Consider the following 55,734-nt stretch of genomic DNA (forward strand, 5'->3'; position numbering starts at 1 on the left):
TTCCTGTGGTAAATGAGGGATCCGGTGAGCATTCCCAGCTGTTCACCTGCCGAGGAGACTCTCTTCATGGAACTTGGCCAGTGATATCAGCCTGTAGACGGGATGGAGGAACTTGGAGTAAGGCGCAATGACAAAGACGGCGGCTATGATCGCATCGTGGACTAGGAAAGTTAGGCCGTGGTAGGGAGTACCCTGGAGCAGTGTAAACAACGTACCGGTGAGGCCTGCAAGCAGAAGGGCCACTGCGAACGGTAAATCGAAACCCTTCACCTCAGCGCTCCTCATGGCTACCGTGTCGATTGCGTCCATAGATATGAGGCCCGCAGAGCCCACCAGCATCATTATGGAGGCGGCCCCGTAGACTGCGACGGTCACGTGATCGAGGTCGGGATAGAGAGATATTGATGCCAGTGCGAGCAGGAAGCCGAAAAAGAATAGTGGGTGGAAAACTGCCCTCATGTACCTAGAGCGTTCACCCGGAACCCTGCACCCCCCCACCCCCCCTCCTCCCCCCCTGAAATACCTGTGTGTGAGTGCATCCCGGAGCGCGGTCAAATAGGACCTCGGGCTCGCCTTCCCAAGGCTTTCCGCAGACCTGGAGAACCTGTACCCCTGCACGGCCCACATGGCGATGGTGTACGAGTAGAGGGTGATCGATATAGCCCTGAACAGCACAGGTGGAACGTAGTAAGTCAGCGGGGGGGAGGCGCTGAACAGGTGGCGGCCTGTTAAGAGGGCATAAGCAACTGCTGCGACCACTGCAATGGCCAGGCTGGACAGTGCAAAGGCCCAGGGGGGGTGATCGATCAGCCTCACCATCGAGGGAGGCCAAACACTTTCCCTGTAGCTCCTGAGCCTGGACTGGCCCAGTACCCTGGGGGGGATGTTCAGCCTGTACTCATGCAAAGGCTCGTTGAACGGACAGGCGTAATAGCAGTCCCTACAGTCGTGGCAGAGGTTCGCAATATAGGGTATCTCCTCCAGCCGGAGTGTGTGCCTGAACTCTATGGCATCCCAGACGGCACAGAAGCCCTCACAGTAGCGGCAAGCATTGCAGATGGTCAGCTGCCTCAACGCCTCACCGTAGACCCCCCCGGGTACTTCACTCACCTTCCCACCCCCCCCAGCTATCCTGCCGAGCACAGAACCTATGGTAAGGCCAAAGCCTGCAAGGTAACCCGAACTGAGGACGTTTCCAGACGCTATCTCACCTGCCGCAAAGCCGTTCTCGATCTCGCCGTCCTGCGAGAGGATCATGGCTTCACTGTTGATCGCGACCCCCTGGTACGTGAAGGTCAGTCCAGGCCTCACCGGGAAGACCATGTACGGTGGGGGGGTGTTGATGGGTACCGCCCAGTGGGACTTTGGCGGTTCTACGCCAGTGGTGTGCCACATGAAGGGATCGTTTCCTTCCATCACGATGCCCCTGTTGAAGCGATCAAGCGTCCCGATCAGACCGTCCCTATCTATTCCGAAGGCATCCGAGACCTCGGAAAGCGAGTGTGAGGTGAATGGAGGGTAAGCGGTTGGCATATACCTCCCGACAGTCTTTTTGTCTGTGATGACATAGGCAGTGCACCCCTTCTGCTCTGCAACCAGCCTGCCCCATATGGCATACCTCTTGGGCCAAATGTCCTCACCCTCGTCGTAGAACCTCTCCCCCCCGCTGGAGTTGACCGCCACACCCCCCCAGGGGGGGATCGCATCTATCCTTGTCACAATACCTCCATCGTAGTCTGGGCCCCTGGCGTCCACCGCCACCATGTGTCCAGACCTCTCCAGCCCAGCGGGAATGGCTCCAGCATCGAGCAGTGCCTGAGCGGGAGGCCAGTGTTGTACCTGCTACCCCCCCTGACCTTTATGAGTTGCGATGCCTCGCCCCCCCAGAACTCAGAGAGCCATTCCCTGTTGGCCTCGAAGCCACCGGAGGCAAAGACAAACCTGTCTCCTTCAATATTTACACTGCCACCGGGGGACTGTTGCCCCCCCGACATGTGTGATCCTGTTCCCCCCCCTTATACCGACAGACACAACCTGTGTCTCGTAGAGCACCCTGACCTTCAGCTTGGAGAGATAACTATAATAGGTGTCGACAAGGAACTTACCGCCACCCATGAAAAAAGCGTTGGTCCTGTTGAGGTCAAGGGTACCCCCCCTGATCTCCCTCTTGAACCTCACCCCGTGCCTGTGCATCCACTCTGGTATTAACTCGGAGCGCTCAACCACCATTTCCGCCAACGATGAACTGAAAGAGCTGCCTGAAACCTTTCTCAGGTCTTCCAGCAGTTCCCTCCTCGGATATTCACCGCTGGTGAACCTGTCCTCACCGTGGGCATACCTGATATCCCTTGTGTACTTCGAGTTGCCTCCCCCCCTCAGCGCCTCTGGGGAGGCCTCGATGAGGATCACCTCAGAACCCCCCCTCTCAGCGGATTCGATAGCTGCACAGAGCCCGGCGTTACCCCCCCCACCTATTACAACAACCCTTTCCATCTTGCCCCCCCCTAAGTCACTTCAATTCATTTATTTCTGATCCTGTATCTGTGCACTCAGTACTGGCACTTGGCTGACCAGCCATGAGATCAAGATTCATGGCCACCTCTGAAGAGAATTGTTCTCCTGGACCACCCAATCGTGACACCTGAAAATGGCTGACAGTCTCATGCCCAGAGGTGCCTCGCTTACAGCCGCAGCAGAAATGTAGGCTGGGCTGGTTGGAGCGTTCGGGCTCTAGTAACTGGGCATGGAGGGGAAAATGGAGACCTGTTCCGACCTCGTCCCGGAATGCAAGCAAAGCTTTCGGTTGGGCTGAGGACAGTAGGTGCATACTTTGCAAAGCTACAGGTCCAAGGGCGAGAACTACCCTGTGGGGGCGAACCAGTTAGATGCTGATACTTCCTTCTGTGTTACTTATCCCATATGCCGTCTGGTGGTGAGCGGCCATTCATGCCTGTTGTGGAGGTTCACCCCCCCCATCCCTGATGGCACGTTGCCTGAGCTCGTCTATGCTCACCATGGTGCCTTCCCTCTCCACGAACCAGAAGTGCCAGCCGTTGTTCGCATCCTTGCCTAGGAGCTGGGCACTGACCCTGTGGATCGAGCCAGTTAATCCACCACAGGTCACTGTGGCGTCTGCCATCACAGTGGCCCGGTAAGTCCGGTCAGGTGAGTAAATGAACTCACCTGGTAAGATGTAGCCACGCTCTATAAGTTCGCCGAATGGCACCCTCCTTGGCCTCTCCTCCAGCCGGTTTGGCAGAATATCTTCCGGGTATGGCACTGTCCTGCGCAGCCTCTCCTCACAGACCCTGAGGTAGGCCTCGTTCTTCTCTATGCCTATGTACCTCCTGCCAAGCCTCTTGGCCACGGCCAGAGTCGTCCCAGTCCCTGCAAAGGGATCTAGAATGATATCACCTGGCTTTGTGCATGACGTTATGACCCTGTAGAGCAGTGCCTCGGGCTTCTGTGTCGGGTGCGCCTTCCTCCCACCTATCCTGACCCTTTCCTTCCCCCCCTGGCACACCGGGATGTGCCAGTCGCTCCTCATCTGCAGGTCGTCGTTGTAGGCCTTCATGGTCCTGTAATTGAATGTATACCTCGATTCCCTGTCCCTGGCAGCCCATATCAGCGTCTCGTGCGCGTTGTTGAACCGTGTGCCCCCCCTGAAGTTGGGCGTGGGGGTTCGCCTTGATCCAGACAACATCGTTGAGTATCCAGAAGCCCAGGTCCTGCATTATCTTGCCGACCCTGAATATGTTGTGGTAAGTGCCGATGGCCCATATGGTACCGTCTTCCTTCAGTAGCCTCCTGCACTCCCTGAGCCAGCTTTCGGTGAACGCATCGTACTCCCCAAATGACGCGAACCTGTCCCATTCCTCGGAGACGCCCTCGAACCTTTCCTGGTTGGGCCTGTAGAGGGGGGGGTCCTGGAGCATTAGGTTATAGGGTGGGTCTGCGAAGATCATGTCCACGCTTCCGCCGGGATGCGCCTCATCACCTCCAAAGCGTCGCCTAGGAAGACCCTGTTGACGAACTCGACCTGTGAAAACCGGGCATTGCTTCCTTCATTGGGAGAGCACCCTCTATTGCCATTCACCTGTATGTCCAGGCAGTATGTATACTACACCCCCCCACAGGTCACCCTGCCAAGCCAGATCGGATTGCGTACAGTCCCACCCGGATAAGCGCCCCCCTCTGTTCGCCTGAATTTCCGACGCTCAAGATCGGGGGTTCCACGCCCTATTTAAACTGGCAGGCACCGTGGGGGGCCTCGGATATAGCGAATGGTGCATGGGAGGTGTTGTTTCATGGGCTTCAGCAGGTGCGGTCTTTACGGGCACATGACTCCATACCGGCCTGAAGCACAGCATGCCGGAGTCCGGGCATTTTTTGTACCCCTGGAGCCACAGGGCCAACATGCGGTTTCACTATGGCATGCCATGGCCACCGGTTACCTGCAGTACTCTGGGAGGGGGGGCGGGTGTCCTCCCGGTCTAGAGGCACCCGGTCACGGCTCGGGTGCGTTCGGCCCAGGTTGGAGGTGGCAGCATGTGCCAGTTGGCCCTGGAGGCCACCCATATCAGGCCGCAAATGTATTCACATAACTACCGGTACAAGGGGGGGTCCAGTATCCGCATCCCGTGTTTTCCCTGTGATCGGGGGGGAGGCATGGTGATGGATAGACACCAATGCTTTGAATCAGGATAGCCGTGACATATTGTCTGGGAGGAGTGGAAGAGTCAAACAAAAGGCACCGGCTACCCCCCTGAAAAACCCAGCACCGGGCGGGTCTGAACCTTTAATACACGATTCATATTATCCTCTGGGCGAGGGTAACTAAGCCTGGCCAACAGTGCAGGACTTAAGATCCTGTCCCGAAGGGGGGGTTCGTGGGTTCAAATCCCACCCCTCGCATAGCCGCCTAGGATCGATGCGCAGTCGCACCTGGTATCGGCGGACATAAAATGAGTATTGCAGGAGCAAAAGGTATTGCTGCCGTACCACTCCCTACGTGTGCGATCCCAAAGGCGCTGCGTGAAAGACATAGTTTTATAACTCACAGGTAACTTACAAGACTATGGCATTTCCCGGTGGGTTCTGCGGGTGGAGAACTTGTGGAGTTCGAGACGGAGAAAGAGCCTGAGTGGATAACGGTCAAGCTGAAGGACGGCTCTGTGATACAGATTAAGATGGAGATCGTGGCCATAATGAGAAACGGGAACGACATGAACACAGGTCTGCCGATCTACATGGTGCAGGCCACAAACATAATAAGGATGGTTAAGGTCCCGCCGGAGCTGATACAGAGAAGGAGGCCACAGGACGACAGCAAGGGGGGGCCCACGATGTACAGGTAGGAAGTGCAACTGCAGGTATCGGAAAAAATACTCCAGATTTAAATATGCATTCGCATTTTCCGTGGAAATTCTTTTTAATTCTATGTACATCTATGCATGAAGTTCTTTGGACGACAAGGACTGGCAGATAATCAGGCTGCTTCGTGAGATTCCCGCCTCTCAAACTCAGAGATAGGCCGCATCCTGAACGTTTCCGAGGGTACAGTGAGGAAGAGGATATCAAGGATGCTGGCCACAGGGGCCATAAAGAAGTTCACAGTCGTTACAGGGAACGAGGGGGTCGACGCAATAATCCTCGTGAGGCTGGAGTCGAAGAAGACCAAGAACGTCATAGAGGAGATCAGGAAGAGGTTCGATGAGATATACGAGTACTCCGGCAGGGTGGACCTGGCAGTCAAGATAAACTGCTCCTCTCTCGATGAGCTCAACAGCATAGTGGACAGCATAAGGGCGATTGACGGGGTCAGGGGGACAGATACCCTGATAAGGCTGAAGTGAGTGGCCGCAGTGCGCTTTTTTTCCGCCCGTCCAGTCCAGAGAGCACTGGCTAAGGGTTATATACATTTTTAAGATAGGGCAAAGGAGGTACAACCATGGCAGAGGAGAACGTGATCTTCGTCGGAAAGAAGCCAACAATGAACTACGTGCTGGCCGTTGTCACACAGTTTAACAACAATGTGGACAAGATAATAATAAAGGCCAGGGGGGGCAAAGCCATCAGCAAGGCCGTGGACATAGCTGAGATCACAAGGCACAAGTTCATACAGGATGCAAAGTACGCGGAGATCAGGATCGACACCGAGACCCTCCACGGGGGAGAGGGGAGAGAGCAACGTCTCCTCCATAGAGATAACACTCACGAGGTGATCTGGGCACCTTCATCCGGGTGGCCCAATATATTTTATTGTATCAACGGGCAAAAACACAACCATTTTGTTACAAAGGGTTAAATTGGCATTGGTAATATTAAAAGTGTTAGCATGAATGGCCTGGGTGACTTCCTGGAGTGGCAGAAGAACCTTTCCACAAAGATCGAGAAGATAAACGCCAGGCTCCTGGAAACTGTTTATTGCGAGCAGGAGGAACTCTACAGCTGGGCCAGGTACACAATTGAGGCGGGCGGAAAACGTTTCAGGCCACTTCTCACGATACTCGCTTACGAGATAGGCTGTGACAGGCCATACGAATCCATACTTGACCTTGCAGCTGGCTACGAGCTGATACACACGGCCAGCCTCATACACGATGACATAATTGACAATGCTTCCTTCAGGCGTGGCCTGCCCACGCTGAACGTGAAGATAGGAGTGAACAACGCCATCGTTGTCGCTGACTACCTGTTCGCAAAGGCTTACGAGCTGGGCTCGAGGTACGGGCCGTTGTGTCGAAGGTCATGGCCGATGCATCTACGAAGCTAGCCGAGGGCCAGATACTCGAAGCAATAAACCTAGGAAACCTCTCGCTACCGGAGGAGACCTACCTGAAGATCATAGAGAACAAGACTGCCAGGTTCTTTGCGGCCTGTGCACTGGGCGCAACGATAGCTGCAGGTGCCCCCCCGGAGAACGTCAGGAAGAACCTCACTGACTTCGCCTACAACCTCGGGATGGCATTCCAGATAACCGACGATATACTCGATATAGTGGGCGACCAGAAGAAGATAGGCAAGCCAGTGCTCACCGACATAAGGCACAGCGCCATAACCCTTCCCATCATCGTGGCGCTGAGGAACGCCAGCTCTGCCAAGAGGAAGGTCCTGACGGATGCCCTGAGGGGGGGTGCCCAGGACATGATAGAGCCAGACCTGCTCAGGTCCGTGTTCATAGAGACGAATGCCATAGACTACTCCTTCGACATGGCTAGGAAGTACACGGAGAAGGCCATGGAGAGCCTCAGGGGGGTACAGGCAAATCGCCTGACCTCAACCTCCTGATGGAGCTGGCCATGATAGTCATAGAGAGGATAGAGGCAATGAGCTGATTGCCATGGCGAGGATAATACTCTATACGGGAAAGGGCGGCGTTGGCAAGACGTCCATAACAGCCTCAACGGCTGCGCTCATGGCGGAGATGGGGGGGAAGAGGACCCTGGTCATATCCACAGACCCTGCACACAGCCTGTCTGACGTCCTGGCGATGGATATCGGCCCGGAGATTAAGGAGGTGGACACCAACCTATACGCCCAGGAGATAAGCGTCAACGATGCCATAAACCACCACTGGCAGGAGCTGAAGGGCTACCTGACCGGCCTCTTCCAGTCCCAGGGGGGGCTTGACCCTGTTTCCGCTGAGGAGATAGCTACCCTCAGGGTTTGACGAGGCGGCCCAGCTGCTCTACGTGAAGGAGTACTTCGAATCGGAGAAGTACGATTACATCCTCATGGACAGTGCACCGACCGGTGAGTCGCTGAGGCTCCTCTCGTTCCCGGAGGCCATGACATGGTACATGGAGAAACTCTTCCCCATAGGCAGGACAACTGCCAAGGTCTTCAGGCCCATTGCAAGGCCCCTCGTGAACATACCCCTTCCCGAGGACTCGGTGTTCGAGAGCCTGGAGAGGCTGTACAGGAGCCTGCGTGAGGTCAGGAACCTCCTCACAGATCCTGAAACAACGAGCATAAGGCTGGTGTGCAACCCTGACAGGATGTCTCTAAACGAGACAAAGAGGGCCTACACGTACCTGATGCTCTACGGCTACCCGGTGGATGCCCTTGTCGTTAACAAGATATACGGGGGGGAAGACACGGGCGAGTTCTTCAAAGGATGGAGGGAGCTTCAGGCACAGATGCTGGCAGAGATAGATTCTTCCTTTGCGGACCTGAAGGTGTTCAGGGTGGAGCTCGAGAAGGAGGAGCCCATAGGCCTGAAGAGCCTGAGGCGTTCGCCAGGAAGATCTACGGGAGCGAGGACCCTTCAAGGCAGTTCGGGGTAAGGAAGAGCATAGAGTACGAGAAGGTCGGGGGACGAATACCTGGTCAAACTGAGCCTGCCATTCGCTAACAAGAACAGGCTGAACCTCTACAACAAGGGCGGGGGAGCTTGTCATTGAGGTGGACAACTGGAGGAGGGTGTTTTACCTCCCGCAGGCACTGGCCGAAAAGAGACCGGTGGCAGCAGAGTTTATTAACGGCAAACTTAATATAACGATGGGATAGGCATGGCCAAGGAAGATAGGGAAACCGGAAGGACAATAACAATCGAGATAAACCTGAGGATGCCACAGATGCCTTCCACCTGATGCGGGTTGCAAGGCACCTGATGAATGCCGCGGAGGAGATCATGAAGCCGGCCAGGAGGTCTCGCCCGTGAAGATAAGGAGCTCAGGTGAGGGAGAGGTCAGGAAGATAGAGATAAAGTGATGCACATCACAGGACCATAATCAACCTGATGAGGGCCTCCCTCACAAGCCTCCCCCCCTTTTCTGTCAGGCTGTACTGGATGTGCCCGCCCTCCGCCCGCCTCTCGATGAGGCCCTGCTTCTCGAGGTCCCTGAGGCGTGAGGCCAGGAGCACCCTTCCCGCCTCCGGTATGTCCCTCGAGATCTCGTTGAAGTTCCTTATGCCTATGTCCTTTCCTAACAGGATCAGGATCTGTGCGCTGTACTTCAGGCCGAGCACCCTTAGGCCCGGCAGGAAAGGGTCTATGCACACCTGGGTGCCCTCGAACTCGACATAGCATGACTTCTCCCTGCTTCCCCCCCTCACCTCTCACCCCTCCTTCTCAGGATCTGGAACATGTCGGACAGCGTGAGGACACAGAATATGAGGCCCACAAGCAGTGAGAGGAAAAGGAATATCATGAGGTATGTGAAGTACCTGGTCTGCTCAACGTTGCTCACCCCCCACGGTGAAGGTGGTGAGCATGAGCACTATGCCCACTATTATCGTGAAGGAGAAGAGCCTGTTCACCTGCGAGAAGATGGGCTGCCTCAGGCTCTCATGGTGGAAGTTCGGTATCATGGTCACGAAGACGGCGTACGCTGCCAGTAGAAGCCCTATTATGCTGCCATAGAAGCTTATGAGGGACGTCTGGGAGAAGAATGCCTGGAACCTCTCGACTATGATGAGGCCACCGAAGGCATCTATGTACCTATTCACTATCAGTACGGTGGCCGCTGCCGATATTATTATCACCGTCCTGGTCTTGTAGACGCTCTCGAGCCTGCCCTTTATCCTGATCTGTGCCACGGTGTATAGGCTCGTGCAAGTATAATTAACTTCTCAGGCACAGGCAGGTGTGCACAGAAGCAAGGATCCACTGCCCGGAGGGCCAGAGCCTGTTGTGGCAGAGCCCGCCACTGGAACTCCGCAGATGGTTTCCCTTGCAGTACCTGCACCGTGTCCCTGGCAACACGCACCCCCCCTCCTGAGAGAGGGCAAGCAATCGGATCTGCACCTAATGTGGAGAGACTAGCAAAGATAAATTACAGGAAAAGATAACAGTCCATTGAAGATCTTCAAGATCGGTGGCAGCGTAATAACGGACAAAGCCATATACAGGAAAGCGAAAATGGAGACGATAGAGAGGATCGCCGGTGTCCTCTCAGGCATGGGTGAGATGGTCATAGTACACGGGGGGTGGCTCCTTCGGGCACATAAAAGCGAGGGAGTTTGGCTTTCCAGGCCGGCTGGACGAGGGGAACAGGATGGGTGTGGCCATAGTTCACAGGGACATGGTGGACCTCAACTCGCTGGTTTCCAGTGCCCTGATTAAGAGGGGGGGCGTACCGGCAGTCCCATTTTCCATCATTGAGCACTACAGGGACGGCGCGGTAGATTACTCCATCCTGCCGTCCCTGCTAAGGGCCGGGCTCACGCCTGTCCTCTTCGGGGGGGACACATACGTCTCCGGGGGGGACTACTGCGGCATATACAGCGGGGGGGACAGGATAATGAGGGACCTTGCGGAGATGCTGAGGCCGGAGGAGGCCGTTTTCATGACGGATGTTGATGGCATATTCGAGAGCGACCCCAAGAGGGACAGCAGGGCCAGGCTGATACCGCGCTTCTCGGGCGAGGGGGGGCATTGCTGGGCGGGAGCGGGGGGGACGTCACCGGCGGTATGAGGGCCAAGGTTAAGGAGGCCCTGGAAATTAAGAGGTTCTCAGGCAGGGTGGTCATAATGAACGGTAATTTCCCCCCCGAGAGGCTGCTCCAGAACGGAGCTTTTCTGGGAACGGTGATAGAATGATATCGAACAGGAAGGAGGAGCACATAAGGATCGCGGAGAACGAGAAGGTGGAATCGGAACACAACTTCTGGGACGACATAAAGATCATACACAGGGCAATGCCTGAAGTAAACTTCGATGAGATCGACCTGAGCGTGGACTTCCTGGGTAAGAAGATAGGCGCACCAATGATAATATCATCGATGACAGGGGGGGGCGTAGAGGTAGCGAAGAAGATAAACAGGAACCTGGCAGCGGCTGCGGAGAAATTCAACATACCCATGGGGGGTCGGCAGCATGAGGGCTGCGGTTGAGAAGAAGGAGCTGGCGGATTCGTTCTCCGTTATCAACGATTTCAACATACCCGTGAGGTTCGCTAACATAGGCGCGCCGCAGCTCATAGACCAGGCCAAGCCGGCCTTCAGGGACGCCGACATAGACTACGTCATGGACCTGATTCACGCTGACTTCCTGATAATACACTTCAACTTCCTGCAGGAGATGATACAGCCAGAGGGTGACAGGAACGGGAAGGGAGTGAAGAAGAGGGTCAGCGAGATCGCATCAAGCTACCCGGTCATTGTCAAGGAGACCGGGAACGGCTTTTCGAGGGAGGACGCACTTGAGCTTAAGGATGCCGGCGTGAGGGCCATCGACGTGGGGGGGGCCTAGGCGGCACATCCTTCGCGGCAATCGAGTACTACAGGGCCTGAAGGCCAACGACGAGGAGAAGGCTAACTCTGGCCTCTCTTTCTGGAACTGGGGGGGGATCCCGTCCCCCCCTGCCGCCATAAAGTACTGCGACGTCGGAATTCCGGTGATAGGCTCCGGGGGGGCCTCAGGACGGGCCTTGACCTCGCAAAGGCCCTGATGCTAGGGGGGGCAGTTGCGGGCGGCTTCGCCAGGACGCTCCTCAGGAGCGCTGACGACTCCCAGGAGAGCATATTCAAGAGGGTGTCATTCATCCTAAGGGACCTTAAGATAGCGATGTTCCTCACCGGCCAGACAAGGCCGTACGGGCTGAGGAGGGTAAAGTATTTTGTCCTGGAGCCGCTGCGGTCATGGATGGAGGCCGTATGAACCTGACGATGAGCTGCCGGCTGATGAGGAGACCGAGATAGAGTGCCCGCAGTGCAGGACCCACCTTCACTTCATAAGGTACACGACCAGGATCGCTTTCGAGGGAGAGATAACCATACAGACCTACTACTGCCCTTCCTGCCAGTACAGGCACACCGATACGATCAGGAAAGTGGACAGCAGGCCCAAGAGGACGTGGATAAGCGTGAGGTCCTCGGATGACCTCCGCATCATAGTCTACAGGTCACCTGAGGGGGGGAAGATAACTATACCGGAGATGGGCGCGGAGATAGAGCCAGGGATAGCGTCCACGGGAGAAATAACGACAATAGAGGGTATCATGGCCAGGATAAGGGAGCACATGTGGATCGCCTTCAGGGACTACGGGGGGGAATCGCAGGCCGAGAGGGATCTGGACGACATACTTGCAGGCAGGGTGAAGCCATTCACACTCGTCATTGACGACTACGGGAAAGAGCACGATCAGGAGCAGCAGGGCTGTGGAGGTAATGCTCACAGATGGGCCATGATGGCCATCAGCGAGCCCTGTGGCGTGGTTTCCTGCCATACACTCGGAAAACTCTGCAGCCTCCCGGTATTATACGTATTATGACCGGAAGAGATATATATAAAACTTTTTAATATATACGGTTTGAGAGGCAAGTTAGAACACATAAACGTGTTAAAAACATCTTTAAATAATACTCAAGAATGATCGTTCGGTGGATTTTAATGGCCATTGACTATACTTCAGCGTTACTCGCTATTGCTGCCTCGATTTCAATAGCAGGTGGCTTAATAGGCACAGGTATGGCACAGCAGGGCATCGGAGCGGCAGGAATGGGGATCATAGCGGAGAAGCCGGAGAAGTTTGGTCAGGTCCTTATATTCTTCGTCATACCGGAGACGCTCTGGATCATAGGCTTTGTTCTTGGTCTGATACTGCTCCTGCACATCATATGATCGAAGATGACAGTTGAAGACATCATAAGGGAAATCGAGGAGAGGAAGAACAGGCAGATAGAGCAGATTAGGTCTGAGTACGAGGGCCTCCTCGAAAAGGCAAAGCAGGAGAACGAGGAGAGGAAAAGGAGGGCCGTGGAGGAGTACGAGAAGAGGAAGAGCCAGCAGGGCAGCATGAAGAGGGAGCAGATCCTGGACGAGGCCCTGGTCCAGGCCAGGAGGATGGTCTCGGAGAAGAAGGACGAACTGGTCAAACAGGCCCTGGCCAGGGCCCTCTTCTACGTGGACAACATCAGGGCATCCAGGGACTACCCCCAAGCTCCTGAGGAAGATGGTGGACATTTCCAGGTCCCTGATCGGCCCGGATGCGGAGGTCCTCTGTGCCAGGGAGGACTTCGCACTCCTCAAGGGCGTTGTGACAGGCAAGCTCACCGAGCACCCCGGTATAAGTGCAGGCATAATCGCGAGGAGCCCCGATGGGAGCCTTGAACTCAACCTGACTGCCAGCAGGATCAGGGAAGACCTGAAGCCTGAGATAGAGAAGCATCTCTTCATGAGGATAAGCGGTGAATAGATGGATTCCACATACTCTGGCACCTACGGAAAGCTCAAGGCCTATTACCCTGATTTCCTCTCCCGGCAGTTCATTGATGACCTCATCTCCTCACCGAACCTCGACGATATCCAGGGGAGGCTCGCAAGGACTGTGTATGGGGAGCACATCAACCACCTGGCCTCGCTCTACAGAAACCCTGAGCTGCTTGAGATAGCGGTGAACAGGGAGCTGGTGAGGAAGAACCGGATCGCTCTGTTCGCCGTGCCACCTGCCTCCAAGAACAGCGTCCTCGCATACCTTGCCAAGTGGGACATCGAGAACATAAAGTCGATACTCTCATCCAAATTCATGGACTACCCTCTGAGGGAGAGCGACGCTTTCCTCATAAGCTTCAGGGACGTGCCCATGGGTATATTCGCCGGCACGCTGAGGGACGAGGACTTCAAGGCCATGCTGTCCAGGGGGGGCTCCGTGGAGGACGTCATAAACTTTCTCTCGCCAACGCCTTACGGCACAGCAATGCTCTCGCAGATTGACCAGTACAGGAAAACTAAGGACCTCTCGGTACTCTTCTTTGCTCTTGATGTGTACTATTACACAAACCTCCTGAACACCATACTCTTCTACAATGGCGATGAAGGGCCGGTGCTCAGGCTCGTAAGGGAACTGATAGATGTGCACAACCTCGATGTCCTGATCAAGGGCAAGTCCATGGAGGTTGAGTTCAGCAGGATCATAAGGGGGGGCCTCATAGCCGGTGGGAACATAGGCGTGGAGAGGCTGAGCGACCTCTACAGGTCACAGGATGTCGAGCAAATAGCGAAGAACAACGGCCAGTTCGACCTTGGCCCGGCTGTGGAGAGCTTCAGGCAGGACGGGAACATGCTGCACTTCGACCTGGAGATGAGGAGGCAGGTCTACTCAAAGTACATGCCGGTCATATCCTCAATGTCGCTCTCCCTCGGTTCCATGTTCCACTTCATGATTATGTCGGAGGTAGAGAGGGAGAACCTCAGAACTATAATACTCGGAAAGCACTACGGTCTGAGTGAGGAGAGCCTGAGGAAACTGATCCTCCGGTGGTAGGCATGCCGTTAAAGGATTCTTTTTCAGGCAACATTGCGATCGTGGCTGAGAGGGAGATAGCACTGGGCTTCAGGCTGATAGGCATAGAGGACTCCTTCATAGGGACAGGGGGGGAGGAGGGAGTTAGGAAGTTCGAGGAGCTCTACAGGAGCGGCAAGTACTCACTCATAATGCTCTCCGAGAACCTGCAGAGGTTCATGGACAGACGAATGCTCAACATGGTCAACATGTCCACCAGGCCACTGGTGGTATTCATCCCCCCTGCCGGGGGGGGAAGGAGGAGGAATCCGTGGCGGAACTGGCCAAGAGAGTTCTTGGCGTGGAAATAGGAAGGTGATGGGGGGGTTTTGGGCAAGATCGTTAGGATTTCCGGTCCTGTTGTGATCGCTGAGGACGTAGAGGACGTGAAGATGTACGATGTGGTCAGGGTAGGTGAACTGGGCTTGGTGGGGGGGGAGGTGATAAGGCTCTCCTCCGGCAGGGCCACCATCCAGGTCTATGAAGATACCAGCGGAATAAGGCCAGGGGGGAGAGCGTTGTCACGACCGGGAGGCCGCTCTCGGTTGAACTTGGCCCAGGCCTCCTGACCTCAATATACGACGGCATACAGAGGCCCCCTGGACGTCATAAGGGCCAAGACTGGAGACTTCATAAGGAGAGGGTACACGGCACCCCCCCCACTGGACGAGAACAGGGAGTGGGAATTCGTTCCCCCCCTGGTCAAGAAGGGCCAGAAGGTCTCCCAGGGCCAGGTCATAGGCGAGGTCCAGGAGACTGGCATAATAAAGCACAGGATCATGGTGCCCCTGGGCGTCAGTGGTGAGGTCAAGGACATATCAGGTGGCAAGTTCAGGGTATCCGACACAGTGGCTTACCTGAACGCGTCCGGGAAGCAGGTGGAGGTGAAGCTGAAGCAGAGCTGGCCAGTGAGGGTGCCAAGGAGGGTGCTGAGGAAGCTGCCTCCCGAGATACCCCTTGTGACCGGCCAGCGCGTGGTCGATACGTTCTTCCCCCCCGTCGCAAAGGGAGGCACAGCGGCGGTACCGGGGCCCTTCGGCTCAGGAAAGACTGTGATACAGCACCAGCTCGCAAAGTGGGCCGATGCGGACATTGTTGTCTACATAGGGTGCGGTGAGAGGGGCAACGAGATGACGGAGATACTCACCACCTTCCCGGAACTCACTGACCCGAAGACAAGGAGGCCACTGATGGAGAGGACGATCCTCATAGCGAACACCTCCAACATGCCAGTGGCAGCCAGGGAGGCAAGCATCTACACGGGCATAACGATAGCAGAGTACTACAGGGACATGGGCTACGACATAGCGCTCATGGCGGACAGCACATCAAGGTGGGCAGAGGCCCTCAGGGAGATATCTGGAAGGCTTGAGGAGATGCCCGGAGAGGAAGGCTATCCCGCATACCTTGGCAGGAGGATCTCCGAGTTCTACGAGCGGGCGGGAAACGCACAGGTCATAGCGGACGAGGAGAGGTACGGGTCGATCACGATAGTGGGTGCGGTGTCTCCGCCCGGTGGCGATATATCTGAGCCGGTCTCGCAGAACACCCTGAGGGTAACGAGGGTGTTCTGGGCACTTGATGCTTCGCTTGCCTCCAGGAGGCACTTCCCTTCCATAAACTGGCTCAACAGCTACTCGCTCTACAGGAACGACCTGAGGAAGTGGTTCGACACCAACCTCGCCCCTGACTTCAACCTCATCTACTCAGAGGCCATGGGCACGCTGCAGAAGGAGGCAGAGCTTCAGGAGGTCGTCCAGCTGGTGGGCTATGACGCACTTCCGGAGAGGGAGAAGGCGGTGCTCGACACGGCCAGGATGATAAGGGAAGACTTCCTCCAGCAGAGCGCGTTCGACGAGGTCGACCAGTACTGCTCTCTGAGAAAGCAGTACCTGATGCTCAAGGCGATAATGAAGATGGGCAGGGCACAGACAGAGGCCATAGAGAAGGGAGCACAGATGAGGCAGCTGCAGTCACTGCCTGTGAGGGAGAAGATCTCGAGGATGAAGGAGGTAAGGGAGGAGGACTTCGAGAAATACTATTCGGAGTTGGAGAAGGAGATAGAGGAAGAGGTTAGACCCCCCCTGGCGGAGGCTGTGTGAGATGGTGAAGGTTACCTACAGGTCCATATCCCAGATCTCAGGGCCCCCTCCTCTTTGTGGAGAAGGTCGGGAACGCAGCATACAATGAGATGGTGGAGATCACGCTCCCGGATGGGGGGGAGACCAGGCAGGGCCAGGTCCTGGACACAAGCAAGGACATGGCCGTCGTGCAGGTCTTCGGGCCGACATCCGGAATGGACATCAAGAACACGAGTGTGCGCTTCCTGGGCTCCACTGCAAGGATAGGCGTCTCCGAGGACATGCTCGGCAGGATCTTCAACGGCCTGGGCCAGCCCATTGATGGTGGCCCCGAGATTGTGAGCAAGGACAGGGTGGAGATCGTTGGTGACGCAATAAACCCCCTACTCCAGGGAAGAGCCCTCGGAGTTCATCGAAACCGGCATCTCCACCATAGACGGCATGAACACCCTGGTCAGGGGGGGCCAGAAGCTACCTATATTCTCGGGTTCTGGCCTGCCGCACAACGTGCTGGCCTCACAGATAGCCAGGCAGGCGAAGGTCAAGGGCAGCGACGAGGCTTTGCCGTTGTCTTCGGGGCCATGGGCATAACCAGCGAGGAGGCCAACTACTTCATAAACGAATTCAGGAACACAGGCGCAATTTCCAGGGCCATAATGTTCCTGAACCTCTCGTCTGACCCCCCCTCGATGGAGAGGATCATACTCCCGAGGGTTGCCCTGACGACTGCAGAGTACCTTGCCTATGAGAAGGAGATGCACGTCCTCGTTATACTCACAGACATGACGAACTACTGCGAGGCCCTCAGGGAGATTTCATCTGCAAGGGAAGAGGTGCCGGGCAGGAGGGGGGGATTCCCCGGCTACATGTACACGGACCTGAGCACCATCTACGAGAGGGCCGGGAAGATAAGGGGGCAAGAACGGCTCCATAACGCAGATACCGATCCTCACCATGCCAGGAGACGACATAACCAACCCGATACCTGACCTGACGGGTTACATAACAGAGGGGGCAGATCGTCCTGTCCAGGGACCTGCAGAGGAAGGGCATATACCCGCCTGTGGACGTGCTGCCCTCCCTGTCTAGGCTGATGAACCAGGGCATAGGCAAGGGCAGGACAAGGGAGGACCACAGGGGGGGTGTGGCGGACCAGCTCTACTCCGCCTATGCCAACGGCAAGGACCTCCGCTCTCTCAGTGCCATAGTTGGCGTTGAGGCCCTCGGCGAGAACGACAGGAAGTACCTTGAGTTCGCTGACATGTTCGAAACCAGATACGTAAACCAGGGCCTCTACGAGGACAGGAGCATAGAAGAGACCCTGGACCTGGGCTGGGAGCTCCTTTCATCACTGCCGGAGAGCGAGATGAAGAGGGTGAAGAAGGAGTTCATACAGAAGTACGGAAGGTGGAAGAGGGAGTGAGCTGAATGCCGTCACTGGACGTCAGGCCCACCAGGATCGAGCTCATCAGGATGAACAGGAGGATCAAGCTGGCCCGCAGGGGGGGCCTTGACCTCCTGAAGATGAAGAGGTCGTCCCTGGTGATGGAGTTCTTCAACATAGCCCGGACAGTGCGCGGGATGAGGGAGAACCTCAGGGAAGAGGTCGGTAGGGCCCTGGAGACAATAAGGATGGCGGAGCTCCTCTCTGGGACGATGACCCTGGAGAGGATAGCGTACATGTCTGCAAACTCCACTGTAGGTGTTGGCCTGAAGAACGTGATGGGCGTTAAGGTGCCGGAACTCAACGTGAACTACAGCCAGACCCTGCTCACCAGAGAGTACAGGGCAGTATCCGTTCCAACCGCAGTGAACGATGCAATAGTGAGGTTCGAGAGGGTCTTCATCCTCATGACGGAGATAGCGGAGAAGGAGAACGCCATGAGGAGGCTCCTGTACGAGATAGAGAGGACGAAGAGGAGGTCAAACGCCATAGAGAATATACTGATCCCCCCCCAGCTCGTCTCGACGGCGAAGATGATCAGGATGCACCTGGACGAGATGGAGAGGGACACGTTCACCACGCTCAAGTTCATAAAGAGGAAAATGGGAGAGAAGGAGAGGGATGGCCCAGCAGTTTAAGCCGTGGGAGAAGTGGAAGAGGTACCAGGTGCGGATCCCCCCCAGTGATAAGGTTCAGGCAAACAGGGCCCTGCGCAGCTTCATGAAGATCAGGACAGCCGTTTTCCTGGTCAACCTGGTGGCCACAGCCACGGTGATCGGGTTCATACTTGCAAGGGTGATCTGAAATGCCGGATGACCTGGAGATACTCAAGATGCTCAGGGAGAGGGAGGAGGAGGCGGACAGGGATGTGGAGAACTTCAGGAAGGAGAAGGAGGCCGATTACGCCGCCCTCGTGAAGTCCCTGGAAGAGGAGTACGAGAAGCTCAAGAACAGGCTGGAGGCAGAACTCAAGGACTACCTTGACCAGGTGGAGAGGGAGGCCAGGGAGAAGGCATCCCAGATAATCGACGGTGCGAGCATAAGGGCATCTTCGCTGAAGCTGGACATCTCAGACCGCGAGCTTGAGGCCCTGGTAAAGGACCTCATAGAAAAGTACCTGGAGGCCTGATCACGTTGGTCCTGAGGCCCGTCAGGATGGCGAAGGTGCGCATCATCGGCTCCGTTTCAAAGAGGGATAGGATACTCAGCGCCCTCCACGACCTCGGCGTCATGGAGGTGGAGGAGGTCGGGAAGGAGGTCCTCTCCGTACTAAGGCCAGGGAGGAACCCGGAGATATACCAGAAGGTCATAAACACGCTCTCCAGGTTCAGGAGCTATGAGGCACAGCTCCCTGCCAGGGAAGTGAGGGGAAGGAAGAGGTTCGACAGTGTGGAGCAGGTGCTTGCAGAGGCGGATTCCCTGAACATTGACCAGGACCTTAAGATACTGAAGCAGCAGGAATCTGACATACTGGGGGAACATAAGGGACATTGAGAGCAGGATCGAGCCGGTCAGCGCCATAAGCGACCTGAACTACGACCTCGGCATTTTCAACGGTGCGCGCATATCTTCCTACATAGCGGTGCCGCAGGGGAAGGACTTTGATCCTTCACTTCTCAGGGAGACGCTGAAGGACTCGGTCATAAGGGAGATCAGCGGTGGCAGGATACTCATCTCCATACCCAGGGAGCAGGAGGCCTTCCTCGGGAGGGTTGCTTCCGAGTCCGGCATCAGGCTAATGCACATACCCGACATGATGGGTAAAACGCCTTCACAGTACCTGGAGGAGCTGAACAGGAAGCTCGGCGAGAACAGGGAAAGCCTTGAAACTGTCAGGAAGGCACTGATCCAGTTGTCGGAGAACTACTACGAGAGGGTAGTGCAGATCAGGGAGCAGCTTGAAATAGAGGCCAGGAAGATGGAGGCCATGGAGAAGCAGGCCGCGTCCGGTGACATCTTCGTGCTCGAGGGCTGGGTGCCGGAGAGGGACATGGCCAGGGTGGAGAGGGTCCTCGACCGGGTCTCGAACGGGTCGGTGATCGTGAGCAGGGTGGAGACTGACGAGGTGCCCCCCAACGCTCATGGACAACCCCCCCAGGAGGTTCAGGGCCTTCGAGTTCTTCGTCAGGTTCTATTCAATACCGAAGGAGTACGAGGTTGACCCGACCCTGATATTCGCCCTCATCTTCCCCCCCGTCTTCTTCGGCCTGATGGTGGGTGACTGGGGGGGGTATGGCCTCGTTATACTCTCGATTTCGCTGTGGCTTCTCCACAGGCTCGACCACCCACCGAAGAAGAGCCACATACCCAGATCCCTCTCCAGATTCGCCCTGACGGTCTTCGGGCCCAATGCGCTGAGGACGCTAGCGAGGGCGCTCATACCCGGCGCGGCGGTTGCGATAGTGGCGGGCCTGCTGTTCAACAACTTCTTCGGCTTCCCGCTGCTGCCTCACACGGTCTTCGCCGTGAGCACAGGCTTCGGTGGCGCGAAGATACTGGGCTTCCCGCCCACACCATCGGAATCGTTCTCCGCTACCGTCGTGATACCCAAGATACTGCTCCTGGCTGGCTACATCGGCCTTGCAATGGTCACCTTTGGCCTGCTGCTCGGCATAGCCAACTCGCTCTTCATAAGGGAGAGGAGGCACGCGGTGGGCAAGGCGGGCTGGATCCTGCTGGCATGGGGCATTGCTGTCATTGGCCTCGACCTCATACACCACAACCTCTCCTTCTCCCTGCCCACCGGCCTTGTCAACATAATCTGCCTGGGGGGGCTCATAGTGGTAGGCCTTGCACTGATAATAGTGTTCGAGGGCGCGCTCAGTGCAATTGAGCTCCCGTCCATCATAAGCCACATACTCTCCTACACCAGGCTCGTCGGGATACTCCTCGCTTCGGTCATACTGGCGCAGGTCATAGACATAATCTTCATCAAGGGCGTGGACAAGTCCGTGGGGGGGCTCGCTGTTGCAGGCGTGATTATACTTGTCCTAGGCCAGATATTCAACCTTGCCATCGCGATATTCGAACCAGGCATACAGGGGGGGGCAAGGCTCCTGTACGTGGAGTTCTTCTCGAAGTTCTTCCAGGGCAACGGCAGGGTGTTCAGGCCCTTCGGGATAAAGAGGAGGTACACGCTCAATCAGGTGGATGAGGCGGAGGCAAAGTAAAAAAAAGGTTCAGTTGTTCTTTTTCTCCATGGCCTCTATGCTCACGTTGAACTTCACGACATCGCCCACCAGGACACCGCCACCCTCGAGAGGCATGTTCCAGCGCAGGCCGAAGTCGTACCTGTTGATCTTTCCCTCGACGGAGAAGCCGAACCTCTGATTGCCCCCCCACGGATCCTTCTGGATGCCCTCAAAGGTGCCGTCCACCTCGATCTCCTTTGTCACATCCCTGATCGTCAGCTTGCCCCCCCTGATCTTGTACTCCGAACCGGAGACCTTCTTTATGGACGTGGTCTCGAAAGTTATGTACGGGTACTTTTCCGCGTTGAAGAAATCGTCGCTCCTCAGGTGCGCATCCCTCTGCTTGTCCCTGGTGCTTACTGAGTTCACGTCCACCCTTATGACTGCATGGGCGTTCTCTATGTCGTTCACGTCCCCCCTCGACCTCGCCCTCGACCCTGTCAAAGACACCCTTCACCGTGGCTATCATAAGGTGCCTCACAGAGAACTCCACAGTCGAATGGGAGGCATCCAGAACCCATGTCTTCTTCTGTGTCTCCACGTTTTCCATGTGGACTGCATTTTGTTCTACTATTAAAATATTTCTACACTAATTTGTATACATAATGGGCTCCCACGTGCGACCGAGCTGAACGCGTGGGGGGCAAACAAACGCCCCCCCTGGTGGGGGCGGTGGTTCACCCTATGCTCCGCCTGAAGTTTCGGCCTGGGCCAGTGTGCTCTCCGGTGCCTCCTCCTCCACCGGAACCCTGATGAAGTTAATGAGCCAGAAAGGCCTCCTCAGCGCAAAGGGCCTAGATGGCATGGGCCTGATCGTCACAAGGATGCTCCTCCCAAGCCCTGCCCTGAACCCCCCCCTGACCAGTGATGCCAGCTGCCCGGCAGCCTGCCACTTCCCGGAGGCCATGGTCACAGAGGCGGACATGTTGAATGTGCCGGCAAGCGATCGCCTGATTGTGAAGCAGTAGACTATGTCAAGGCCCCCTGAGTACCATCGGTATGTCGAGCGTGTTCTTCAGGAACGATGGCTCGAACCACTCCCTCACGGCCACAGGCGTTATGAACACCGCAGGGTCGACCCCCGGGGGGGGTCAGCCTCCACCGTGAAACATGGGTAGAGCCGGGTAAAGAAGAGCTCCATGGAGTTGAGGCCTTCCACACAGGATGACGATATAAAGAAGCGTCTGCTCCTGGCCTCTGATAGCACAATGAACGCATTCTCCGCGCCCTGCCGGGGGGGAGGAGCAGCGGTGCCCTGTGGCGGTACCTGACAGGGTCTGTCCTGCCGACATCCTCCTTGAAGACCAGTTCCCTGGCGAACACCGGTGAGGAGTAAGCGGAGAACGATATATATGGTGTGCGCATGGTGTTCCCATGGACGCGTCAAGAGCAGCAACGCTGGACGACATGTTCATGCTACTGAACCCAAGGGATGTGTCCCTCAGCCCATCTGGATCGAGGGCCCTCTTCAGCGCCTCGAAGACGTTCAGGGAGAAGGGAAAGCAGATAGAGAGCGGCATATTCGTCGTGGATGTGAAGGAAAGGAAGGTGGTTAGGAGGATATGGAGGGAGGGACACAGGCTCTTCTCGCCCTGCTTCAGGAGCGACTCGGCTGTTGTGTATGCCGACGCTTCTGACGAGGGCATGTTCCTTGTAATCGAAGATACGGAAAAGGGCCTCGCGGAGGAGGTCAGATTCCGTGGTGAGATCGAGAGTGTCCTGTGCAGCGGCGGAGAGGTCTTCCTGATCGGCAGGCCAGAGGACGTGGAGAAGAAGAGGAGGGAAAAGGAGGGAGACGATGCGTATTTCTTTGAAGAGGAGGAGGTGGGGGGGAGAAGGCTGTACAGGTACGTGGCAGGTACAGGGTTCGTTGAGGTCGGGAGGGGGGGCCTGAACATCTGGGAAGCATCTTTATCGGGAGGAGAGGTCTACGCAGTGGCCTCTGACTGCCCGCACGAGTGGTGCTGGTACTCATCGAAGCTGTACAGGCTGGATGGAGATGAGTGGAGGATGGCCTACAACCCGGGGGGGGTGGCGCCAGATAGCCATGCCGGCCGCATGGCCTGGAGGGGGGGTGGCATTCGTTGAATCGCTCTGGAGCGACAGGGGGGGCGTCACTGCCGGGGGGGACATCCTGGTGCTTGACAGGTCCAGCGGAAAGGTGAGGAATGTAACGGAAGGATCAGGCGGGAGCCACAGCTCTCCCGTATGGGGGGGCAAGCAGGGAGAGCTGTTCTGCGTCTCGCAGTACGAGGACGAGTTCGCACTGGAACAGGTCCTGCCCGAGAGGAGGGTAATATGGAAGAGCCACGGGACTGTCTTGCCAGCCTTTGCACCCTCCGTCTCCCTGGTATCAGGAAAGTTTGCCTTCGCTTTTGAGACACACTCGGAGCCGCCCGAGGTGTACGTGCTTGAAAGGGGGCGCCTGACCAGGGTGAGCGAGATCAACTCCGCCCTCAGGGGGCTGCAGGAGATAAGGTGCGAGAAGGTAGAGTGGGAAGGTGAGGACGGCCTCTCCATCTACGGCCTCCTGAGGTACAGGGAAAGGTCCGACCCCCTCATAGTACTTGTGCATGGCGGGCCGACCTCCTCATCCAAGGATACTTTCCTGGACATGTCCAGGCTCTACATATCCAGGGGGGGATTCTCTGTGTTCCTCCGAACTACAGGGGGGGAGCACGGGGGGGAAAGGGAGGGAGTATGCAGAAGCTAACCTCGGCGACATGGGAGGCATGGACTTCAGAGACATTGTGAGGGGGGGAGTTGAGAAGGTACTCTCCATGGGCTTTGCTGACAGGGAACATGTATACATCACGGGCGGGTCTTACGGGGGGGGCTTCATGACAGCGTGGGCAGTGACGCAGACAGATATGTTCAGGGCTGCCGTTGGCCTATTCGGTATTTCGGACTGGGTTAGCTTCCACGGGGGGGTCAGCAACCTCCCGCTGTGGGACAGGATACACTACAACCAGGACCCTTACGAGTTCGACAGGTTCGTGAAGTTCTCCCCCCCCTCTACCATGCGGCCAGGGTGAAGACGCCGGTGCTCCTGATGCACGGTGTAGAGGACCCGTACGTGCCCGTTGGCCAGTACATGCAGTTCTACAGGGCACTGAGGGAAATGGGCAAGGAAGTGAGGCTACTGCTGTTTCCCAGGGAGGGCCACGGGTTCCGTGAGAAGGAGCACAGGAAGAGGGAGTTTGAGGAGACGGTGGAGTGGTTCAAGAGCCACTCCTGACCTCAGGCCATCTGGGAAAGGGTCTCCCTTATGGCCACCCTCACGCTCTCGTCGCTACTGTACCTGTTCTTCCAGCCCGTGGAGAAGAGCTTTTCAACATCCAGGTGGGCATACTTCACGTCGCCTGCCCACCCCCCCCTCCCGTCCTTCCCCCCCCAGTGAGCCTTATCCTGACGTCTTTTAGGCCCATTTCCCCCCCCTATCACCATCTCCGCTATCCTCATGACAGACGTGACCTCCCTGTTGCCCAGGTTGAATATCTCAGTCCTTGCAGCCCTCTCTGCCAGGTACTCCATGGCCCCCCGGTGCAGTCGTCCACGTGCATGTAGGACTTCTTCTGTGTCCCGTCCCCCCCGAGTACCTCCAGTTCTCTCGGGTTCTTCATGAGCTTGTGGATGAAATCGTATATGACGCCATGCGTGGAGTTCCTGCCCACTATGTTGGCAAAGCGGAAGATAAGGCCCTTGAAACCGTAGTAGTGTGAATATGCAGATACGAAGCCCTCGCCGGACATCTTCGAGGCACCGTAGCTCGATATTGGCATGTATGGGCCGTAGTTCTCTGGAGTCGGTATCTTCTCGGCTTCCCCCCCGTAGACTGTGGAGCTGGAGGCGAAGCAGAAAACCGCGGCATCACACTTCCTGGCAGCCTCGAGCACGTTCACAGTGCCCATGGCGTTCACCCTGAAGTCTAAGAGTGGGTCGGAGATGCCTCCCCCCCTCACGTCTGAGTTGGCGGCCAGATGGAATATGATATCGAAGTGGCCCACCGGCAGTTCCTCCGGCCTCGTGATGTCGCCCCCCCTCACGATCCTGATCCTGTCCCTGAGGTGCCTTATATACCTGTCGTCCACGGAGGAGAAGTTGTCAAGAACCGTGACGGAGTTCCTGGCGCTCAGCAGGTTAACGAGGTTAGAGCCGATGAAGCCTGCGCCACCTGTAACAAGGATTTCCTTGCCCTGGAGCATGGCCCAAAAGCGGGTCTCCTTATAAATTGGTTTTCTCCACTGGCAGGTAAGGTAAGCGATCAATAAAATAGAGGATGGATGCTTACAGTGGTTGTGAGGTAGGTACATCTTGAATCCGAGGCTGTCTGATGAGGTCGTTGACCTGTCAGAGAAGATATACAGGTACGCGGAGCTCGGGAGCGAGGAGTTCAGGTCTGTGAAGGCAATCACAGAGATGCTCTCCAGGTATGGGTTCAGGGTCGAGGCCCCGTACAAGGAGATAGAGACTGCATTCCATGCGGTGAAGGGGGGGCAAGGGAAGGTGGCTGTGGGTTTCCTCTGCGAGTACGACGCCCTCCCAAACGGCCATTCCTGCGGCCACAACCTGATAGCCGCGTGGTCTGTGGGCGCAGCAATAATGCTCGCCGAGGCGGCGAGCGATGTGAGGGTTGAGGTTTTCGGGACGCCGTCGGAGGAGGGAATAGGGAAGTACGCCGGGGGGAAAAGTCCTTCTGGCAAAGAGGGGGTGCGTTCACGACCGTCGACTTCATGGTCGGCATGCACCCCCCCAGCGATGAGTGGTGCGTGGGCACAACCGCACTCTCCGACATAACGTACAGGTTCACGTTCAGGGGGCGATCTGCCCACGGTGCTGCCTCGCCTGAGGCCGGGAACAACGCGCTGGACGCTGCTGTGTCTTCCTACGTGGGCATCAACTCGCTCAGGGGGGCTTCCAGGCCATCAAACAACCTAGTGGTTGGCATGGTGTTCAGGGAGGGCGGCAGAGCGACCAACGTGATACCGGACAGGGCGGTGCTCGACGTCGAGATAAGGTCCACCTCAGCCCCCATTCCTCAGAACCTTCGGGGGGGAAAGGGTGAAGAAGCTCGTTGAAGGCATAGCGTCCGCCTACGGGTGCACTGTGGATGGTGAGGAGATAACGCCCCTGTACGAATCTTATTTGAACAACTCAGTGATAAACCGGGTGCTGAGGAAGTACCTGGAGGCCCTCGGCTACACCGTGAGGGAGGTCGACGAGGGAGAGGTGCCCAGCGGGAGCACGGATGAGGCCAACGTGAGCCGCATAGTCCCGACGGGGGGGCACATAGATGTGGGGGGGATAGCGCCCCCCTGGGTACGCCGGGGCACTCTGACGACTTCAGGGATTATTCCGATCCAAGGAAGAGTAGGAAGGCCCTCATGGATTCCATAGAGGCCACCGTGAGGGCATGCCTTGAGATAGTGTCCAGAAGGGAGCTGATCGATGAAATAAAGGAGGAGTTCAGGAGGAGGTCAGAATGAACGTGATAAGGCCGCCTGCGCTAAGGGAGGGCGACGAGATAAGGATTGTGGCGCCTGCCAGCGCGCCCGACATGAACAACCTGTCAAAGGGCATATCCAGGCTGAGGAAGATGGGCTACAGGGTAACCCTAGGGAGGAACATAAAGAAACTGGTGCAGAGGAACAGCCTGGCTGCCCCCCCTGACAGGGAGAGGATGGAGGAACTTGTCAACGCCTTCAGGGACGACAACGTGAAGGCCATATTCTGCGCCAGGGGGGGTGGATACGGCTCCATACACATATTGCCCCTCATAGACTATGATGTGATCAGGGACCACCCGAAGATCTTCCTGGGTTACAGTGACATAACTGCGCTGCACCTTGCCATAAACAAGATGACTGGCCTCGTGACGTTCCACGGCCCCATGCCCGCCTCTGATCCGAACGAGATGGCGAAGCCAACCTACAGGCACTTCCTGGACATACTCTCCGGGAGGTCGAACGACATAAACCCTTATACTGAGAGGGTCATAAAGTACATAGTCTCCGGCAGGGCAGAGGGCAGGAGCATGGGCACTAACCTCTCCGTAACTGCTTCACTCATAGGTACTTCTTACATGCCCGACCCGGAGGGAAGGATACTCTTTGTGGAGGACACAGGTGTCACCTCGGGTGATGTGGACAGGTACTTCTTCAGCATGAAGCTGGCCGGTATGCTCCCAAAGTTCGCCGGTTTCGTATTTGGTGAGTTCGAGAGCATAAAGGACATAGAGGAGCCCATGCCCTTCGTAGAGGACGTGATACAGATATTCATGAACGAGGTCCAGAAGCCTTCCCTGTACGGCATGCCCTTCGGCCACGGGGATGACCAGATGCTCATACCGCTGAACTCCAGGATCAAGATATCCACAGACGAGCCCTACCTGGAAATGCTTGAGGACGTTGTTGACTGAATCACACTATTGGCAGGAGAAGTTCTATGAACATATTGCCCCTTTCTGATATCTCGTAGTAGATCTTGCTACCGTTCTTCACGGAAAGGATCAGTCCGTCCCTGGCCATTTCCTCCAGTATCCTCTTGCTTATGGAATGGTTCAGGTTGCAGCGTCGGTTATCTGCGTTATCGAAACGGCCCTCCCTGCGTCCCTGATGAATGAGAGTATGTCCAGCACCACCCTGGTCCTGCTCCTCTTTAGCCTGACCGCCCTTGCCCTGTCTTCCTGTGAGGAGAGAATTAAGTCCCTGGCAATGCTGTACGCACCCCTGCCCCTATCACCGTGGTGGCACATCGGTTCAGGCACCCTTATGGCGATCAGGCTCATTCCTGACATCGCCCTCTCCTCCTCTTCACTGATGCCGCAGCAGCATATGACCAGGCGTCTGTAGGCCATTATATCCTGAGAGACGTATGCGAACTTTGCTATCTTTCTCCTGTCGTTCACCGGATCTGATACCACCAGGATCGTGATCACCTGCCTCATCCTTCTGTTGACGAGTGCGGTGCCCAGCCTGTAGAGCCTTCCGGAGTAGCCCCTGACGGACAGGTTCCTCACCAGCGACCACTGGGAGAGGTCACCCGCTATGTGCGATAGATCCGGTGCCGGCTGCATATACCTGATCAGCTGTGGAATGGATATAAAGTCAGCTTAAATGCCACTTAACAATTCGGGAAGCTGGGATGTACCGTTACCTCATTGTAAGGGAGTTGCTGGAAGATACCCTAAGGAGGTTCTCTGAGAGGGAGAGGGAGGTGGAGGTACTGGATGTGGATGGGCTGGTGGCCGTGGGCGACACGCACGGCGCACTGGACGTGTCAGCCTTCGTGGTCTCCAGGTACCTTCACAGGAAACACATAGTCTTCCTCGGCGATTATGTGGACAGGGGGGGCAGGTACCAGTTTGAAAACCTCCTGTTCCTCATCGAGCTGAGCCTGGTCTCCGGGAGGGTACACCTGCTGAGGGGGGGAAACCACGAGGACCTGGGCCTGAACGCCATCTACGGCTTCCGCGCTGTCCTGGACCGCATGGGCATCGCAGACCTTGAAGAGATATTCCAGAGGGCTTACTCTGCAATGCCACTTGTTATCAAGGTCCCGGGGCAGGCCCTGTTCGTGCACGGTGGCGTTCCCCCCCACGGTGCACCGGCTGTGGATGGTGGCATATCCTCCTACGCTGAGGAGATACTGTGGAACGACCCATCTGAATCCGTTCACGATTTCGGCCCCCCAGCCCCCCCAGAGGCGATGGCGCGTACACATTCGGCGTGCAACCGCTGAGGGCCTTCCTCCAGAGGAACGGTTGCCGGCTGCTGGTCAGGGGGCACGAGGTGCAGAGGGAGGGATACAGGGTCATGTTCGGTGGCCTCCTTGTATCGGTCTTCTCCTCCAGGTACCACGGTGGCAGGGCAGCGGTATGCCACCTTAACTTCAGTGGCGCTCCGCTGCTCCAGTTCGAGGTGCTGCCAGATTCCATAGACCCCCCCTCCGACCCTGTCCCACAGGTACAATAGACCTAATGAAGCGCGCCCTCCTGAAATGGCCACACCCATCTCTTGCCACGGGATCTCCCCCCCTCCCAGGGCACACGGCAACGCCCCCCCACTCTTTCTCATGCAACCCTGCTCTGGGCCACCGGGGAACCACATAGGGCAGCATGATGCATTGTTTGCGCGCTGACGTTGCATGGCTGCCAAGGACCCTGGACAGCCCTGAGGCTACACGCCACGCCTGTGAACAGCAATGGGCGCCCCCCCATGGCAGGAGGGCAGGGGTGAAGAGACCCCCCCGTGGCTCTGTGGTGGCTGTTGCGACCACTGTCAGTGGACATGTCTAAAAAGCGTTTATCCAAGCTTATATGCTACCCGGGTATGCACCATGGATGCTTAAGAAGGAGGGCCTGCCCCCCCCGGGGCAGAGGTATGGCAGGAAGTTCATAATCTACGCGGACCTCGGCATTCCCGATGTTGATATTGAGAGGTACAGGCTCAGAGTCAACGGTCTGGTGGAGAGGGAGCTGGAGTTCACCTACGATGAGCTCAAGCAGAAGGCAACCATGGAGTACGTCAGGGACTTCCACTGCGTGACCAGGTGGAGCATAAAGGACGTGAGGTGGAAGGGAGTCCCGATGCTCGATATAATCAGGGAAGCTGGCGTGAAGGGAGAAGCGAAATGGGTAATGTTCCACTGCATAGACGGATACACCGCGCCTGTGCCCATGGAGTACGTAACTGACGGCCAGGCTATGGTCGCCCTTTACATGAATGGCGAGCCCCTGAGCCTTGAACAGGGCTTCCCGGCAAGGCCATTTATGCCCAACCTGTACGGCTGGAAGAGTGCAAAGTGGCTCAACGGGATAGAGTTCATAGCGGACTACGAAGACGGGTACTGGGAGGAGCGCGGCTACCACGAGGTGGGTGATGTGAACAGGGAGGAGAGGTTCAAGGACTTCAGCGCCAGCAGGCAGAAGAAGAGGCCGGTACTGTGAGCAGTGTGATGGCCTGGGGGGGGAGATATAAGTTTTCCTTAGTAAATATTAATAACGTTTATTTATAACCAGGCCCTGAGATAGCAGGATGCTGGCCTTCGTCTACTTTATACCAGTCATAGGCATAGTCACAACCATCATAGTCTATCTGCTGATCGACAGGGGGGCCGGGGAATACATAGGGAACCTGACTGCAAGGGTGGAATACATAAACAACATAGCATACCTTGAGTTCATCAAAGACCTGCTGGAGTTTCTCAAGGAGGGTGAGATCGGCACCATCCTCGGCGCGCTGGAGAGTGAGGATGACCCGAAGAAGGCGGAGTCGACCATATTCGGGAAGTATGAGGAGATAATGAAGCAGGTGGCCCCCCCGATAAGGAGGTCTCTGAACAAGATCGAGGAGACGAACAGCCAGCTCTCCAAGATAAAGACGGAGATCTCACTACTGCCTGTGCTTACCGTTATCTACGGGGGGGGTGGGACATCCATAGTCATGGGCATAATCATATGGATAATGCGCGCCCAGAGCACCCATGTCGGCAACCTGATCCTCCAGTATTTCCTTGGGTCAACTGTTGTATTCGCAATATTCATAACAGTCATATGGGCAGACGCACTTAAAAATGAGAGGCACATTCAGTTCACGCTGGATATAGATAAGTGAATCAGAAGGGATTCCTCTTTGAACCGAATATGCCGTATTTTTCAAGCAGTTCCAGGACCTGCAGGCCCTTTGAGGTTGGCCTGTAGTAGGCGTGCCCTTCGGATTCCACGACTTCGACGAGGTTCTTCTCTATCAGGTCATCCAGTATATCCTTTGCTATCCTGTAGTTGAGATTCGCCTTGTATATGAGTCTGGTGATCTTGGCCCCCCCATCTTGCTCTTCCTTCGCTATTCTCAGTATATCCATGATTATCTCGCTTCTGTCTCTATTCTTTTTAGTGGAAAGAGAGCGAGCCATGAAAAAGATAACTGCTGTATATAGATAATTTTTACCTACATACATAAGCGACAAATCCTGTCTGACAAATATAGGCAATCACCGGAAAACTTGCCAAAATGCAGGGTTTTTTACACATCCGTGGTGTGCACTGCTGTCTCTGCTGCCGTTACACCACTGGCACTGCGCTGGAACAGCCTGTGGATCAGTATTCAGTAATTATTTTTCATAATGTATTATCGGTAACTACGTATGACTTGAAACATTGGTCAGGATGAGGGTATCTGTTGCTTGCAGCCAGTTCCCTCCCACTAGGAGCGGGTACGCCAGGGTTGCCTACGAGACGGACATGGGCCTGGAGAGGCTCGGCTACGATGTTTCAGTTGTTACAGAGAACTCCGGGTGCCGGAGGATCTGGAACCTCCCATACCTGGATGGAGAAGGGAGGGAGATAATAAGGAAGAGCGACGTGGTGGTGGTCATAGGCCCCTCTCCGCCTTTCACGGAGCAGGTCTGCAGGTATGCCGCATCTCACGGGATACCTGTGATATACATCACCAACGCCTTCGTAGGCCTTGCCTCTTACCTCGACAATGTCCTCTTCAGGCACTTGATGCCATTTACGAGAGGCTGTTCTACCGCAGGATGCTGGAGAGGTGCAGGATAGTCTTTGCCCAGACCTCCAGCTTCGCCAGGCACCTGGGCCTGAAGAGGACGGTTTACGTATGCCCTTTCGGCATAAGGTCACTGCCGAAGCCCCCCTGCGATGAGGAGGGAGAAGAGAGCCCTGTTCGTCGGACAGTTCAGGGACTACAAGGGCATAAAGGTACTGCTGAGGCTGCCAGGGAGATGAAGAGGTCGGGCACTGTGGTCCCCATAGACATAGCCGGCTCCGGCCCAAGGCTCGAGTGGATGCTAAAATATATAGCAAGGAACTCCCTTGACTTCGTAAGGGTGCACGTGTCGCCCGATGATGAGGAGCTGGCCGCCCTGTACGCCCTTGACTCAGTTTTCGTTCTCCCGAGCGTGAGCGCCGAGAGCTTCGGCTTCGTAGTCGTCGAATCGGCAAGCATGGGCATGAAGGTCGTGACCTCAGACCTGCCTGGCCTTGAAGAGGTGTGCAGGAAGGTTGGAGGTACGGTGGTGAGGAGGAGGGATCCGAAGGCACTGGCCTCCGCCATACTCAGGGCCGTTAACGACCACGTGCCCACTGTGGTTGACATTTCGGAGTTCTCATGGGAGAGGAACATCCAGGTGCTGAGCAACGCCATAACAGCGGTGGCCAGGGAGATGGGCAGGGAGGTGGAGAATGTACCAGTTTCAAACCCAGAGTGAGGGAGTGCACATAAAGCTCCAGAGGGGGGGCAGATACACTCCCCCCCTTATCGCCTCGGTCACCATATACGTGGCCCTGGCAGCACTCTCCTACGTCTTCGTCGGCGACCGCTCTCCCAGACCGCTCTCCCCCCCACTGACAACGGTTGTGGACTGGGCCTCATGGTATTCGGTGATCGTTGCTTTCCCGATACTAACGGCCCTCTCGACCCTGCCTTTCGTGGGGAACCGGAGCGCATACATCATAGTGCCCGTGGCCCTGATAACCCCCCCTACCTACCTTGTTCTGTACTCCTTCTTCCTCGTTTACGGGCTACCGCCCCTGGGTCTCCTCCTGTTCGTGATACCGCTGGCGGCACTGGTGCCCGCCTTCATAATACTCTCCGTTTACGCCGTGCCACTCATAATGGCACTCACAGCGTCCGCCAACGTTGAGAGGTCAGAGGTTGGAATGAGGAGGATGCCGTCCTGGTTCTACTTCACCATTATAGGGGGGGTGGCAGTGGGCCTCACGATCATAGACATTGTATCGAGGTACCTGGCACTGGGGGGGAAGGATCCAAGTTCCCTGATCTCGGTGGTATCTGATGTGGGCTGGGCCGCACAGGTCGGCGCCAGGGACCTGATCCACGGCATAAACCCATACGCTGCCAAGCTACCGCCCTGGGGAGGGCCAGCACCCCCCCTGAGCTACGGCCCATGGAGTTCGTCCTCCTGGCCCCCCCGTTCGCACCCCCCCTGTCCATAGATGCAGGGGGCGCACGTTGCCTCCTTCTTCTACGCCTTCCTGACAGCGCTTGGCGTGTTCATGACTGTCAGGCTGTACAGGAAGGACCTTGCGCTCCCCCCCGCGGTGGCCTTCTTCGTAGCACTGCCTGTCACATACTACGTCATAGAGGCCGCGTTCACCCAGCACATAATAGCAGCAGCACTGCTGGCCTGGACGGTGTACTTTTACCTCTCAGGGAGGACGAGGCTCTCGGGCCTCTTCATGGGCCTTGCTGGCCTGACAATAGGCATACCGTTTGCTCTGGTCATTCCCTTCTTCTTCGGTGCAGGGAAGAGCGAGAGGCTGCGGCTCCTAGAGGGCTATGTGCCTGTGGTGCTTGCCCTTGCGGGCGGAGTTTTCCTGATGTTCGGGAACCATGCACTCAGTTCCATAAACGCCTTCACGGGAGTGATAAACTTCTACGGCCTCTCGCAGTACCTGACGGCCTACGCGAACAGCATCCTGAAGTGGATCCCGACGGCAGCGATATTCGTGTGGTTCGTGGCTGCGTCCGTCAAGGTGAGGGCCAGGGAGGAGGCGGTGAAGGTGTCCGCCATATTCACGCTCCTCCTCCCGTTTGCCGTGGGCTACTTCTACCCGTTCTTCTTCATCTGGCAGGGCCTTCTCCTGATAATATATATGTTCATGAGGATGGAGGTAGGTGAACCTTGGAAATCAACATATTCAGCAGGAAGTCAATAAAGTCGCTCAAGACAAGGATCTTCACTCTCGCCTTCGGCTCAACCGGAAGGGCCGTGGCAACCTTCACAGTGATAGCGATAGTCGTGACCATGGGTATACTTGGGGGCTCAGGCAAGCTTCTCCAACCTGTGCCGTCAGCCGGCCCGTTCGTCGGTGATGCCACGTACCACGTCATGGTTACGCCAGCCGCCATACCTGTGGGCCACACTACGACGATAATAGCAAGCGTTGATGCATTCATAGCGAACACAGTCCTGGACGTGGAGGTCACCGTGGTAGGCCCACACGGCTCAGGCATCCTTGGAATCGAAAATACGACCATAAGTACTGATTCTCACGGTAACGGCTACGTGATGCTTGCCTACCCGGGTTCATTTAAGCCATCAGCATCCACTAATGCCGTTGGAACCTATTTGGTGTCCGCTACCTTCACATACGGCTACACGACAGCCTACGCGTATTCCCACTTCGTGGTCTTCAAGAACGCAGTATTCGCCGCCCCGCAGCTCTATATAACTCCAGGTTTTGGCCCGGTTGGCACCACCGTGGATGTCTACGGTTACCACTTCGCCCCCCCTGACGCTAATATCACCCTATACTATGACGGTATCGCGGTCTCGAATGGTTCAGTCCCAAAGACAAACGCCACTGGCTTTTTCTCCCTCACGTTCACCGTGCCCACGTCCACGGGCCTCAACAAGGTAACAGCAGTCGACCAGTACAACAACACAGCACCGCGTACTTCGAGGTCCAGCCATCCTCACAGCCAGGGCCGCTAGAGAGCACAGCCACACAGGCCCTTGTGATCAACGGTTCCGCCATAGCGAACTTCACTCAGACCATTGGAATGGAGGTACTGATCACAGGCTCGAACCTGAGCAATGGCACGAGCATAGGCATAATAGGCTCCATATACAGCGAGATGCCCCCCCTAAACGTGGTCAAACCTAAGACAAGTGACAGCCTCTTCTACGACGTGAAGGTGCTCAACGTGTCTAGCGGCAACGCTACCGTTTCGATCACCGAGAGCTTCGTGAAGACGGAGCACATGAACACCATGGAGTACTGGAACGGGACGGCATGGGTCCAGGCCTCCTCAATCGTCGTGGTCAACGACACCATACAGGGAGTGATACCTGTAAAGGAACTCCAGAAGACACCCATAGTCATAGTACATAGCACCGCCGTCGCACCTTGTCGTCTACCTGGTCGTGGGCCTTGTTGTTGTGGCGGTTGCCATAATACTGCCACTCATAATACTGAGACGCAGGAGGCTGCCGCCACAGCCACCGCAGGAGGGTGAACAGAGGGAACAGGCAGGGAACCAGTGATACTGCCATGTAACTGACTACACACCTTAATTTTCCTGGGCCATCCCCCTTGTTTTCCCTCCAACACAGGCCCAGAATTCAAAATACCCTACCTTTTGGAGAATGCAGTGGTGATCGGCCTGTACCCCCCCCTGAAATCAGTTACCGGAGAACCGCTGACCCTCCCGCACGCCACCCATGGATTCGTAACAGACAGGCCCCCCCACACCGATGGCTATACGCTTTCAACCTGCAGATGTGTGCCACTTGGCAAATTCAAGGTACCGAGGGAGGCGCGCTGGGAATGACACGCACCGGCACGGCCAACCACTGTTCTCCACAAGCACTGTGCCAGGGCCGGTAAGTTTGTTACCCTTCACTTTGGCCGTATAACTTTTCTGAAACTTGTATACGTAATATTGTTTCATTATCATTTATTCCAGTCTTGCAATTTATAATGGCCTAAAAGGCAGGGGGGGAGATGATGAATCGCAAAGGATGGCTAGCGTTGGCCATAGTGCTGGCGATGGCTCTGTCTGTCGCTGTTCCACTTGGCCTAGGGAGTACAAGTGCCGGGACAGATTCCGCCTTACACACACAGCAAGCAGCGAGTGTTGTTTCTCCTTCCGTGCAGGCGCCACCTTCTGTTGCAGCGAATTCTCTGCTCGCTAAACTGGAAAAGAGCGGCGTTAACCCAAGTATGTCTACCTTCCGAACCTGAACCACGATGAAAAGATGGTCAACGGGGGGGTCGTAACACCCCCCCTCTACAAGGCCGCGCCTGCGCCCATGGGTATCGGTGACATAGGCGTCATGATGGAGAACGGCCACCTGGTGGCATACAATCTGACGACGCCCAGCATCGCCGGATCAGCCAGCTTCAGCTCTCTCTACACAGTGAACATGCCCAGCAGTTCCACAACCGGCCTCACAGTGCAGCTGAACGCTGTCATAAAGAACGTGACGCTGTTCAACGTCACAGGCTATTCCTACTGGACACAGAACGTGATATTCTACAACGCCAGGATACACGAGATGCAGTTTGTCCTGAACATATGGAACTTCTCCACCCCCACCTTCGCGTTCCCGCCGAACGGCATACTGAGTGGCAGGGGGGGACAGGTCTACTCTGACGAGGTCTACATAACGATCGGGCCCACGATAACCATAGCCCCCACCCTTCTCCGTGGAGCTGTACCTGAACTCAACAGTCATCGACAATGAGAGCACAGTGTTCTTCAACTACACCGTGACACACAACGGTGTGAGCATGTCCGGGTCCTACGATGAGGTCATGTTCAACTCAACCGGCGGCATGGGTGTGATGCCTCCAATGCCCACGCCTGCACCCTACTACCTCATATCCGGCAACACCATAACGCCAACAGGTTCCTGCTCTACGACGCCGAGATCATGATAGGTGGCCCCCCCGGTGGCGGTTCAACGACCACGGCATACCAGCTGAACGGCACAATGAACCTTTACTACATGAACACAACAACGATGTCCTACCAGAGCGTCCCGAGTGCCTATGACTTCGGGACCGACACGGGCGAGACCTCTGAGGGCGTGAACGTCTACTGGCACGGCACAACTGCCTACCTGGGCGTTGGGCCCTCGCTGCTCTACGGCATGTGGGGTCTCAACGACGCGAGCCTGCACACCTTCAGTGGGCAGATAACGCCGCCCAACACGTTCATGTTCGTGAACACAGGCAGCACGTTCAACGAGACGTCAGCGGCCTACGTCCCGCTCACTGTCAACGGAGACTACAGGTTCACAGTGCCGAGCACGGAGATAACAGGCCAGCTCCTCCTCTCAGACTACACCCCCCCGGTGAACTTCACAGTACAGTCGATGACAACACAGTCAGTGCAGTTCAGTACACAGCTCACGATGAACATGTCCGCTGGCATATACACGCCACTCATAGCGATGACGAACTCACAGCTGAAGTACATATCGATATCCGGTAACGGCACGCTGAGCAACCCGTACGTGCTGTTCAACAACCCGATGTACATGGTGGGTACCACACCGTACACAGTCATCGACCCGATATTCGGAGAGAGCAATGACTACTTGTTCCCCCCCGTGTTCCCGGGAGTGTTCCTATGGGGCACAACTGACTACGTCGACATGAACATGATGCCTGTAATGCTGCTGAACTACAGCCTGGTCAATGTACCCATAACTACGCAGATGAACTACCAGTTCTTCATGGCCTCAAACTTCACCCTCTACGACTCGATGGCCAACGGCCTGTTCCTCGACAGCTTCGTGCCCTTCAGCATATACGGCGAGAACGTCACGCACGCACTCTTTGATTCGAACTACATATACACGAGTGGAGTACTGTTCTACAACCCTGACCCGTACGCAAGCGGTGGCCTGTACCTGCTCAACTCCACCGACAACGTCATATGGCACAACGTGTTCCTGCCGTTCTCAGGCCTTGTGGGCCTCTGGCTGCTCTCCTCCGGCAACCTGATCTACAACAACGGCTTCCTGTCATACTTCACCGCAATTAACCCCCCCGCACCCTACATGAACACCTGGAACGTGACGCTAGAGCCCGCATCGGCAGTGATGGTGTTCAACGGCTACACCCTCACCGGAACATAGACGGGTATGGCCTCCAGGGAGGCAACTGGTGGTGGAACTACAACGGGACTGTGCCGTACAACGACAATGGCCTGATAGCAATAGGCGGTGACTACTACCCGACGAACGCGATGCTCGAACTCTCCACGCTGAACGCCTTCCCTGGCCAGCTGATCCAGTTCACAGAGTGGACGAACATATCCATGAACGCTCCGCAGGCGAGGTTCCTCAACGCCATAGTGCTGTTCAACGGCGTCCCGCTCACCACAGCCCTGGTCACGGTGCACGGCAACGAGGCCATGGGGGGGTACATAACCATGCCTAACGACCAGCCAGGGACCACGTTCAACGTCTCCGTGATCCTCGAGTACGGGCCGCAGATGTACGCGCTTCCGACCTTCATACTGCACCTCACCCTCGTCCCAGGCAACGGAGCCCTCATAACGTCAATGAACGGCAGCGACTCGGTTGAGATCAGCACACTGCTCGGACAGGTCAACGCGACGCTGAGCGAGCTGAACGCCAGGATCATAGGCCTATCGGAGCAGGAAAACGGCACCTACGTGCTCCTCCAGACTGACTTCGGCATAATGAAGGCAGACTACACTGCGCTGCAGGCAAGGATATCTGGCATAGAGGGCAACATAGCCACCATACAGACTGCACTGGGCAACACCACAGCAACCCTGTCGCAGCTCTCGGCCAGCATACAGAGCATAAATGGCCAGGTGGTGACGCTGCAGACAGCCCTCGGGCAGGTGCAGACTGGCCTGGCTTCCCTGAACACCCAGATAACTGCAGTGAGCAACAATGAGGTGCTGATAAAGACGAGCATAGGCACCATGATGGGTCAGATATCGAGCATAAACGGGCAGCTCGCGGAGATCCACACGCAGTATGGAAACATAACTGCGGAGCTGAACCAGATCAGTGGCTACCACGCACCCGCTGGCTCCATAGTGCCTCTCGGCTACCTGGTGATAGGCCTGATAGCAGTGGTCGCTGTTGGTGTCGGTGCAAGCCTGGCTGTGAGGGTCAGGAAGAGGTGAGCAAACAGGGAACAGGCCAAGGATCTGTTGAGGGAAGAGAGTAAAATTATTACCTATTTCTTTTTCACACCCGTTTAATCTCTTTCAACATTTCATTTTCTGTGCACTCGATCTCAGTCGTAGTACCGGTGCTCAACGAAAGGGAGAACGTCTGCCCCCCCTCCTCAGGAGGATCGATTCGGTTGCGAAAGACGCCCCCCCTGTGGTCGAGGTCATCTTCGTGGACGGCGGAAGCACAGACGGGACCATTGAGGAAATAGAGAGGCAGAGCGGGAGGCACCTGTTCTCCGTGCGTACCGTAATGCAGAGGGCCAGGCTCGGCCTGGTGCACGCAGAGCTCCTCGGGGGGGCCAGGGAGGCAAGGGGGGGCGAATATGTCACGATACTCGACGGTGACCTCCAGCACCCGCCTGAATACATAGTGGATATGTCAAGGTACCTTGGCGCATACGATGTGATAGTTGCCTCAAGGTACGTGAAGGGAGGTGGCGCGAGGAGGGACCCGGTAAGGGGGGGCATAATAAGCCGCACAGCTGTGCTAATATGCCACACCATCCTGCCCGTGTCGAAGAGAATACGAGACCCGATATCCGGGTTCTTCACAGCAAGGAGGGAAATGTTCGCCGGCATAGACTTCATGCCCGGTTCATATGAAACCCTCCTGTACGTTCTGGCCTACAACCCACTGTGTACGGTTAAGGAAGTGCCGTACACATTCGTGGAGAGGGAGAGGGGGGGCTCTTCGAAGATCGTGGGCAGGGGGGGGCTGAGCTTCGTGAAGAACTACATGGGGGGGCAGAACCTGTTCCTCAGGAAGGCAAGCAGGAGGATAGCGACCGCAGTCCGGCAGCCTGACATTGCCCTGAAGTAATCCTTTTCCAGACTGTGGCCGAAGCGAAAAGGTACGTTCCAAGCGGTTAAAGGTGAGGTACGTGGAAGCCATGCGTTGGATCGGTCTGCCTTGGACAAATCACAGCTGGTCGTGTATTCAGTCAGCGTGGCATACTCCACAGCCCTCGTCCTATTACTGTATCCCTACATAGCAGGTGCGGACCCATCGCAGCTCGCCTACATACAGGGGGTTGTCTCATACGGTTTCAGGGTGACCCCCCCGCAGGACACCAGGCCCATAGACATAAGTTACCTCTTCTACCTTGCCCTGATACCCGTGTACTATGTGTGGCACTCGTACATCTTCATGCTCATCTTCCAGTTCATCTTCGTGACCATGGGGATAGTCCCCCCCTGAGCCTCCTTGCCTTCAGCCGGAACATGGGCACCAGGGAGGTGCTGGCCCTGGACCTCCTATACCTCACGACTATGACGGTCTTCACCTCAGACCTGACTGTGTTCAGCCTCAGCTACTTCTTCCCGACCCTGTTCCTGATATCCGTATACCTGAAGGGCCTCGGATACCCCCCCAGGTCTTCCATGCTCTTCCTGGCCGCATCGATGACAACTGGCACCATTCCTCTCATCGTAACAGCCATGTACTCCTATTACACTTACATCTACCGGTTCTACAGGCGCCTCCCCCCAGGGACTACTACCTGGTGGCGGTGATGTTCGCACTCTTCCTCCTCATGCTGACAGCCATATACTACAACTTCAACCTCCACTACATATTCAACGGTGCCTTCGGGCACAGCGACATAAACGCCTCCATACTGTACGTCACCGGCGGTGAGTTCCTCTCGGTCGGTGTGGCACTCACCATACTGGCCTCTATGGTGCTCTCGCCAAGGGGGGGAGCGGCCGTCCTGCTTGTCCCCATAGTCCTCTCCATAGTCTCACTGAGATCCGGTCTTTCCTATTACCTGTTCACGTCTGTACCAATCCTCCTCGGGCTCCTCTGCTCTGCAGCCCTCTCACTTGGCGGCAGGGGGGGAAGGGAAGGGGGGGGCGGTGGCGGTACTTTCATAAGTGTTTTTTCATAAATGTTTTAGATTGATTCCAATATAGCCCAGCATGAAGAAAGCGCTCATCACCGGAGTGTCCGGCCAGGACGGCTATTTCCTGACACAGTTCCTGATGGACAGGGGGGGTTATGAGGTCCACGGGACTGTGAGGAGGAACAGCAGGATGAGCCAGGGAACGCTTGAGAGGATGCCCAGGCAGTACAGGGAGAGGCTCCAGGTACACTACGGGGGGGACATAACTGACGGAACCTTCCTCAGCCTTCTCATAAAGGAGAACCAGTACGATGAGATATACCACCTCGCGGCCCAGAGCTTCGTGGCGTACAGCTTCCAGAACCCAGCGTCCACATACGACATCAACATAGGTGGCACACTGAACGTCGTGAACGCGATAAGGGACTATTCGCCTTCCAGCAGGCTTTACTTCGCTGCCACTTCAGAGATGTTCGGCCAGCCAAAAACTACCCCCCCGCAGAACGAGAACACCCCCCCGCTCTATCCCAGGAGCCCCTACGCGATATCGAAGCTCGCAGGCTTCTGGACGGTGAGGGTGTACAGGGAGGCCTATTCCCTCTACATGTGCAACGGCATACTCTTCAACCACGAGAGCGAGGTCAGGGGCCCCCCCGAATTCGTCACCATGAAGATAGCGAGGGCGGTGGCTAGGATAGCCAACGGTGACACAGAACCTCTCGTCCTGGGCAACCTGGATGCCAGGAAGGACTGGGGCTACGCGAAGGACTATGTGGAGGGCATGTGGATGATGCTCCAGAAGGAGAGGCCTGACGACTACGTGCTTGCCACGGGGGGGAGATACACACTGTCAGGGAGTTTGCCACTGAGGCCTTCGGTGTGGCCGGCATAGATGTGGAGTGGAGGGATTCCGGCCTGAACGAGGTGGGCATCGACAGGGACAGTGGGCAGGTGATAGTGCGGGTCAGCAGGGAGTTCTACAGGCCACTTGAATCCGACAATTACAGGGGGGACTATTCCAAGGCCCAGCAGTTGCTCGGCTGGAGGCCAAAGACAACCTTCAGGGAACTCGTAAGGATCATGGTGGAGAGCGAGATGAAGAGGTACGCGCAGGGAAAGGTCAGGGTAGACAGGGAAACCACGTGACTCTGGGGGGGCCGGAACCATGCCCTGAGGCCCGAGGTGTGCCACCGGCGATACTGGCACCTCAACCCCCCACCGGACATAGCCAACGCGCAGGGGGGGCACCCCGGGGGGGAGAATGGTCGGAAAATTTTTATATATAGACCCGCGATTAGCCGGGCACGTGGATTGGCGTCTCCACGGAAAATCGCCCTTTGAAGGGATGATGACGCCTACTGCATCGGTTATACCCACTACATTGCCCTGCTATTCCTGATAGCAGGAGGTGCCTCACTGGTCTTCGCCCCCCATGTATGCGTACATCCCAGACAGTCCGAGAGCTCTGTCAGCCTTCAGCACAATCGAAAACCAGGCAGCGATACTTTCAGCCTTCGGCCTTTACCTGCTCAGCACGGACACGATCCTGAGGCATTTGTCCTGACAGCCATTGTTCTCTTCTCGCTGGCCCATTCCCTGGGGAAGACAGGGCTCTTCCTCTCCCTGGGCTCAAATACAGGAGATGGAGAGGCAGCCAGTGAAGCTGACAGCCTGGCAACCCTTGGAGGGACACTGTCATTCCTGTCACCCTCAGGCCTCTTTCCCACACTGTGCGGCCTTGCAACATGGATGCTTCTTGAATCTTTCTTCATGGAGGCCTACGCCGGCGGCTATAAGGGGATTGTTGCAATGGTATCCGGGTCGGTCCTTGCCATATCGGAGGGTATGGCCACCGGTGCCATCTTCAAGGTACTCTCGTTCAGTGGAGTCTTCAGGAGGATCAGAGCAAGGCGACACGGCCTGGAGGGTGCCACCGTGCTGGCTACCGGCATACTCCTGGTCGTGCTCTTTGCCTTATCTACAGCATTCGTCCCGGAAACCTTCATCGGTGGCCTGCCACAGGTCCTTGTGGCGAGAGGCCTGATGATCGAGTCGAGTTCTCATCAGCTGACTTTGGCCTGCTGTCCCCAATTTACGTCCTCGCCCTGACTGTAGCATTCTCCTGCATTGCGGTTGTCTCGTTCCCCAGGACACGGGCCAGGGCCGTGGAGGTGTGGAACGGGGGGGCTCAGGGCCAACCGATGGGTTCTCTTCTTCGGCATTCGCCGGCAACGTCAGGCTCATGCTCAGGAGGATACTCAGGACGAGCGCAGAGCCCGGTGGCCCGTCCAGCAGCTTGGTTGACAGGCTTCTGACCATCATAGTATCATCGGTGAGGGCCTTCAGGAAGGCCTGCGGCTGGGTTTCATGGAACTTCATGAACAGTTCAATGGCCTACTACATAGCCTATGCGGCGGTCTCGTTCCTCCTGGTCATTGTGGTCGCCTCCCTGTTCTGAGAAAGCCGTGTTATGTCCTACCAGCAAGGTTAAAACGGGATTCCATAGCATTATCACTAAACAGGGAGGTTCACGAGAGACACCAGCGCTTGCGTGCGGTGTGGAAGAGGCTGTATGGCTACAATTTCCGGGCCCTGAGCGCCTCCCGCAGATCCTGTACCGGATATGGGCCCTGTGGAGGGATAATCGGCGGACCTGGTTAGTGGGTCACATTTTGATCATCACCCTGCTACCATGCCTGGAAGTCCGCCTCATGCAATGGCAGTGCCCAAGGGTTAAACCATTACCGGGCCCTCCCTCCTGAAAATGCCGTTGCGAAACATATCCATGTGTTCTATAACCCGCCTGTTGAATTCGTAACACCTTTCTATGTGGATCGCGTGGCCGGCACCCCCCCTGAAGACCAGGAACCTCGATCCAGGTATCATTTCGAATAGCCTTCTGCCGCTGGATTGTGGGACCAGCCTGTCGCTGTCCCCGTGAAATACAGTTGTGGGCACGCTTATACTGCCTATCTTCTGAGACAGATCTGTCTGCATTGACATTAGCTGGTTCAGGTAAGCATGTTGCGGCATCCTGAGCTCATACCGTAGCCTGCCGAAGTTCTCATACACGTCCCTGTTTGACTCTATCCAGTGCTCGCTGAACGCTATATTGACCTGCGTGGAAAGGAATGTGCCGTAATCATCGTACATCTTCATCACGCCCTCAATGTACCGGGCATCGATGCTCTGGGATGTCTCAAGCCTTGGCATTGTGGATACAAGTACCAGAGAATCAACCAGGTCGGGATACCTTAATGCAAGGCTCTGGGCGATCATGCCACCCATGGAGAAACCGAGCACGCTGGCAGAGGCTATGCCCTCACTCTCAAGGACTGAACGAACATCATCAGCGAATGCCTCCATGGTGTATGGTGCTTCGGGCTTATCGGACCTTCCCACACCCCCCCTGTTGTCTATGAGGACAAGCTTGTAGCGGTACGCCAGTTCGAGCTGAAAGTGCCAGGCAGTGAGGTCCCAGCTGAAGCCCTGTATCATGATCAGCGGTTCACCCTCACCTATGGATACGTAGTGTATCCTCGTCCCGTCAGAGGAGCGGCAGAACGGCATGGTACATAACATGCCTGTAGTCTATTAATACATTGCCGGTACGGTGGAAGACAGTTGGACTGGCCCTTTGCGTGGAGAGCCTTGGGAGCACCAGGTTCCTGCCAGTATCCTTGAAGACATAACCCTGCAGAGAAACAGTGTGTCAGACCAGGCTGGGTGTGAGAGCCACCGGAGGGATTTGAACCCCCCGACCTGCTGATTACGAATCAGCTGCTCTACCTGCTAAGCTACGGTGGCATGGCAGGGATCCTCATCTCCCCCCCTGAATCCACAGCCCTGTTGCCGTGGGATAGTTCAAGATTCACAAAAACATTTCTCTTCAGTAACATATACGATCCAAAGCGCACAGCAGACCGGGAATGCTGTGGAGGACATAGCCCTGATTCCGCGTCAACCATAACTGGATACCTGTGCATTTATGCCCCCCCACCATGCTAGGTGGATCCGGAGACCTTAACTGATGCAAGGACACTAAATTCATCGATTAATTCTAGTGAATATTATTTATTACGTATTTTATTAAGATGCATATTAACATCTTCATTTATATACAAGGATGCAATTTTTCACTGGATGGATGGCATTTCCGAAGCGCAGACACTGAAGAGAGGAGCAGCCGGGTTCTACTCCCTCCTCGGCCAGTCGATAGCGATGATAGCCCCCCCACTGGGTGCGGTCGCCGCAACGCTCACAGGAGCGGCCCAGTTTGCCAGGGGATCACTACCCCCCCTCGCCTACATCATATCCATATTCGGCGTGCTCGTGTGGATCAACACACCTTACCAGTTCTCCTCAAAGATAAACGGTGCTGGCGGCTTTTACACCTTCAACGCGAGAGGGGGTTGGGCCGAGGTACGGCCTGGTCATAGGCTACATGATGTGGTTCTCTTACTTCATGGTGATAACCAACTCCATCCTCTTCACCTCAGGGGGGGTTTTCATTCCAGGGACGATAGCGTACTTCCTTCACATAAACATCGGGACATACACATGGATCCCGATAATGACGGCGTTCATTGCAATACTCACTGTGATAGCCTACCTGGGAATAAAGCCGTCCCTGGCTTACAGCTTCACGGCCTCAGCCATAGAGATAGCACTGCTCATAGTGACATCGGTGGTGATAATAGTGGAGCTAGGCCCAAGGAACTCGGTTGCGCCTTTCACCCCCCCCGCCCCCCCTGCAGGAGGTTTCGCCCCCCCGTGGCAGTAGGCATGGTCCTTGCCATATTCTCCATGTCTGGCTCATCCGCCGTTGTCACGCTAGGGGGGAAGAGGCACAGCAGCCCAGGAGGAACATAAGGAGGGCCCTCCTCATAAGCTTCCTCATAACAGGCGTTGTGTTCGTCCTCACGTCCTACGCACTGACCGTGGGGGGGTGGGGGGGCATATCGAAGATGTCAAAGTTCTACCAGTCCAGCGTGCCTGGCCTCATCGTCGCTGACAGGTTCCTTGGCCTGCCCTTCACTGTTGTCCTCTTCGCCTTCATCGTGAACAGCCTCTTTGCGGGCTCCCTGGCCCCCCCACTCAACACAAGCTCGAGGATGCTCTTCTCCATGAGCAGGGATGGCCTTGGGCCCTCGGTGTTCGCCAGGGTCCACCCGGTACACAAGACACCCTACGTCTCCATAATAACACTGGCAGCGGTGGGCTACATTGTATCCCTTGTCACTGGCCTCATCATGGGGCCCAGCAACGGCTTCCTATACCTGATCAGTGCATCTTCCGTTGCACTGTTCATAGGCCACATACTGAGCAACGTTGGCCTCGGTATCACGTTCAGGAAGGCAGGAGAGATGAGCCTGGCCAAGCATGTCATACTGCCAGCCATAGCCACAGCCATCCTGCTCGTCGCCATGTTCTACAGCCTCTATCCTCCCGTGTTCCCTGTGGACTATTCGATAATAACTGCGGTCGTCTTCATAGCCATATCGACTGTGGCAATAGCCATATATGCCAGGAACCACCAGGACAGGATCAGGAGGGCCGGACTCACGGACGTGCTTGTCCAGGAACAGATTTACGGGGGGGAGAAGTGAGCGCGGGCCATGGCCCTTGACCCCCCCACCTGACATTGGATGCTGACAGGTTGTTGCCATGGCCATTCGGCAGGATGCACAGGCAGGTGGCTGCAGGCCATGCACCACCCTTGCAGCCCGGCCGTGATCCTCCCTGCCCCCCCGCAGTGTAAAGCTGGGAGGCAGGGAAGCCCCCCCGTGGCACCGGCCCCCCCGGAAGACTATTATGTGGCGTGACAATGACACTCCGTGGAGTACGTAAAGTTTGACAGCCTGCGGGTCACCAGGCCACTCGGCATAATCACAATCCTCTCCTCAATGGGCGTCCTCATGGACGGTTATGCCCTGTCCATATTTTCCACAGCATACATATACTTGAAGCACACCATACTCTCGGCAGCCATACTGGTCTCCCTGGCTCGTCCGCCATATACATCGGCATGCTCCTGGGCAGCCTTGTCTTCGGGAACCTGTCGGACAGGTACGGAAGGAAGACCATCTACACCTACGACCTGGCACTCACTGCGGTCTTCCTGCTCCTCACAGGGCTATCGCATAACTTCTATGAGTTCTTCGCGTTCCAGGCACTTGCCGGCGTGGGTATAGGCGCAGACTACCCCATAAGCTCCTCCATACAGGCAGAGTTCTCGCCACTGAGATCCAGGGGGGGCAGGTTCCTTGTCTTCAACATATTCTCATGGACCATAGGCTCCATCATATTCTATGCCATCTCGATACCGATAGTGCTGTTCACGGGCAGCCTGGCGTGGCGGGTGATGTACTTCACCGGTGCGTGATACCTGTCCTGGTGATCCTGAGCCGCAGGGGGCATACCTGAGAGCCCTTACTGGCTCGAGGGGGGGGCGGGCGAGGAGGAAAAGGCGAGGGAGGTCGTCAGGGACTTTGGCAAGTACGCGGGCGTGGAGAACGTGAAGCCGCCAGAGGTGGACAGGAACATCGGTGTCGGTTCCCTCAGGAACATGACGCTCCTCGTGCTCTTCACATCACTGGCATGGTTCTGTTACGATGTATCGAGCTACGGGGGGGTCTGGAACTACACGCCTTCAATATTCATATCATCAAGCGGCACTTATGTTTCGAGCATCGTGGGCACACTCCTTGAAGAGATTCCGGTCATCGCCGGCACCTGGTGTGCCTTGCGCTCATCGAGAGGGTGGGAAGGAGGAGGCTCGAGTACACAGGCTTCCTCCTCGCTGGGGGGGTCTCCCTCCTCGCCTTTGCACTCACGAGCCTGAGGACGGGCATACCATTCCTGGCCACGTTCTTTGCGTTCGCCCTCATGCACCTGTTCCACAACATTGGGCCCACGAACATAACGTACCTATACCCTGCGGAGTTATTCCCTACCAGGTCCAGGGGCACAGGCATGGGCCTGGCAACCTCGGCCTCAAGGGTCGGGGGGGCAATACTCGGAGTCTTTGCCTTTCCCCTCCTGACATCTTCCCTCAACATCTCCTATGGCCTCCTCTTCTTCGCGGTCTTTGAGTTCATAGGCTTCGGGGGGGTAACGTTCGCCCTGGCCCCGGAGACCAGGGGGGGGAGGCCCCTGGCCTGACGGAGGTTAAAACGGATCTCCGAAAGAATTTATTTAACAACGTGGTATGGGACTCACATGGCAATGACAACAGTACAGAAGCTGGTGATGGTGCTGGTTGGCATCATCCTGGTAATAGTTGGCGCTTACATAGGTTGGGTTGATTTCTTCGTTCCGGTGGGCCACCTGGTGGCTGGAAGGGTAGACTACCTAATAGTCTTCTTCGTCCTTGTACTCATAGGCATAATACTCCTGGCAGTGGTCGGGGGGGGCACGTTCAGGAGGAGGGAACAGAAACAGAATTGAAAATTCTCCTTTTCAGACCAGCCTCGGTATCACCTTCTCAATCACGTACTGCATTGTCTTCGTCTCATGTTCGTACATCTTCTTCCATGCTCCCTCCGAGTCCCTCTCCTTCAGGCTCTGGAATATCTCCGTGTGTTCCTTCAGCTCGTCGTTCATCCTGTCAAGGCTTGTGAACAGGCTCACCCTAACGACCCTCAGCTTGAGCCTTATGTCGTTGGCATACTTCTCCACGTACCTGTTGCCACTGCCGGCGGCGATGGTGGAGTGGAATCTGCTGGATACATCTGCAAGCACGTATGGCTCAGGGTTCTTGCTCTCGTTGAGCTTCCTCAGTTCATCAAGAACCGCAGCCAGGGCCCTGAGGTTGTCCTCCGTGGCGTTCTTGGCAAATAGCCTGGCAGCCTCCGCCTCCAGTATTACCCTTACCTGGTACATCTCCTTGATCTCCTCTGCGGACAGGAAGAGCACGGAGAATGAACGGCCGGTCCTGAACAGGAGGCCCTCGGTCTCCAGTGCGATCAGGGCCTCCCTGATCGGGGTCCTGCTCATTCCGAGCAGCTTTATCAGCTGCGTCTCCGTCAGGGTCTGGCCCATGTGGATTTCCCCCCCGTACACTATCTTGTTGATCAGGGACCTGTAGGCAACCTCAGAGAGGTTGTCCTTCTCACGCTGGGATTGTGCGTCCATATGATCCTCCGCCTAGAGATAAGTATTACACTAGATATAAACACTTGTTTATTATTTAACATTTGTCCAAAAATTGGTGTGGGGAGCCATTCCATATGACCTTTGCCCTGTTCTAAACTGCCTCCTCCTGGTCCTTAAAGATTCTTCCATCTCCCCCCCTCTCTTTATGAACAGTGGCATGACCAGGGCCTGCAGCACCGTGGCGAGCAGGACTATCGCGTACAGCCCGCCGCCTATCAGGCCCTTCTGGAGCGACAGGGTGGCTGCGACAACACCCACCGCACCCCCCCCTGCCACCCAGGATCCCAACAGTTGTCCTGGGCATGACCGAGTGGTTCACTTTCCTGGCTGTGAGGTAGTTGAGCAGGCCCCCCCCACGCCTGAAGAGAAGGCAAGGGCAACTGCCAGGTACATCATGAAGCTCACTGGTGGCCTCGTGGCCTGGAGGGCCGCTATGCTGAAGTAGAGGGGGATGAAGAAGCCGTTGTTGAACCTCCTGATTGTCCTTGTAAGTATCCCGTAGAACCTCTTCCCTATCATGTCTTCGCGTATTATCATGCCTGCAAAGAATGAGCCGAGGATGAAGGAGATGCCCAGCTGTGAGAATATCTCAGAGACCAGGAGGCCGAGGATTATGACGAACACCACTGCCACGTCCTCGCCCCCCCTCTCCTCTGACGTTATCCTGTCGAAGAAGTTGCTTATCCTCTCAGTGTTCCTCCTGAGCACCAGGTCCAGGAGGAAGAGGAGGATGAAGAACAGGAATATTATGAGGAGGAGGAACACTATCTGTATCCCGTTCCTCCCTATGGCACCTATCACTATGAATGTGGCCATGTCGGAGAGCACAACGCTCAGTAGAATGATCTGGCCGTCCGCGGTGTTCTGGTACCCTCCCTTCAGTATGAGCACGGATATGATGGATATTGACGGCACTCCAACGGAGACGGAGTATGCTATTGCCGTGTAGGTGCTGACGTGCATCAGCTCAGTTATGAAGAAGACCATGATCAGCACGGGCACAGCGAAGCTTGTGAAGGAAAAGAGCACCCCCCTTCCTCATGTGGGCCCTGAAGAGGTCGGTTGTGACCTCAACGCCTATGAGGAGAACTATGAAGAAGAGCGAGATGTCCTCGATCCCGCTCATGGCAGGGTCAGGTGTTATCAGGCCGAGGCCGAATGGACCGAGTATGAGGCCTGTGGCAAGTGCACCCACAACATCCGTTATATTGTACCTCTGCCCTGCCAGGCCTAGCACTATTGAGACGAATATGAGCAGGAGCAGCGAGGCAAAGATGTCCAGAAAACATCACCTTCCGGGTGCCGTTGCACAGTCCATTCTGCGGTACTCCTGAGACGCCAAACGGATAAATACTATTCTGATCATTCACAAATGTGCTCACCAGTTACCCTGATGCCTGGAACACGGCCATAGCCCTTGCACTGGCAATGGGATCGGTAAAGATTCCCAAGGATGAGTTCCCCCCCTGTGGCCCGGAAGAGAGTGGCATGTTTGAGAGGTCTGTTGGGGAGCCCCCCCACGGGCAGCGCTCCGACTGGAGGTGCTCCATACCGTCCTCCGGCATGGGCGCACACGTCAGGGATTTCGGCACATACTACGAAGTTCACATTGACAGGCACGATGCACTGAGGATGCCGGTCAGGCACTTCTTCCTGGACAGCAGGACGGGCAAGGCTGTCCTGGCAGCAGGGGGGGCCATCACTGCGCTGGCACTTGCGCTGAGGGAGAGGAAGAAAATGGGGGGGTGAATTGATTACTCCAGCTCCCTAAATATCTCGTCGTATATGTTTTCCTCCTTCTTGCGCTCGTCCTCGCCTTTGAGTATCCTGTTTATGTTCTCCCTGTTGTAGGTCCACTGGTTGATCCTCCAGGTCTTCCCCCCCTTGATGATGTTCACCTCCTCCCTGTAAGTTGTCAGGATGCCGTACTCCTCCAGGTTGTAAAAGACATCCCTCTCAGGCGAGGTGAGGACGTTGTCCAGCACATAGTCCTCGTAGCCGAAGAACGAAAGTATGAAGTCACACAGTTCCTCTATGTCCTTCTTCCCCATGCCTCTCTTTCCGTAGACCTTGTCCAGAGCGCTAATCAACACCTCTCTGGTCATCACGGGCATCGAGTTCTTGGTTTGATTAAGACACCCTAGTTAAACTTTGCCCTGTCTGTATAATCTGATATTCGCGCTCACCTGGGACCCCCCCTCAGAGCTAACGCTGAAGTGCGTGCGCTCAACGGGTGCAAATGACCTCCACCTTCGTGTCTTCATACGCTGTGATCTCGGCCTTTCCCTCCTCCAGGATCACATCCCCCGTGTGCACTGCCTTGCCGTTCACCTCCGCCAGGCCACTTATAATCCTGAGTATCGATTCGCCGTCATCCACACTGGCCCTCTCGCCGGTCCTCACGAACACCTCGCTCACAGTCCTCCTGCCGTCACTGAAGATCACCTTCCTGTAGCCCCCCACTCCATGTCCTCCCTGTTGCTGTACTCCTCCCTGATCTGCTCCAGGTCCTTCTCGCTGTCTATTCCCATCCACAGGGTGTCCTCGGTGTAGGCGCCCACCATCTTCCTCCTGGCCATTCTCGGGAAGACAGTGGTCTCCAGGTCCTTGCCGTGGTAGTCCTCAAAGAAGATGTCCAGCGCCTCCCTCTTTATGTAGTAGAACCCAGCGTTTATGAAGTGGTTCAGGAATGGCTTCTCCACGAAGTTGAGGACCTGGTCGCCAAGCGTCTCAACTATGCCGTACGGGCTCTTCATCTTCACCACGAACATGAGGAGCTGGTAGTTCGAGTTCGCAGCGTATTCCAGGAACCTCTTCATGTTCATGTCGGTTATCGTGTCCCCCCCGTTCCTGAGGACTATGTCGTCCCTCACATGAGATATAAGGTTCCTCAGTGAGAAGAGCGTCCCCATGGGCCTCTCCTCCCTCAGGTACCTCATCTTCAGGCCCATGTACTCATCGCCGTACCTCTCCTCTATCTTCTGGCCAAGGTAACCGGAGAGGATATAGACCTCCTCAATGCCCATGACCCTGAAGTCGAAGAGCTGCCTGTCCATGATGGTGTAACCTTCCTTTATGGGGACAAGGGCCTTAGGTATCTCATCAGTTAAAGGCTTAAGGCGCTTACCGTAGCCACCGGCCAGTATGGCACCTATCATGCAACGTGGATCGTAGTTTAGGATTAAAAAGTAACCAGCCTGGGCCGTGGATGGGAGTGGGCAGAGGGCGCAGCACTCCCTTTCTGTATGTCACGGGTGAATTGCGTACTCGAGGCCATATGCCTTCGGCGATCAGCGTTGAGGGCTGTCCAAAATGATATATACCATTGAATGAATACTTGCATATCACCCTCAAGGTGTGGAGTTAAAACAGTGCCTGCTTGTAACCGTGCCTGTTTAATGGCCGGTCCCTGACTTGAGAGAGGTGATTGAGCTGGAAGGTTTTGAGGTGCTTGACAACTCCAGGATGACGTCCACACACAGGGGGGGCCTGTTCATACTCTCCTCTATGGGGGGGCTGTTCCTGGATGGCTACGACCTGTCCATAATAACGCTCGCCATGCTCGTGATCCCGGCCCAGCTATCGCTCACGCTCACAGAGCACGTGCTTGTGAATGTGTCTTCATTTGTGGGCATGGCCATAGGTCGCCCCCCCTGTTGCTGGTTCGCGGACAGGTTCGGCAGGAAGGTAGTTTTCGGGATGGACCTCATTCTGTTCGTCGTTTTCGCCATACTCTCGGGCCTATCCGTCAACTTCTACATGCTCTTCGTTTCACGCCTGTTACTCGGCGTGGGAATAGGCGGTGACTACCCGATAAGTTCCACCATGCTCTCCGAGTTCGCGCCAGTACGGAACAGGGGCAGCCTGCTGATCGGCATGGTTGGCCTCTACTGGGTGGGCTCCCTGATGGCGTCCGCCATGAACTACGCCTTCGCCCCCCCGTTCACCGACTTCTGGAGGTACACCTTCGTGATAGGCGGCCTGATGGCAATACCTATCATACTCCTGCGCCTGCGCATACCGGAGAGCCCCCAGGTGGCTGGTATCCAGGGGGGGCAGGTACAGGGAGGCTGAGGAGTCCATAGAGAGGATAACGGGCAGCAGGGGGGGTCTGAGCATAGCCAACGGGAGGCCGCAGAGGAGCAAGCTGAGCGAGATAATGAGGGGGGCAGGTACGCACTCATGGCCTTCTTCGTCTTCACGGCCTGGTTCTTCTTCGACGTAGCTGCATACGGAATAGGCTTCTACTCACCTGTAATACTGAGCGAGCTGGGCTTCGACAGGCACATCAGGCTCATAGCCGAGGGCGGCATGATAATAGCAGTGGGCGCGATTGTAGGTTACGTGGTCGCCTTCGGCCTCGCAGAGAACATAGGGCGGAGGTACCTGACCATAGTGGGATTCCTTGTCATGACAGTCCTGCTCTTCCTGGGCTCATTCGTCAGGATAAGCGGGCCGCTGAAACTCATACCCTTCTTCTTCCTGTTTGTCCTGTTCGAGCAGTGGGTTGGGGGGGCCGTCACCCTCTTCTACCCGGCGGAGCTGTTCCCGACAAGCGTCAGGTCCACAGTCCAGGGAACCTCCACAGCCATATCAAGGATAGGTGCGATAATGGGCGTTGTACTTTTCCCCCTACTTCAGCGTGTTCAGCTCCCTGGAGGTATTCGCATTCTTCTCCCTGGTCGGGCTGGTGATAGCCATAGCGCTCGCGCCGGAGACGAAGAGGAAGAGCCTGGAAAAGATAGTGCAGAGCATGGACGTCAACGCAAAACTCTGAACCCTCGGGGGCCTACCGCAGGCTTACGGGACAGTGGTGCACCATGGAAAGGCTTTATAACACAGAAACCATAGTATTTCCCAAACCTGGGCCAAAAGCTCCTGGTCAGAACTCGCTGGGGGGGCATGGGGGGGTACTGCGGCCTGCGGAGAGAAGGCCAACTGGAATATATATATTCCAGAGTGGCCGCTGAGAGAGTGTTCCCCGCGGCGGAACCTCATGTGCGGTGAGAGGGGGGGTCTGGGCCTCCCTGGCAGGCAGGGACCCCCAGGGGGGGCGGGGGGGTGGGCCGTGTGAGGGCTGGTGCATGTCCATGCACGTCTTTCTGGAAAGGGTGTGAACGATGGAGGTAAGGGTCAGGGACATAATGACAAGGGATCCGATCAGGTACCGGGTGCCTAGCAACATACAGGAGGTAGTGAGCGTCCTGATAAGGAACAACATAACCGGCCTGCCGCTGGTGGACCAGAGAGGAAAATACGCAGGCGTGATAAGCAGGAGGGACATATTCGAGCACCCTAACGAGAGCCAGACTGCCATGGTCATGAGGAGGGCAAACACCGTCCTGGAGGATGACAGCATTGAGACCGCGGCAAGGGAGCTCTTCAGGCAGGGAAGGAGGCACCTGACTGTGACGAACAGGGATAACGAGGTTGTCGGCATGCTGACGCCGCAGAACTTCATGAAAATAGTGGTTGAGAGGTTCTCGGGCGTCAAGGTAAAGGACGTCATAAGGAGGACGGCGTTCCCCCATATGGGAGAACACGCCGATCAGCGTCCTGCCAACGATATTCAGGGTATCCAAGACATATGCGTGCCCGGTGGTCGATGAGAACGGGGGGGACTTTGTGAGCCTCATAACTGACAGAGACATATTCGACCACGTGGACCTGAAGAGCACCAGGACTCCAACAGAATCCGGCATAGCAGACGATGAGGACCCCTGGTCCTGGACGGGGGGGATCAGGAACGTTGTCACGTACGTGATAGAGAGAACTCATGTGTCACTCCCCAAGATACCTGCCAAGGAGATCATGGTGAAGGACCCGAAGGTGGTCTATGTGAACGATTCCCTCTCACATGCAGCGAAGATCATGATGGAGGGGGAACTACAACCAGCTCCCCGTCCTGGAGAGCAGCGAGAGGCTGGCAGGCATGCTCTACGATATAGACATAATGGGTGTCTTCAATGATATATGAGGAAGTCATAGAACTGGCGAAGAGGCGGGGGGGCTTCTTCTGGCCTTCCTTTTCTGTTTACGGCGGTACAAGGGGGGGTTTCTACGATTACGGCCCGCTGGGCGTCCTCATGAGGGACAACATCGTCAGGGTCTGGAAGGAGGAGTATATGAGAGAGGGGGGCCGTGTTCATAGACACGCCTGTCCTCGCACCGCAGCCTGTGTTCAAGGCATCGGGCCACATAGACAGGTTTAGTGACCTGGCTGTGGAGTGTCCCTCGTGCAGGAGCAAGTTCAAGCTGGAGAGCGTGCTGAAGAGGAACGGCATAGGAAAGGTGCCACTGAACGTTGAGGAGGCAAACGGCGTCCTCACCTCTGTGGAGGTGAAGTGCCCGGAGTGCGGTGCCAGGCTGAGGGAAGCCTACGACTTCAACCTCATGTTCCCAGTTCAGGGGAAGGAGGAAACCCTGTACCTGAGGCCTGAGACCGCACAGGGCATCTTCGTGAACTTCAGGCTCCTGAACAACGTGGCCAGGAACAGGCTCCCGATGGCGGCCGCACAGCTTGGCAAGGGCTTCAGGAACGAGATATCGCCAAGGCAGGGCCTCATAAGGATGAGGGAGTTCACCCAGGGCGAGGTGGAGGTCTTCCTCGATCCAGAGAGGAAGGAGTGGAAGGAGATACCGGATTATGAGGAGATCCTCTTCGTCCCCCCCAACACAGGTAGGCCAGTGAGGGCAACGCCAAGGGATGCATTCGAAACAGGCATAGTGAAGAACAAGGCCCTGGCATACTTCATACTCAAGACCCACAGGATCCTCACATCCGTGGGCATAGAAAAGGGGGGAAGATCAGGTTCAGGCAGCACGAGAAGGAGGAGCTGGCCCACTACGCCAGCGACAGCTGGGACGCTGAGGCCAACCTTGATGACGAGTGGATTGAGGTGGTTGGGATAGCTGACAGGGGGGGCACGTACGACCTCAGCAGGCACCAGCAGTTCTCCGGGCAGCCCCCCCTAACGGTAACCGTGGACGGCAGGGAGATCCTGCCTTGCGTTGTGGAGCCGTCATACGGGATCGACAGGATCTTCATGGCAGTGCTCATGACCTCCCTCTACACCAGGAG

Annotated in this window: 58 protein-coding genes, 2 tRNA genes and 19 pseudogenes (1 of these 79 cut by a window edge); 58 read left to right on the forward strand and 21 right to left on the reverse strand. The window is 56.1% G+C overall.

Features of this window, described 5'->3' with window-relative positions:
• Positions 1-42: 42 nt before the first annotated feature.
• The 4 genes and pseudogenes from JCM13583_RS03350 to JCM13583_RS03365 all read right to left on the reverse strand — a co-directional run bounded on the left by JCM13583_RS03350 (position 43) and on the right by JCM13583_RS03365 (position 3,994).
• Positions 43-1,764: an FAD-binding protein gene (locus tag JCM13583_RS03350; protein WP_162509318.1), complete on the reverse strand. Its 1,722-nt coding sequence runs from the start codon at positions 1,762-1,764 to the stop codon at positions 43-45.
• The gene (locus tag JCM13583_RS03355) at positions 1,716-1,994 is read right to left on the reverse strand and encodes a hypothetical protein (protein WP_075056693.1); all 279 of its coding nucleotides are present in this window, start codon (positions 1,992-1,994) and stop codon (positions 1,716-1,718) included. Before JCM13583_RS03355 ends, JCM13583_RS03350 begins: the two co-directional genes overlap by 49 nt.
• Complete coding sequence (locus tag JCM13583_RS03360; protein ID WP_075056694.1) at positions 1,951-2,493, reverse strand: FAD-binding protein; 543 nt, start codon at positions 2,491-2,493, stop codon at positions 1,951-1,953. Before JCM13583_RS03360 ends, JCM13583_RS03355 begins: the two co-directional genes overlap by 44 nt.
• Before the next feature lie 451 nt (positions 2,494-2,944).
• Positions 2,945-3,994 (reverse strand): annotated as a pseudogene (locus tag JCM13583_RS03365) (site-specific DNA-methyltransferase).
• Between the two features lie 832 nt (positions 3,995-4,826).
• On the opposite strand from JCM13583_RS03365, the gene JCM13583_RS03370 reads away from it, so the two are divergent.
• From JCM13583_RS03370 to JCM13583_RS13775, 8 genes and pseudogenes are all read left to right on the forward strand, one after another.
• A tRNA-Leu gene (locus JCM13583_RS03370) sits at positions 4,827-4,914 on the forward strand.
• A 176-nt stretch (positions 4,915-5,090) separates the two neighbouring features.
• A complete protein-coding gene (locus JCM13583_RS03375; RefSeq protein ID WP_075056695.1) occupies positions 5,091-5,357 on the forward strand; it encodes a hypothetical protein in 267 nt (88 codons plus the stop codon).
• Positions 5,358-5,463: 106 nt separating this feature from the next.
• Positions 5,464-5,855, forward strand: a pseudogene (locus JCM13583_RS03380) (Lrp/AsnC family transcriptional regulator).
• Positions 5,856-5,950: 95 nt separating this feature from the next.
• Positions 5,951-6,224 (forward strand): annotated as a pseudogene (albA, locus tag JCM13583_RS03385) (DNA-binding protein Alba).
• A gap of 122 nt (positions 6,225-6,346) precedes the next feature.
• Positions 6,347-7,337: pseudogene (locus JCM13583_RS03390) on the forward strand (polyprenyl synthetase family protein).
• A gap of 5 nt (positions 7,338-7,342) precedes the next feature.
• Complete coding sequence (locus JCM13583_RS13765; RefSeq protein WP_171823407.1) at positions 7,343-7,672, forward strand: ArsA family ATPase; 330 nt, start codon at positions 7,343-7,345, stop codon at positions 7,670-7,672.
• A 22-nt stretch (positions 7,673-7,694) separates the two neighbouring features.
• Complete coding sequence (locus tag JCM13583_RS13770; protein WP_171823408.1) at positions 7,695-8,288, forward strand: ArsA family ATPase; 594 nt, start codon at positions 7,695-7,697, stop codon at positions 8,286-8,288.
• 118 nt (positions 8,289-8,406) lie between these two features.
• The gene (locus tag JCM13583_RS13775) at positions 8,407-8,511 is read left to right on the forward strand and encodes a hypothetical protein (RefSeq protein WP_171823409.1); all 105 of its coding nucleotides are present in this window, start codon (positions 8,407-8,409) and stop codon (positions 8,509-8,511) included.
• 210 nt (positions 8,512-8,721) lie between these two features.
• Here JCM13583_RS13775 and JCM13583_RS03400 read toward each other — a convergent pair whose 3' ends face one another.
• From JCM13583_RS03400 to JCM13583_RS03405, 3 genes are read right to left on the reverse strand one after another with little or no spacing between them, the layout of a single operon-like run.
• Complete coding sequence (locus JCM13583_RS03400; protein WP_075056696.1) at positions 8,722-9,060, reverse strand: winged helix-turn-helix transcriptional regulator; 339 nt, start codon at positions 9,058-9,060, stop codon at positions 8,722-8,724.
• Positions 9,057-9,194: a hypothetical protein gene (locus JCM13583_RS13780; protein ID WP_171823410.1), complete on the reverse strand. Its 138-nt coding sequence runs from the start codon at positions 9,192-9,194 to the stop codon at positions 9,057-9,059. Before JCM13583_RS13780 ends, JCM13583_RS03400 begins: the two co-directional genes overlap by 4 nt.
• Positions 9,181-9,543 carry a hypothetical protein gene (locus JCM13583_RS03405; RefSeq protein ID WP_075056697.1) on the reverse strand — a complete coding sequence of 121 codons (363 nt, stop codon included), beginning with the start codon at positions 9,541-9,543 and terminating at the stop codon, positions 9,181-9,183. The genes JCM13583_RS13780 and JCM13583_RS03405 overlap by 14 nt, the downstream gene beginning before the upstream one ends.
• A gap of 407 nt (positions 9,544-9,950) precedes the next feature.
• Between JCM13583_RS03405 and JCM13583_RS03410 the strand changes: the two genes are divergently transcribed.
• The 13 genes and pseudogenes from JCM13583_RS03410 (at position 9,951) to JCM13583_RS03470 (ending at position 20,923) form a co-directional block, all read left to right on the forward strand.
• The gene (locus JCM13583_RS03410) at positions 9,951-10,421 is read left to right on the forward strand and encodes a hypothetical protein (protein WP_162509319.1); all 471 of its coding nucleotides are present in this window, start codon (positions 9,951-9,953) and stop codon (positions 10,419-10,421) included.
• 121 nt (positions 10,422-10,542) lie between these two features.
• Positions 10,543-11,605, forward strand: a pseudogene (gene fni, locus JCM13583_RS03415) (type 2 isopentenyl-diphosphate Delta-isomerase).
• On the forward strand, positions 11,565-12,218 hold the full coding sequence (locus JCM13583_RS03420; protein WP_075056699.1) for a hypothetical protein: 654 nt from the start codon (positions 11,565-11,567) through the stop codon (positions 12,216-12,218). Before fni ends, JCM13583_RS03420 begins: the two are co-directional and overlap by 41 nt.
• Positions 12,219-12,337: 119 nt before the next feature.
• Positions 12,338-12,568 carry an ATPase gene (locus JCM13583_RS03425; protein ID WP_075056789.1) on the forward strand — a complete coding sequence of 77 codons (231 nt, stop codon included), beginning with the start codon at positions 12,338-12,340 and terminating at the stop codon, positions 12,566-12,568.
• A 6-nt stretch (positions 12,569-12,574) separates the two neighbouring features.
• Positions 12,575-13,057 carry a hypothetical protein gene (locus JCM13583_RS03430; RefSeq protein WP_075056700.1) on the forward strand — a complete coding sequence of 161 codons (483 nt, stop codon included), beginning with the start codon at positions 12,575-12,577 and terminating at the stop codon, positions 13,055-13,057.
• 85 nt (positions 13,058-13,142) lie between these two features.
• Complete coding sequence (locus JCM13583_RS03435) at positions 13,143-14,210, forward strand: V-type ATPase subunit (protein WP_075056701.1); 1,068 nt, start codon at positions 13,143-13,145, stop codon at positions 14,208-14,210.
• Between the two features lie 41 nt (positions 14,211-14,251).
• The gene (locus JCM13583_RS03440; RefSeq protein WP_171823411.1) at positions 14,252-14,539 is read left to right on the forward strand and encodes a V-type ATP synthase subunit F; all 288 of its coding nucleotides are present in this window, start codon (positions 14,252-14,254) and stop codon (positions 14,537-14,539) included.
• Positions 14,540-14,620: 81 nt separating this feature from the next.
• Positions 14,621-16,330: pseudogene (locus JCM13583_RS03445) on the forward strand (V-type ATP synthase subunit A).
• A gap of 89 nt (positions 16,331-16,419) precedes the next feature.
• A pseudogene (locus tag JCM13583_RS03450) lies at positions 16,420-17,732 on the forward strand (V-type ATP synthase subunit B).
• Positions 17,717-18,391, forward strand: a pseudogene (locus tag JCM13583_RS03455) (V-type ATP synthase subunit D). Before JCM13583_RS03450 ends, JCM13583_RS03455 begins: the two co-directional pseudogenes overlap by 16 nt.
• Complete coding sequence (locus JCM13583_RS03460; protein WP_075056703.1) at positions 18,375-18,557, forward strand: hypothetical protein; 183 nt, start codon at positions 18,375-18,377, stop codon at positions 18,555-18,557. The pseudogene JCM13583_RS03455 and the gene JCM13583_RS03460 overlap by 17 nt, the downstream one beginning before the upstream one ends.
• 1 nt (position 18,558) lies before the next feature.
• On the forward strand, positions 18,559-18,882 hold the full coding sequence (locus JCM13583_RS03465; protein ID WP_075056704.1) for a hypothetical protein: 324 nt from the start codon (positions 18,559-18,561) through the stop codon (positions 18,880-18,882).
• A gap of 26 nt (positions 18,883-18,908) precedes the next feature.
• Positions 18,909-20,923: pseudogene (locus tag JCM13583_RS03470) on the forward strand (V-type ATP synthase subunit I).
• A 9-nt stretch (positions 20,924-20,932) separates the two neighbouring features.
• Here JCM13583_RS03470 and JCM13583_RS03475 read toward each other — a convergent pair.
• Positions 20,933-21,494: pseudogene (locus tag JCM13583_RS03475) on the reverse strand (polyisoprenoid-binding protein).
• Between the two features lie 132 nt (positions 21,495-21,626).
• The gene (locus JCM13583_RS03480; RefSeq protein WP_075056705.1) at positions 21,627-21,869 is read right to left on the reverse strand and encodes a hypothetical protein; all 243 of its coding nucleotides are present in this window, start codon (positions 21,867-21,869) and stop codon (positions 21,627-21,629) included.
• Between the two features lie 449 nt (positions 21,870-22,318).
• On the opposite strand from JCM13583_RS03480, the gene JCM13583_RS03485 reads away from it, so the two are divergent.
• From JCM13583_RS03485 to JCM13583_RS03500, 3 genes are all read left to right on the forward strand, one after another.
• On the forward strand, positions 22,319-23,032 hold the full coding sequence (locus tag JCM13583_RS03485; protein ID WP_075056706.1) for a hypothetical protein: 714 nt from the start codon (positions 22,319-22,321) through the stop codon (positions 23,030-23,032).
• 485 nt (positions 23,033-23,517) lie between these two features.
• Positions 23,518-23,979 (forward strand): prolyl oligopeptidase family serine peptidase, encoded by a 462-nt coding sequence (locus tag JCM13583_RS12010; protein WP_162509322.1) that lies wholly within the window; start codon positions 23,518-23,520, stop codon positions 23,977-23,979.
• Positions 23,892-24,182 carry a prolyl oligopeptidase family serine peptidase gene (locus JCM13583_RS03500; RefSeq protein WP_075056708.1) on the forward strand — a complete coding sequence of 97 codons (291 nt, stop codon included), beginning with the start codon at positions 23,892-23,894 and terminating at the stop codon, positions 24,180-24,182. Before JCM13583_RS12010 ends, JCM13583_RS03500 begins: the two co-directional genes overlap by 88 nt.
• A gap of 2 nt (positions 24,183-24,184) precedes the next feature.
• Here the strand turns inward: JCM13583_RS03500 and JCM13583_RS03505 are convergent.
• Positions 24,185-25,149: pseudogene (locus JCM13583_RS03505) on the reverse strand (NAD-dependent epimerase/dehydratase family protein).
• Between the two features lie 109 nt (positions 25,150-25,258).
• On the opposite strand from JCM13583_RS03505, the gene JCM13583_RS03510 reads away from it, so the two are divergent.
• The 4 genes from JCM13583_RS03510 to JCM13583_RS03525 all read left to right on the forward strand — a co-directional run bounded on the left by JCM13583_RS03510 (position 25,259) and on the right by JCM13583_RS03525 (position 27,362).
• Complete coding sequence (locus tag JCM13583_RS03510; RefSeq protein ID WP_075056709.1) at positions 25,259-25,741, forward strand: hypothetical protein; 483 nt, start codon at positions 25,259-25,261, stop codon at positions 25,739-25,741.
• The gene (locus tag JCM13583_RS03515; protein WP_075056710.1) at positions 25,714-26,022 is read left to right on the forward strand and encodes a peptidase dimerization domain-containing protein; all 309 of its coding nucleotides are present in this window, start codon (positions 25,714-25,716) and stop codon (positions 26,020-26,022) included. Before JCM13583_RS03510 ends, JCM13583_RS03515 begins: the two co-directional genes overlap by 28 nt.
• Positions 26,006-26,341: a hypothetical protein gene (locus tag JCM13583_RS03520; protein WP_075056711.1), complete on the forward strand. Its 336-nt coding sequence runs from the start codon at positions 26,006-26,008 to the stop codon at positions 26,339-26,341. Before JCM13583_RS03515 ends, JCM13583_RS03520 begins: the two co-directional genes overlap by 17 nt.
• A gap of 85 nt (positions 26,342-26,426) precedes the next feature.
• A complete protein-coding gene (locus JCM13583_RS03525) occupies positions 26,427-27,362 on the forward strand; it encodes an LD-carboxypeptidase (protein ID WP_075056712.1) in 936 nt (311 codons plus the stop codon).
• A 141-nt stretch (positions 27,363-27,503) separates the two neighbouring features.
• Here the strand turns inward: JCM13583_RS03525 and JCM13583_RS03530 are convergent, their stop codons facing one another.
• Positions 27,504-28,019: a hypothetical protein gene (locus tag JCM13583_RS03530; RefSeq protein ID WP_075056713.1), complete on the reverse strand. Its 516-nt coding sequence runs from the start codon at positions 28,017-28,019 to the stop codon at positions 27,504-27,506.
• 68 nt (positions 28,020-28,087) lie between these two features.
• Here JCM13583_RS03530 and JCM13583_RS03535 point away from each other — a divergent pair, with 68 nt between their 5' ends.
• The 4 genes from JCM13583_RS03535 (at position 28,088) to JCM13583_RS03550 (ending at position 30,558) form a co-directional block, all read left to right on the forward strand.
• Positions 28,088-28,684 (forward strand): metallophosphoesterase, encoded by a 597-nt coding sequence (locus JCM13583_RS03535; RefSeq protein ID WP_075056714.1) that lies wholly within the window; start codon positions 28,088-28,090, stop codon positions 28,682-28,684.
• Entirely contained in the window at positions 28,672-28,917 is a 246-nt protein-coding gene (locus JCM13583_RS03540) for a hypothetical protein (protein ID WP_075056715.1), read from the forward strand. Before JCM13583_RS03535 ends, JCM13583_RS03540 begins: the two co-directional genes overlap by 13 nt.
• A 368-nt stretch (positions 28,918-29,285) precedes the next feature.
• A complete protein-coding gene (locus tag JCM13583_RS03545; RefSeq protein ID WP_075056716.1) occupies positions 29,286-29,891 on the forward strand; it encodes a sulfite oxidase-like oxidoreductase in 606 nt (201 codons plus the stop codon).
• Between the two features lie 88 nt (positions 29,892-29,979).
• Positions 29,980-30,558 carry a hypothetical protein gene (locus JCM13583_RS03550; RefSeq protein WP_075056717.1) on the forward strand — a complete coding sequence of 193 codons (579 nt, stop codon included), beginning with the start codon at positions 29,980-29,982 and terminating at the stop codon, positions 30,556-30,558.
• Between the two features lies 1 nt (position 30,559).
• Here the strand turns inward: JCM13583_RS03550 and JCM13583_RS03555 are convergent, their stop codons facing one another.
• Positions 30,560-30,856, reverse strand: coding sequence for a DUF4364 family protein (locus JCM13583_RS03555; RefSeq protein WP_075056718.1), 297 nt, complete (start codon positions 30,854-30,856; stop codon positions 30,560-30,562).
• A 253-nt stretch (positions 30,857-31,109) separates the two neighbouring features.
• Here JCM13583_RS03555 and JCM13583_RS03560 point away from each other — a divergent pair, with 253 nt between their 5' ends.
• The 16 genes and pseudogenes from JCM13583_RS03560 (at position 31,110) to JCM13583_RS03630 (ending at position 41,642) form a co-directional block, all read left to right on the forward strand.
• Positions 31,110-31,502, forward strand: a complete 393-nt coding sequence (locus JCM13583_RS03560; protein ID WP_162509325.1) for a hypothetical protein — start codon at positions 31,110-31,112, stop codon at positions 31,500-31,502.
• A complete protein-coding gene (locus JCM13583_RS03565) occupies positions 31,481-32,170 on the forward strand; it encodes a glycosyltransferase (RefSeq protein WP_075056720.1) in 690 nt (229 codons plus the stop codon). The genes JCM13583_RS03560 and JCM13583_RS03565 overlap by 22 nt, the downstream gene beginning before the upstream one ends.
• Positions 32,145-32,918, forward strand: a complete 774-nt coding sequence (locus tag JCM13583_RS03570; protein WP_162509326.1) for a hypothetical protein — start codon at positions 32,145-32,147, stop codon at positions 32,916-32,918. Before JCM13583_RS03565 ends, JCM13583_RS03570 begins: the two co-directional genes overlap by 26 nt.
• Complete coding sequence (locus tag JCM13583_RS03575) at positions 32,919-33,641, forward strand: hypothetical protein (RefSeq protein WP_075056722.1); 723 nt, start codon at positions 32,919-32,921, stop codon at positions 33,639-33,641.
• On the forward strand, positions 33,608-34,420 hold the full coding sequence (locus tag JCM13583_RS03580; RefSeq protein ID WP_075056723.1) for a hypothetical protein: 813 nt from the start codon (positions 33,608-33,610) through the stop codon (positions 34,418-34,420). The genes JCM13583_RS03575 and JCM13583_RS03580 overlap by 34 nt, the downstream gene beginning before the upstream one ends.
• Before the next feature lie 23 nt (positions 34,421-34,443).
• Positions 34,444-34,944 carry a hypothetical protein gene (locus JCM13583_RS03585; RefSeq protein ID WP_075056724.1) on the forward strand — a complete coding sequence of 167 codons (501 nt, stop codon included), beginning with the start codon at positions 34,444-34,446 and terminating at the stop codon, positions 34,942-34,944.
• A gap of 135 nt (positions 34,945-35,079) precedes the next feature.
• Positions 35,080-35,259 carry a hypothetical protein gene (locus JCM13583_RS13785; protein ID WP_171823412.1) on the forward strand — a complete coding sequence of 60 codons (180 nt, stop codon included), beginning with the start codon at positions 35,080-35,082 and terminating at the stop codon, positions 35,257-35,259.
• Positions 35,260-35,686: 427 nt separating this feature from the next.
• Positions 35,687-36,175: a thermopsin family protease gene (locus JCM13583_RS03590; RefSeq protein WP_075056725.1), complete on the forward strand. Its 489-nt coding sequence runs from the start codon at positions 35,687-35,689 to the stop codon at positions 36,173-36,175.
• Positions 36,138-36,368, forward strand: a complete 231-nt coding sequence (locus tag JCM13583_RS03595) for a hypothetical protein (protein WP_075056726.1) — start codon at positions 36,138-36,140, stop codon at positions 36,366-36,368. The genes JCM13583_RS03590 and JCM13583_RS03595 overlap by 38 nt, the downstream gene beginning before the upstream one ends.
• Positions 36,365-37,576 (forward strand): thermopsin family protease, encoded by a 1,212-nt coding sequence (locus tag JCM13583_RS03600; RefSeq protein WP_075056727.1) that lies wholly within the window; start codon positions 36,365-36,367, stop codon positions 37,574-37,576. Before JCM13583_RS03595 ends, JCM13583_RS03600 begins: the two co-directional genes overlap by 4 nt.
• 50 nt (positions 37,577-37,626) lie before the next feature.
• On the forward strand, positions 37,627-38,604 hold the full coding sequence (locus JCM13583_RS03605; protein ID WP_075056728.1) for a hypothetical protein: 978 nt from the start codon (positions 37,627-37,629) through the stop codon (positions 38,602-38,604).
• Between the two features lie 55 nt (positions 38,605-38,659).
• Positions 38,660-39,475, forward strand: coding sequence for a glycosyltransferase (locus JCM13583_RS03610; RefSeq protein ID WP_162509327.1), 816 nt, complete (start codon positions 38,660-38,662; stop codon positions 39,473-39,475).
• Positions 39,476-39,565: 90 nt separating this feature from the next.
• Positions 39,566-39,853, forward strand: a complete 288-nt coding sequence (locus JCM13583_RS03615; RefSeq protein ID WP_075056730.1) for a hypothetical protein — start codon at positions 39,566-39,568, stop codon at positions 39,851-39,853.
• Between the two features lie 23 nt (positions 39,854-39,876).
• Positions 39,877-40,167, forward strand: coding sequence for a hypothetical protein (locus JCM13583_RS03620; RefSeq protein WP_075056731.1), 291 nt, complete (start codon positions 39,877-39,879; stop codon positions 40,165-40,167).
• Positions 40,158-40,541 carry a hypothetical protein gene (locus JCM13583_RS03625; protein ID WP_075056732.1) on the forward strand — a complete coding sequence of 128 codons (384 nt, stop codon included), beginning with the start codon at positions 40,158-40,160 and terminating at the stop codon, positions 40,539-40,541. The genes JCM13583_RS03620 and JCM13583_RS03625 overlap by 10 nt, the downstream gene beginning before the upstream one ends.
• 31 nt (positions 40,542-40,572) lie before the next feature.
• Positions 40,573-41,642: pseudogene (locus JCM13583_RS03630) on the forward strand (GDP-mannose 4,6-dehydratase).
• 383 nt (positions 41,643-42,025) lie between these two features.
• Here JCM13583_RS03630 and JCM13583_RS03635 read toward each other — a convergent pair.
• A complete protein-coding gene (locus tag JCM13583_RS03635) occupies positions 42,026-42,223 on the reverse strand; it encodes a hypothetical protein (RefSeq protein WP_075056733.1) in 198 nt (65 codons plus the stop codon).
• Between the two features lie 22 nt (positions 42,224-42,245).
• Between JCM13583_RS03635 and JCM13583_RS03640 the strand changes: the two genes are divergently transcribed.
• On the forward strand, positions 42,246-42,605 hold the full coding sequence (locus tag JCM13583_RS03640) for a hypothetical protein (protein WP_075056734.1): 360 nt from the start codon (positions 42,246-42,248) through the stop codon (positions 42,603-42,605).
• A gap of 64 nt (positions 42,606-42,669) precedes the next feature.
• Entirely contained in the window at positions 42,670-42,954 is a 285-nt protein-coding gene (locus JCM13583_RS03645) for a hypothetical protein (protein ID WP_075056735.1), read from the forward strand.
• A 275-nt stretch (positions 42,955-43,229) separates the two neighbouring features.
• Here the strand turns inward: JCM13583_RS03645 and JCM13583_RS03650 are convergent, their stop codons facing one another.
• Both JCM13583_RS03650 and JCM13583_RS03655 read right to left on the reverse strand, forming a co-directional pair.
• On the reverse strand, positions 43,230-44,066 hold the full coding sequence (locus tag JCM13583_RS03650; protein WP_075056736.1) for an alpha/beta hydrolase: 837 nt from the start codon (positions 44,064-44,066) through the stop codon (positions 43,230-43,232).
• Between the two features lie 163 nt (positions 44,067-44,229).
• A tRNA-Thr gene (locus tag JCM13583_RS03655) sits at positions 44,230-44,303 on the reverse strand.
• 336 nt (positions 44,304-44,639) lie between these two features.
• Here JCM13583_RS03655 and JCM13583_RS03660 point away from each other — a divergent pair.
• The 3 genes and pseudogenes from JCM13583_RS03660 to JCM13583_RS03670 all read left to right on the forward strand — a co-directional run bounded on the left by JCM13583_RS03660 (position 44,640) and on the right by JCM13583_RS03670 (position 47,945).
• Positions 44,640-46,105: pseudogene (locus JCM13583_RS03660) on the forward strand (APC family permease).
• Positions 46,106-46,402: 297 nt separating this feature from the next.
• A pseudogene (locus JCM13583_RS03665) lies at positions 46,403-47,660 on the forward strand (MFS transporter).
• A 57-nt stretch (positions 47,661-47,717) separates the two neighbouring features.
• Entirely contained in the window at positions 47,718-47,945 is a 228-nt protein-coding gene (locus tag JCM13583_RS03670) for a hypothetical protein (RefSeq protein ID WP_162509329.1), read from the forward strand.
• Positions 47,946-47,957: 12 nt separating this feature from the next.
• On the opposite strand, the gene JCM13583_RS03675 is transcribed toward JCM13583_RS03670, so the two are convergent.
• The 4 genes from JCM13583_RS03675 to JCM13583_RS03690 are packed head-to-tail and all read right to left on the reverse strand — an operon-like array spanning position 47,958 to position 49,890.
• The gene (locus tag JCM13583_RS03675; protein ID WP_075056738.1) at positions 47,958-48,632 is read right to left on the reverse strand and encodes a GntR family transcriptional regulator; all 675 of its coding nucleotides are present in this window, start codon (positions 48,630-48,632) and stop codon (positions 47,958-47,960) included.
• 51 nt (positions 48,633-48,683) lie between these two features.
• The gene (locus JCM13583_RS03680) at positions 48,684-48,911 is read right to left on the reverse strand and encodes a hypothetical protein (protein WP_162509330.1); all 228 of its coding nucleotides are present in this window, start codon (positions 48,909-48,911) and stop codon (positions 48,684-48,686) included.
• A gap of 57 nt (positions 48,912-48,968) precedes the next feature.
• Entirely contained in the window at positions 48,969-49,682 is a 714-nt protein-coding gene (locus JCM13583_RS03685; RefSeq protein ID WP_171823413.1) for a cation:proton antiporter, read from the reverse strand.
• Entirely contained in the window at positions 49,621-49,890 is a 270-nt protein-coding gene (locus JCM13583_RS03690; protein ID WP_075056741.1) for a cation:proton antiporter, read from the reverse strand. Before JCM13583_RS03690 ends, JCM13583_RS03685 begins: the two co-directional genes overlap by 62 nt.
• A 137-nt stretch (positions 49,891-50,027) precedes the next feature.
• Between JCM13583_RS03690 and JCM13583_RS03695 the strand changes: the two genes are divergently transcribed.
• Positions 50,028-50,402 carry a hypothetical protein gene (locus tag JCM13583_RS03695; RefSeq protein ID WP_075056742.1) on the forward strand — a complete coding sequence of 125 codons (375 nt, stop codon included), beginning with the start codon at positions 50,028-50,030 and terminating at the stop codon, positions 50,400-50,402.
• Between the two features lie 5 nt (positions 50,403-50,407).
• On the opposite strand, the gene JCM13583_RS03700 is transcribed toward JCM13583_RS03695, so the two are convergent.
• Positions 50,408-50,767 carry a hypothetical protein gene (locus JCM13583_RS03700; RefSeq protein ID WP_075056743.1) on the reverse strand — a complete coding sequence of 120 codons (360 nt, stop codon included), beginning with the start codon at positions 50,765-50,767 and terminating at the stop codon, positions 50,408-50,410.
• A 112-nt stretch (positions 50,768-50,879) separates the two neighbouring features.
• Positions 50,880-51,811: pseudogene (locus JCM13583_RS03705) on the reverse strand (nucleotidyltransferase family protein).
• 307 nt (positions 51,812-52,118) lie between these two features.
• Between JCM13583_RS03705 and JCM13583_RS12015 the strand changes: the two are divergent.
• The 4 pseudogenes from JCM13583_RS12015 to JCM13583_RS03720 all read left to right on the forward strand — a co-directional run.
• A pseudogene (locus JCM13583_RS12015) lies at positions 52,119-52,878 on the forward strand (MFS transporter).
• A pseudogene (locus JCM13583_RS12020) lies at positions 52,836-53,430 on the forward strand (MFS transporter). Before JCM13583_RS12015 ends, JCM13583_RS12020 begins: the two co-directional pseudogenes overlap by 43 nt.
• A gap of 343 nt (positions 53,431-53,773) precedes the next feature.
• A pseudogene (locus JCM13583_RS03715) lies at positions 53,774-54,630 on the forward strand (CBS domain-containing protein).
• Positions 54,620-55,734: pseudogene (locus JCM13583_RS03720) on the forward strand (glycine--tRNA ligase) (it continues 367 nt past the right edge of the window). The pseudogenes JCM13583_RS03715 and JCM13583_RS03720 overlap by 11 nt, the downstream one beginning before the upstream one ends.

The sequence above is a fragment of the Thermogymnomonas acidicola JCM 13583 genome, assembly GCF_001316105.1.
Lineage (GTDB): Archaea > Thermoplasmatota > Thermoplasmata > Thermoplasmatales > Thermoplasmataceae > Thermogymnomonas > Thermogymnomonas acidicola.

Coding starts and splice junctions, on each gene's coding strand:
- JCM13583_RS03650 (WP_075056736.1), bottom strand. CDS start 44,066: ATGCCGTTCTGCCGCTCCTCTGACGGGACGAGGATACACTACGTATCC.
- JCM13583_RS03600 (WP_075056727.1), top strand. CDS start 36,365: ATGATAGGTGGCCCCCCCGGTGGCGGTTCAACGACCACGGCATACCAG.
- JCM13583_RS03530 (WP_075056713.1), bottom strand. CDS start 28,019: ATGCAGCCGGCACCGGATCTATCGCACATAGCGGGTGACCTCTCCCAG.
- JCM13583_RS03485 (WP_075056706.1), top strand. CDS start 22,319: ATGGACGCGTCAAGAGCAGCAACGCTGGACGACATGTTCATGCTACTG.
- JCM13583_RS12010 (WP_162509322.1), top strand. CDS start 23,518: ATGGCGGGCCGACCTCCTCATCCAAGGATACTTTCCTGGACATGTCCA.
- JCM13583_RS03575 (WP_075056722.1), top strand. CDS start 32,919: ATGCAGGGGGCGCACGTTGCCTCCTTCTTCTACGCCTTCCTGACAGCG.
- JCM13583_RS03555 (WP_075056718.1), bottom strand. CDS start 30,856: ATGGCTCGCTCTCTTTCCACTAAAAAGAATAGAGACAGAAGCGAGATA.
- JCM13583_RS03435 (WP_075056701.1), top strand. CDS start 13,143: ATGGATTCCACATACTCTGGCACCTACGGAAAGCTCAAGGCCTATTAC.
- JCM13583_RS03460 (WP_075056703.1), top strand. CDS start 18,375: ATGGCCCAGCAGTTTAAGCCGTGGGAGAAGTGGAAGAGGTACCAGGTG.
- JCM13583_RS03545 (WP_075056716.1), top strand. CDS start 29,286: ATGCTTAAGAAGGAGGGCCTGCCCCCCCCGGGGCAGAGGTATGGCAGG.
- JCM13583_RS03670 (WP_162509329.1), top strand. CDS start 47,718: ATGGCAATGACAACAGTACAGAAGCTGGTGATGGTGCTGGTTGGCATC.
- JCM13583_RS03550 (WP_075056717.1), top strand. CDS start 29,980: ATGCTGGCCTTCGTCTACTTTATACCAGTCATAGGCATAGTCACAACC.
- JCM13583_RS03480 (WP_075056705.1), bottom strand. CDS start 21,869: ATGTCCGCCTCTGTGACCATGGCCTCCGGGAAGTGGCAGGCTGCCGGG.
- JCM13583_RS03570 (WP_162509326.1), top strand. CDS start 32,145: ATGTACCAGTTTCAAACCCAGAGTGAGGGAGTGCACATAAAGCTCCAG.
- JCM13583_RS13765 (WP_171823407.1), top strand. CDS start 7,343: ATGGCGAGGATAATACTCTATACGGGAAAGGGCGGCGTTGGCAAGACG.
- JCM13583_RS03700 (WP_075056743.1), bottom strand. CDS start 50,767: ATGCCCGTGATGACCAGAGAGGTGTTGATTAGCGCTCTGGACAAGGTC.
- JCM13583_RS03360 (WP_075056694.1), bottom strand. CDS start 2,493: ATGGAAAGGGTTGTTGTAATAGGTGGGGGGGGTAACGCCGGGCTCTGT.
- JCM13583_RS03560 (WP_162509325.1), top strand. CDS start 31,110: ATGAGGGTATCTGTTGCTTGCAGCCAGTTCCCTCCCACTAGGAGCGGG.
- JCM13583_RS03465 (WP_075056704.1), top strand. CDS start 18,559: ATGCCGGATGACCTGGAGATACTCAAGATGCTCAGGGAGAGGGAGGAG.
- JCM13583_RS03675 (WP_075056738.1), bottom strand. CDS start 48,632: ATGGACGCACAATCCCAGCGTGAGAAGGACAACCTCTCTGAGGTTGCC.
- JCM13583_RS03590 (WP_075056725.1), top strand. CDS start 35,687: ATGGTCAACGGGGGGGTCGTAACACCCCCCCTCTACAAGGCCGCGCCT.
- JCM13583_RS03425 (WP_075056789.1), top strand. CDS start 12,338: ATGGCCATTGACTATACTTCAGCGTTACTCGCTATTGCTGCCTCGATT.
- JCM13583_RS03535 (WP_075056714.1), top strand. CDS start 28,088: ATGTACCGTTACCTCATTGTAAGGGAGTTGCTGGAAGATACCCTAAGG.
- JCM13583_RS03350 (WP_162509318.1), bottom strand. CDS start 1,764: ATGGTGGCGGTGGACGCCAGGGGCCCAGACTACGATGGAGGTATTGTG.
- JCM13583_RS03565 (WP_075056720.1), top strand. CDS start 31,481: ATGCTGGAGAGGTGCAGGATAGTCTTTGCCCAGACCTCCAGCTTCGCC.
- JCM13583_RS03355 (WP_075056693.1), bottom strand. CDS start 1,994: ATGTCGGGGGGGCAACAGTCCCCCGGTGGCAGTGTAAATATTGAAGGA.
- JCM13583_RS03640 (WP_075056734.1), top strand. CDS start 42,246: ATGCTTCTTGAATCTTTCTTCATGGAGGCCTACGCCGGCGGCTATAAG.
- JCM13583_RS03525 (WP_075056712.1), top strand. CDS start 26,427: ATGAACGTGATAAGGCCGCCTGCGCTAAGGGAGGGCGACGAGATAAGG.
- JCM13583_RS03620 (WP_075056731.1), top strand. CDS start 39,877: ATGGGCACCAGGGAGGTGCTGGCCCTGGACCTCCTATACCTCACGACT.
- JCM13583_RS03430 (WP_075056700.1), top strand. CDS start 12,575: ATGACAGTTGAAGACATCATAAGGGAAATCGAGGAGAGGAAGAACAGG.